This window comes from Vagococcus elongatus (assembly GCF_003987645.1).
GTDB classification, from domain to species: Bacteria; Bacillota; Bacilli; order Lactobacillales; family Vagococcaceae; genus Vagococcus_A; species Vagococcus_A elongatus.
The window spans coordinates 57672-115342 of the sequence record NZ_NGKA01000004.1; the positions used below are offsets into that span (position 1 = coordinate 57672).

Here is a 57671-nt window from a genome sequence, read left to right on the forward strand (position 1 = left end):
CATTCAAGAGCATTCGCCATTGATAAGACACATTCTTCCAGCAATTTAAATCCTTGTTCTATTTTTTCTTGCGACACAGTGCCATCTGTTCCTTTCCTTGTCAAAAGTGACGATTACCTTCTCATTTTAACGAAAAAAGTGTGCGTATTCAAGCCTTTACACATTTAATCACTAGAAGTAGCCGTTGTTCTTGATTTTTATTCATTGAAAAACTGATAAGAATCCGTTAACGTCTTACGCAGCAAATCTTTTTCTGTTATCAGACGGATCACGAGAATTTTTACGCCGATCATCACAATGGCGGTGATGAGGCGTGTCGGTAAATAAAACAAAACTGTTTTTGAGCCCAGAGTCAGATACAGCCATAAGGTGTTCAAGCCTGTTTCCACTACCGAGGCTATAACACTTGCGATGACCATCCGTTGCCAGCTGATTTTTTTACCGTAAAAAAAGACACCGTAGATAATTCCCATCAAGGCTGCCGTTAACGTAAATCCGGGGAAAAATTGCCCCACAGGGTGAATAAAAAAGCCAAACAGATTAGCCAATCCTGCCCCTATTCCCGCCAAAAAAGGGCCAAAAATTATACCCATGATTACGACTGGGATGAAGCCGAAGCTGATTTTAAAAAACTCTGTCTGAACGGAAATAAAACGTGAGATGACTATCTCCAGTGCTATCAATACTCCCATCAAAACAATTTCCCTAGCACCCATCTTTTTTTTCATAAAAAATGCCACTCCTTTCTAGAGCAGCCGCACAAACATAAATATGCAGCGAACGCGAAAATGAAACCGCGGATTTCTCCTTCGTCTTCCGGGCAACATTCCATCCCGGAAACACTTAACGCTTCACTTTCTACTCTGATTTATTTTACTTCCTCATTCTATCACATCCTTGATAAATTAACATTTATATGCGTACTTTTTATTCTTGAAAGCTTTTTCGTCACTTTGACCATTTATGAGCAGTTTCTTGTGCAAGATTACCTTGAACTAAAAGACCGCTTTCATTTACAATAAGGTCAACTCAAGAAAGGAAGCGTGAAAAAATGGTTGATATAGCTTTAAAACACATTCACAAAAAATATGATGGCAATGAAAAATATTCAGTTACTGATTTTAATTTAGATATTAAGGACCGGGAATTTATTGTTTTTGTTGGTCCTTCAGGATGCGGAAAATCCACAACATTAAGAATGGTTGCAGGTCTGGAAGATATTACAGAGGGCGAACTGTGGATCGGTGACACGATGATGAATGATGTGGCACCAAAAGACCGGGACATCGCCATGGTATTCCAGAACTACGCTCTATATCCTCATATGACCGTATTCGACAACATGGCTTTTGGGTTAAAACTACGTAAATATCCAAAAGATGAAATTGAACAACGGGTAAATGATGCAGCTGATATCCTTGGTTTAACAGAATTTTTAAAGAGAAAACCAGCAGCTCTATCGGGAGGACAACGTCAGCGTGTGGCATTAGGACGGGCAATCGTTCGTGATGCAAAAGTGTTCTTGATGGACGAGCCTTTATCAAACCTTGACGCCAAACTTCGTGTAGCCATGCGTGCTGAAATCGCAAAACTGCACCAAAGATTGGAAACCACGACTATTTATGTTACCCATGACCAAACAGAAGCAATGACAATGGCCGATAGAATCGTCATAATGAAAGACGGATTTATCCAGCAAATCGGATCACCGAAAGAAGTTTACGATACACCGAACAACGTATTCGTTGCAGGATTTATTGGTTCTCCAGCGATGAACTTCTTCAATTCCCGAATTGAAAATGGCTATGTCATCAGTGAGGACGGTCTAAATCTAGCTATTCCAGAAGGTAAATATAAAGTATTAAGAGACAAAGGGTATGAAGGTAAAGAAGTATTCTTCGGTATTCGACCTGAAGATATTCACACTGAACCGATTGCTCTAGAAACTTATCCAGATGCGGCAGTTGTTTCAAAAGTGGTCGTAGCTGAATTACTTGGAGCAGAAACCATGCTCTATACAACAATTGGTGAAACAGAATTCATCTCTAAAGTAGATGCTCGTTCTCTTTACCAGCCTGGTCAAGATGTGAAATTAGGATTTAACCTAAACAAAGCACATTTCTTCGACAAGGAGACAGAAGAAGTTATTCGTTAATTCCCCCTAAAAAAGGGAGAAGGTGTGCCAGACACACCTTCTCCCTTTTTGTTATTTATTTTTTACTAATTGGTCTGATAAGGCAGCAAACTCTTGAATACTTAATGTTTCTCCCCGTCGTTGCGGATCGATAGCACAGAAATCCAAGGCAGATTGCAACCGTTCTTTAGTCTCTTCATCTTTTCCAAAGTAGTTAATTAAATTATTCCACAAAGTCTTGCGGCGTTGCTGGAAAGCCGCCTTAACTAAAGCAAAAAATTGAGATTCATCCTCGACTGTTACTAAGGGCTGTTCTCTTTTAGTCAACTGCAAAATAGCCGAATCCACATTAGGCTGAGGCACAAACGCTGTTTTGGGGACAATAAAAGAAATTTGTGCCGCCATGTAATACTGCACAGCTATCGACAATGTCCCGTAAGCTTTGGTCCCCGGTTTGGCAACAATCCGCTCTGCTACTTCCTTTTGCATCATGAGAGTCATCCCGTCGATTTTTAAAGGAGACGTTAATAAATACATCATGATAGGTGTGGTCACATAGTAAGGCAAATTCGCCACCACTTTTATCGGCAGGGCGTCATGGAAGACTTCCTTAGTCACCTTCTCGATGTCTGCTTTTAAAATATCCTGATTGATTACTGTAACATTCGGATACGGTGCCATGGTTTCATCTAAAATTTCTATCAAGCGCTGATCAATTTCAAACGCCAGCACTTGATTAGCAGTTTTTGCAAGAAACTCTGTCAAAGATCCCATCCCCGGACCGATTTCGATCACATTTGTTTGAGCATCTAATTCTGCTGCTTTCACAATATTGTGTAAAATATTCAAATCTGTTAAAAAATTCTGCCCCAAACTTTTTTTGAAGGAAAAACCATATTTTTTTAGTAACTCTTTTGTCCTAGCCGGCGTGGCGATTTCTTTAGTCATTTTGCTCCCCTTCTATTTCTCTCATCGCATCGGTCAGCATCTCTTCCGTGATTCGAAACACTTTGAGACGTTTCATCAATTGTTTGCTGTTAGTGTAACCGATGCGCAAGATTTCCCCTAATTTTTCCCGCTTTTCTTTACTATTAGCACCGCCAATCAGACCGTATGCCATCAGCAGGCTTCGATCGATTTCTTGCCAGCCCTCATCATGGTAGGGCGTCACCACATGTTTCAGAGCATCGATGATTGCCTCATCACTGGCATGCTCAACACCTAGACTTGCCCCTCTTTTTTTCGGCGATGCTTTCCTTCTTGCCAAAAAAGCATGCTTGGCATTTGGCACATGTTCAGTGATGATTTTTCTGATTTTCTCTCCTGAAAAATCTGGATCTGTAAAAACGATGACTCCCCGTATTTCCTGAGCATGAAGGATTTGTTCCAATATCTCTTCATTGATGGCCGAACCGATCGTTTCGATAGTATCAGCTTCCACCACTTCTTGAATTCTTCTAGTGTCTTCTTTGCCTTCGACAACGATTATTTCCTGTATTTTCAACTTTTCTTCTTTATCCAGCATTCGTATCACCAATCTTGAATAAGCGATGGGCATTTCTGCGGGTGATTCCTGCAATCGTTTCGACACTTTCTTCCCGCAGTTCGGCAATTTTTTCAACGACAAAGCGCGTATAGGCCGGCTCATTCCGCTTTCCTCGATAAGGTACCGGTGCAAGATAAGGGGCATCTGTTTCAACTAAAAACCACTCTGAAGGCACTTGTTGCGCCGCCTCCTGCAATTCCAGTGTTTTTTTAAAGGTGACCACCCCGCTGAATGAGATATGCAGTCCCAGATCTAAAAAGCGTTTCATCCATTCTGCATCACCGCTAAAACTATGCATGATGCCACCAGTCAAATGCACTTTCTCTTCTTTTAAGATGCGGTATGTATCTTCCAAAGCATCCCGCATATGAACACTGAAAGGCAGATGCAGTTCCCTAGCGATAGCCAGCTGCCGGCGGAAAATTTTCTCCTGAACCTCTTTTGGATCAGTCATCCAATGATAATCTAAACCTATTTCTCCTAAAGCTACTACTTTAGTGGTCAGTAAGTCTTCTTGCAGTTTTCTTTCGATTGCTGGCGTGTAGCTGCCGGCTTCAGTAGGATGCCAACCGATAATACTGTAAATCATTTCATGTTCTTGACTCAATGCCAGACTTTTTTCGATCGTTGGCGTATCAAAGCCTACCACTGCCATCTCGCTGACACCAGCCTCTTTCGCCCGGTTGAGCACCTCCGGCAAATCATCTTCAAATTGCGGAACATTTAAATGGGTGTGTGTGTCAAATATCATATTTCCCCTCCTATTACTTCCCACGACTTCAAAAAAAGAGAAGACGATTGAAGAAAATCTTCAATCGTCCGTTAGTTTAAGCAATTTCCGAGCCATTGGGAATATTCTTCGCTACTTCTATAATCTTCAATTTCCCATCATATTCAGCTGACAGAATCATTCCTTGACTGAGCAGCCCGCGGATTTTCCTTGGAGCCAGATTAGCTACAATCGCCACTTTTTTCCCGATTAAATCCTCTGGGTCTGGATAAAATTCTGCCACCCCGGAGATGATTTGCCGATGCCCTTTGTCCCCTGCATCCAAACGGAATTTCAACAGTTTATCAGCGCCTTTAACCTTCTGGCAATCAATAATTTCCGCCACCTTTAATTCCATGGCTTGGAAGTTTTCAAATGGAATAGGTTTCTCTTTCGACGATACCAGTTCTATTTCTTCCGGATTCCAAATAATTGTTTCGTCAGCTGGCTTTTCATTCATTTTTTCTTTGATAAAAGCAACTTCTTCCTCTACTTCCAACCGAGGGAAAATCGGCTGACCTTTGCTGATTACCTTTATATTTTCCGGGAATTCTCCAAAGCGGATACTTTCCATATTGATTTCTTCTTGCGCCAACCCAAGCTGTTTGAAGATTTTCCGCGGTGTGCGGGTCAATATCGGCTGAAGTAAAATTGCAACGATTCGCAAGGACTCCGCCAGATGCACCATCACACTTTCCAATTCTTCTCTGCGTTCCTCATCCTTAGCAAGCACCCACGGTTCAGTCTCGTCAATATACTTGTTGGCACGAGAAATCAACGTCCAGACTTCTTGCAACGCTAAACTGAACTCCATGTTTTCCATTGCCTTATGATATCGCCCGATTACATTTGCTGCTGTGGTCGACAATTCACTATCAAAATCCGTCACAAGAGATGCATATTTAGGAACGATTCCTTCACAATATTTATTGATCATTGCCACTGTACGATTCAAAAGATTTCCCAAATCATTGGCTAAATCATAATTCACACGAGAAACAAAATCCTCAGGAGTGAAGACACTGTCGTTACTGTACGGCATCGAACGAAGCAAATAGTAACGCAACGCATCCAGACCGTAGCGATCTGCCAGCATGTCGGGATAGACCACATTGCCCCTTGATTTAGACATTTTGCCATCTTTCATCACAATCCAGCCATGGGCATAGATTTTTTTAGGCAAGGGAAGATCCAAAGCCATCAACATGATCGGCCAGTAAATCGTGTGGAAACGTACGATTTCTTTTGCAATCACATGCACATCAGCCGGCCAAAATTTCTGGAATTTTTCATCGTGATCGGTGCCGTAACCCAACGCTGAAATATAATTGATCAAAGCATCAATCCAAACATAAATCACGTGTTTAGGGTCACTTGGCACTTCCACACCCCAGCTAAACGTTGTCCGAGTCAGAGCTAAATCTTCCAGTCCCGGTTTTATAAAATTATTCAACATTTCATTTTTACGTGATTCCGGCTGAATAAACTCCGGATGGGTGGCGTAATGCTCAATCAATCGGCCGGCATACTTGGACATTTTGAAGAAATAACACTCTTCTTTTACCAATTCTACTTCATGACCGCTTGGAGCCAAACCGCCGACGACATTCCCGTCATCATCACGAAAAACTTTCATTAACTGTTTCTCTGTAAAATATTCTTCATCTGAGACTGAGTACCAGCCTTCATACTCCCCAAGGTAAATATCTCCTTGAGCTAACAGTCGTTCAAAAACTTTTTGAACCACTGCCTTATGCTGAGGGTCCGTCGTTCTGACAAAATAGTCATAACTAATGTCCAGACGTTTCCATAATTGCTGTACCCCCACCGCCATCCCGTCAACATATTCTTGGGGGCTGACATTTAGTTCCTTAGCTTTTTGTTCTATTTTTTGTCCATGTTCATCCAATCCTGTTAAATAAAACACATCATATCCTGTCAAACGTTTATAACGAGCCATTGCGTCACACACAAGGGTTGTGTATGAACTGCCGATATGTAATTTTCCACTCGGATAATAAATTGGTGTCGTGATATAAAAAGGCTTCTTATCCGCCATTTGGTATCCTCCTCAAAAGTCGCATTCCATTGTAAAAATGCTCAGTTTGCTATATAGTATAACATATTCTTTCAGAAACTTCTCGAAAAAATATGATAAACGGGGGAAAGGGAATGGCTGTTTTAAGATAAAACGCAGATTATTTGAAAATAAACGCACTTGCGAGTAAAATACTCGTACTGAGCATAACTTAAACTATTACGGAGGAAACAAGATGTCAAAAACAATTATTGGAATCGCCGGCAATAAGCAAGCGCCAGGCAGCGGAGAATTTTTCGGAACAACGACAGCCTACACTCCAGAAGGCTTTGTACACGGCATTCATCACGTTGGCGGACTGCCTTTCATTTTACCTATCGGAAAACCGGAGTTGGCAGAAGCCTACGTCAGTCAAATCGACAAACTTTTACTGGCAGGCGGGCAAGATGTTTCTCCCCAACTGTATCACGAGGAACCACACCTTTTAATCAAAGAAACAGATTTGGAGAGAGACTTGTTTGAAAAAGCTCTTATTGAAGCTGCCGTCGCACAAGAAAAACCGATATTTGCCGTGTGTCGGGGCATGCAGTTGCTTAATGTAGTCTTTGGCGGCAGTCTTTACCAAGATTTGTCCTTGTTTCCTGAATGGCAGATCAACCATTTACAAATTCAGACCCAGCCGATATTCCCATCACATTCCGTTACTGTCAAAGAAAACAGTACTTTAGCTGGACTTATCGGAACGGAAGCCATGGTGAATTCTTATCATCATCAAGCAATCAAAAAATTAGCCCCCGGCTTTGAAGCTGTGGCTCACAGCAAAGACCACTTGATTGAAGGTATCGAAGCTGTCGACAAACCAATCTTAGCGGTACAATGGCATCCAGAGTTGTCCTTTCAAGCCAATGAAAAAGACCTAAGTCTATTCGACTATTTTGTCAATCAACTATAACTTTTTTGCTCTACCCCTTAGCATATCTCTAACTATTTCTCATAAATAGCTCTATTTTAAAAATGTATTTCAGATGATACTTACCGCTTTTCGTATTTTTAAAAGCTGACTCACGAGAGAGAAGAACCTTCTAGCAAGGAGGGTTCTTCTCTTTAACTTTGAGTTTTTTTCGGATTTTTCTTATAATTGAATTGATGTGAAGCTTTAAGAAAGGATGAGGAACCAATGAAAATAAGTTGGCACGGCCATTCCGTAGTAAAAATCATCACTGCTGATGAGAAAGTTATCTTGATTGATCCTTTTATAACTGGTAATCAATTATGTGATTTAAAGGCTGAAACTGAACAGGCAGATTTCATTTTATTGACCCATGCCCATAATGACCATGTAGGAGATACGTTAACTATTGCCAAAAAATCCTCCGCTCTTGTGATAGCAAACGTGGAATTAGCAGATTTCCTTGAATCTCGCGGATTAAATACTCACGGTTTACAACCTGGCGGCAGCTTCATTTTCCCATTTGGAAAAGTGACGATGACCCCAGCAATTCATAGCTCGAGTTATACTGATGCTGACGGAACAAACTATCCGCTGGGGATTGCCACCGGTTTAGTCATTAACTTGGAAGGAAAAACTATCTATCATGCCGGAGACACTGCACTCTTTTCAGACATGCAGCTCATCGGCAACAAATTTTCAATCGATCTAGCGTTCGTTCCAATCGGAGATAACTTTACCATGGGACCAGAGGATGCCGTTCAAGCAGTTAAGTGGCTGAAACCTAAAAGGGTCGTCCCAATCCACTACAACACGTTCCCGCTGATCAAACAAGACCCGCAAATATTCGTCAACGAACTAGGAGACACTGGGATAGTTCCTAATATCGGCGAATCACTTTCTCTATAAATTTCAGGGAATTTCAAGTTAAACAAGAGATAATAATCAAAGAAATCCCTCTCTATGAACATTCTTTCAAGGACTGCTCACAGAGAGGGATAAAATATACAGATAAATGAAATTATTTTAAATCAATCTTTCTTATGAATCATCGTTTTTGATTCTTTTGAATTTAACGTGGCGACCAGTTTAATCTGGTGAGGCTCAACCTTATACGTCACTTTCCCCTTATTGAATTTAATCGTCCCTTCTCCCGACATCTCCCCAGCTTCAATCCACTGTATGGACATTTCTTTTAAAATTTTCAGTTGATAAAATTTTTGTGCCTCAATCACCATCGCTTGTTGATGAAGGTATTGCCGATGAATCAGCTGGAATATGAACAAATACATCGTAAACAGCACTATAACTGATAATAAAATTCCTCCAGTGTACTTCTTACGGCTCCTGCTTTTTTTCATGTCGAATCCTGCCTTGCCTCTTCTCCCCATCCAGCAACTCCACATTAATCTCTATTACACCAGTTGCCACTTCTTTGAACTTAGCTTTCCTCACATGGAGCAACAATGGCTGATGTCCGCCATTTGTTGATTTTCTAATCATTTGACGTCTATAATAAAGTTCGATCGTTGTCCGATATATCTCATTTTTAGGCCCTTTTTCAATCAGCTTTAAGTAATCTTCCCCCACTTCAACTAAAGTCAAGTTTGTCAGTTCATGGGTTAATTGGTTTAAAAATAAATGCCATTCCATATGGTTTTGTGCTCCATCATCATGGATCAGCTGCTGGGTTCCTCTTATCAGTCCGACAAAAAAAGAACATGTCAGCAGCAACACCAGCAATGCGACCAAAGCCTCCAGCAATGTAAATCCCTGATAATTTTGTTTATTCATAAATTTTGACACTCTCTAACGTTTCGTAATTTTCATTTAATATCGCCACACCTATCAATCTATCCTGTTGTGTCTCTGCCCTTAAAAAAAATAATTCCCCGTCAACAACCACACGTCTCCCCCGGATTTTCTTAGTGATGCTATATTCTTCCGTCATTTCTACTAAATAGCGGTAATAGTCTAATTGATGCTGCAGGCGGATTTCTTCTTTTTTCATAAATAATAGCAAAGGCAATAGGTTCATGACTAACCAGACTAGAATGGCAAAGGCAGTTATACTTTCCAACAAGATATATCCCCTATAGTTTTTGAATTTCTTTATCAAGCTTGCCACTTCCCAACTGTATTTTATAAGTGACTGTCTCTTTTGAGGCTGTATTAAAAAAATTGAAGGATTTCATATCTTTTGTATTGCCGCTGGTTCCATTAATTTGGATTGAAAAATCAGCTGACGTCGTCACTTCTGCGGGTAAATCCAAGGAAACCAGCTGCTGCCGGGCTGCCAGATCACGGTAGATAAAAATGACTTCTTTTTTCTTTACATAAATCGTACAAGGCATAGAACTTGTCATAGCAGATAATTGCGTCCTGTGATAATAAGCTTCAAATTCACTGAAAAAGTAAATGGCATTCATTCTTTCTCCCCACCGGTGGAAAGACAGATAGGGCAAGCCTAACATAACCGACACAACTAACAGTACCAGCAATGACTCAATAAGGGTAAAACCACCATAGCGTTTCATTCTCCTTGAAGCTTAATTTCGCTTTTTTGCGCCTTGTCCGATTGATCTTGCGTTAAATATTTTAGTTTCACTAAATTTTCATAATTCAGCGCATCTGTCTCTCCATTCATCAAAAATAACTCTACTTGGGAATGCACTACCTTCGTCAACGCTTCATTTCCTTGTTTAGTAATCTCTTCCTTCTGAGAAGATAAATTAGGCACAAAAATCAACACTAACACCGCAATGATAAATAGAACTATCAACATTTCTATTAACGTAAAGCCGGAATAACTTTTCTTTTTATCACGATCTATTTTAAACAGTTTCATATTAACCCCTCCATACTTTGATAAATCGGTAGTAACAACGCACTATAAACAGCAATGATCAGCAACGCTATTACTAAAAAAATAATCGGCTGAAGCCACTGGGTCCCTTTTTCAACCTTTTCCAGCAAATCTTCCCAGATTTTTGTTCCGTAAATCATTAATTCTTCCCCTAACTTCCCTTTGGCTTCCCCTTGCATGATGATTTTGCTGAATCCCGGCAGGAAAAATTTCCACTGGCTGATTTGTGTCACAATCAATTCACCCGACTCCAGCTTTTTTTGCAGCACCTCTCCAATTTCCTGCATAAATAATGTGTTCCCCTCTTCTGCCATAATCATCAGAACTTGCCGCAGTTCTATCCCCTGATTTAGCAGTTTTCCCCACTCATAAGCAAAAAAAGACGTATAATAATACTGCAAAAAAACATTTACTAGTGGAACATGCATATAAAATGTCAATTTTTTAATTTGAGAATGCTTTTTCAGCAGCACCTTCACAAACATACTCGCTAAACATAAAATCACCATGACCGATAGAGTAAGTAAGGGAGTATGTTGAATAAGCCATATCCCAAAGTTATCAGCGCTGGTCATCTCAGGCATTTGCGGTAAAAGAAACCAATTCATCCCCATAATCATGCTAAATAAAAAGCAAACTAAAATCAGCGGATAGGTCAAAATTTTGTACAAGCTTTGCTTTTGCCTTTCATGATCTTTCATCTGTCCTGCCACCCGAGAAAAAGTACTTACCAAATCTCCGTGTTTTTCTCCAAGATTGATTTGGGCGACATATTTGTCAGAAAACCCTAGCTGGCGAAACCCAAGATAAATAGTATGTCCGCCTAAAAAGAACTGCTCCATTTGAACAAGCAAGTCTGCTTCTTTCGGATAAATCAGTGCCATGAATCTCAAACTTTCTTGAAAAGTAAATCCATTCTTCAATAAATCTGCCAAGAGAACAACAACTGTCAGCTGAAATTTTTTAGACATTTTTTTCGGTGAGTTAAATGCAAAACTGCTCAAAGGTCTGACTGCTGATATACCCAAGAGCCCACGCTTTTCGAAGCTTTTTTTGAAAATCTTCTTTTTTCTTTTGCGTCTTGACAAGCAACTGACTCCCTTCGTAGTAAAAGATATCAAACAAGACTGCACTTTTTTGATTAGGACAGTACACGGAACATTTTTCTTCGCAGTAAGGACACGCTATCGGTAAAATCGTCTGATAAATCACTCCTTTCAAACACTGTCTCACATCTTCTTGATTGACTCCCAGCTCCAGCAGACGGAAAAGAACGCTGTGCTTGTCCATCCCGTGAATCGTAGAAAATATTTGATGCCCCGTCAAAGCACCTCTGACCACCGCCTGAGCCGTCTGGCGATCTCTGATTTCTCCCACGATCAACAAATCAGGACGATGACGCAGACAAACCTGCACCAAGTCGTCATAAGTCAAACCGATTTTATCATTCGTTTGAAGTTGTAAAAATTCTGGACACTCTATCTCCACCGGATCTTCTACAGTAATCACTTGCTTTTGAGAACAGGCAATCTCCCGTGCCAAAGAATACATGGTCGTAGATTTTCCTGACCCTGTCGCACCGGCGAACAAGAACAAACCGTTGCCTGTGATACTTTTTTTAAGTTTTTCATACTCCTTGGGAAAAAACAGATGAAACTCAGACGACTCCACAATATCATGCAAAAAACGAATAACTAACGTCTCCTGATAGCGATAATTGGCAACAGCTGACAAACGCATCCTGCGCTTACGACCATCCTTTGTCACAAAACTGGTGGAGCCGATTTGGATTCGCCTTTTTTCTCCCACGTCCATGTTGGCAGAATATTTCAGATACAAAATCAGCTTCTCCGCAAAAACTTCTGTCACATATTCATGATTTTTTTTTTGCTGGTGGATTCGAAAAGCCAACTCGTAACGATCACCTGCCGGAAATATATACAAGTCACTTGCTTTCAGCCGGAAAGCTTTTTCGCATAATCGGTTCACATAATCTTTCATAGTTTATTACCTCTTCATCCTATATCTATGATAGAAACAAACAAAACCACCAAACTTTTTCCTTAAAATAAAAAAATAAGCCTTGTTTTATGACGTAATAATCATAAAACAAAGCTTATTATTAAATTCGTTTTAAAAAGCTGCAGAAGTAAATACTTCCGAAATATCATCATCATCTTCCAACGCATCAATCAAATTTTCAAGCTTTTCTTGCGCATCGTCAGCTAATTCCATTTCTGTTTGAGCTAGCATCGTCAACTCAGCTTGTGCCAAAGTGTACTCAGCAGCCAAAGCATCCCGTACCTCATTGAAATCTCCCGCTTCGCAATAAATCTCAAAAACTTCTTGAGAGGTTTCCAAATCTTCTCCCCCTGCTTCCAACACACTCATCAGCATGGTTTCCTCATCTACAGCTAGCCCTTCACGTTCGATAGCTATGTACCCTTTACGGTCGAACATATAACTAACTGAACCTGTCTCACCTAAGGAACCGCCGTTTTTATTAAAGGCGACTCGCACATTAGTTGCTGTCCGGTTCCGGTTATCGGTCAGAGCGTAGACCAGCACAGCTGCTCCCCCCGGTCCGTAACCTTCGTACGTCACTTCATCATAATGCTCTCCTTCACCAGAAGAAGTTGCTTTTTTAATGGCACGATTGACATTGTCATTTGGCATATTAGCCGACTTGGCTTTATCCAAAACCAATCTTAAAGACGGATTAGAAGTTGGATCAGGTCCACCACTTTTTGCTGCCATATATATTTCTCGAGATAGTTTTTGGAAAATTTTACCGCGTTTTGCATCTTGCGCAGATTTTCTTCCCTTGATGTTATTCCACTTGGAATGTCCTGCCATTCTCTCCACCCGCTTTCTTTATTATTTAAACCGTTACTATCATAGCAAATTTCGTTTTCAGAAGCAAAAGTTGTTTTACTTTTTCTTTCTCAACTGTCTGATGAAAGAAAATAATAAACACAAAACAATCCCCGTCAAAGCACCTACACTATCCAACATCACATCTTCAAACATCGGGGTCCTACCCCCTGTCAGCATTTGATGAAATTCATCCAGACCGGCATACCCTGTAGCGGCGAGCCAACTGACCACACCGGGAAGAAAAGTTGCTTTCATTTTAATCTGCAAACCTAAAAACCACAGACTGCCCAAAATAAAATAGCTGCCGAAGTGGGCACCTTTCCTAAGAAAAAATTCCACAAAATGAAAATAACCATTTTTTTCGATACTTACGACGCTTCCCCCATATGTGATCTGCCAACCGGACAACGCCTCTTTGAAAGGTTCATTTTTTAGTAATTTCTCCAGCAAACCGACCTGAGATTGCTGCTCATAAGTTTGAGAGGAACTGATAAATAAAATTCCCATCATCACAAATGCTAATATGATATATAAATTGCCATTTTTTACTGCTTTTTTTATCACCTACACCACCTCTACATCAATTATCCTACACGAGTAATCTTGAGGATTCAATCTTTATCAAAAAATAATGGGGAATCTAAGTTTTTTCTAAAAAAATAGCCTATAATGGATACGGAAACAATTTGAATTAGGAGTGATATGATGAACTATTCTTTAACTTGGGATTTAGATTCGATTTTCCCCGGCGGCACAGAATCCCCTCAACTAGCAGTCAGACTGGATAAACTGGCAAGTGACATTCGTGACCTTGCTGACATTATCAAACAATGGGAACCATCCGGCGACACACCAAACTTCAATGGACTTGAAGCCATTTTGTGTAAAGCCGAAAAAATTGAAAACGGCTTTGCCCAAACTGAAAGTTTTATTACTGCGGTGCAGTCAGCTGATATCCACAATAAAAAAGCCAACACTTTATTAGGTGTTTTGCAAAGTTATTCAGCAGACTATCAAAATGTTTACAATGAGCTGATGAAAAAATTGACTACCTTAACAGAAAACGGCTGGAGTCAATTAGAAAAAGCCCCTTTAGCTAATCAACAAGGTGTTTTATTCAACTTAGAAGAACTTCGCGAAAAAGGCAAACAACTGTTGACTGAAGATGAAGAACATATTATTAATCAGTTAGCGATTGACGGTTTTAACGCTTGGAGTTCTCACTATGACACGATTGTTGCTAGTATAGAAATCGACTATCGGGGAGAAAAATTATCCGCCGGTCAAGCCTTTAATCGAATGACAGGAGACCCGGATGCTGCCGTTCGTGAAGAACTATTTGATTTATGGGAAAAAAACTGGGCAGATAAAGCGCCTTTGTTTGCAGATACGCTAAATCACCTGCAAGGTTTCCGTTTAATCAATTATAAACTTCACGGTATCGAGGACTATCTGGAAACTCCCCTAAAATATAACCGGATGAAGAAAGAAACCCTTGAAGCCATGTGGCAAGCCATCTCAGCAAACAAACAAACTTTCGTCGACTTTTTAACTAGAAAAGCCCAACTATTTGGCAAAGAAAAAATGGCTTGGCAAGATCAGGATGCCCCAGTTATTTTAGATGAGTTAGAAGAAACCCGCTACACTTTTGATGAAGCAGCAGAGTTTATAATTGGAAATTTCGATAAATTCAGTCCCAAAATGGCCCAGTTTGCCCGCGAAGCTTTTGAAAAAAGCTGGATTGAAGCTGAAGACCGGCCCGGAAAAAGACCGGGGGGTTATTGCACAAGCTTGCCCGAGACACGAGAATCTCGAATTTTTATGACTTATGGCGGGTCAGTCAATGAAGTGGCCACTTTGGCTCATGAATTGGGACACGCTTTTCACAGCCATGTCATGTGGGACCTTCCGGGAATCAGCCAGCAGTATGCTATGAATGTGGCTGAAACTGCCAGCACTTTTGCCGAATTAATCGTGGCAGATGCCGCTTTAAAACAAGCAAAAACAAATGCAGAAAAAATAAATCTCTTGGACAGCAAGATGCAAAATGCCATCGCCATGTTTATGAATATCCATGCCCGTTTTATTTTTGAAAATAATTTTCACGCAGAAAGAAAAGAAAAAGTATTGTCTGATGAAGAAATCACTCAATTGATGTTGGAAGCCCAAAAAGAAGCCTATCAAGATTCTCTTGAAGCCTATCACCCTCACTTTTGGGCAAGCAAACTCCACTTCTATATTGATGATGTACCATTTTATAATTTCCCTTATACTTTTGGTTACCTCTTCAGTATGGGTATTTACGCTTTCGCCCAAAAGAGCGATGGGAATTTCGAAGAAAATTATATTTCTTTACTGCAAGATACGGCTTCGATGAGTACTGAAGAACTGGCTAAAAAACATTTGGGAGTGGACTTGACGCAACCAGATTTTTGGCAAGCTGGTATTGATATTGTTAAACAAGACGTTGAGGAATTTATGACATTAACTGACGATCATATCAAGTAAGAAACTAATTTTTTAAAAATACGCAAAAAAGAACTCTCTGTTGTCAGAGAGTTCTTTTGATTTTGAATTATAGTACCCGAACTGCGAAGCTTGGAGCGTACCAAGCAAAGTTGCTGTAGCATACTGTCTGTCCTGGAGCTGGTGCATGGATATAACCTGACCCGCCAGTTGAGATCGCTACGTGAGTAGAACCTCCTTGAGGTCCCCAAAACAGCAAATCTCCAGCTTGTACTTGAGATAAGGAAATCCTTACACCTTGACCTTCCTGCGCACCAGTATAACCACCAATTTCTCTTCCTGCCGCCACACGGAACACATAACTAGTAAAACCAGAGCAGTCAAATGAGTCTGGCCCTTTAGCAGCCCATACATATGGTTTACCCACGTGCTTTGCAGCTTCTGCTAAGATTGCTCCTGCATTTGTTGTTGGTGTTGGTACTGGATCTGGTATCACAGGACTTGGTGCAGCTGCACCACCGCCGCCTCCGTTGTTAGGAGGATTGACCACACCGTTCCCGCCTGATTGTGCATTACCAGCTGACTCCGGTGCAGGTTGAGCAGCCTGTTGTTGTGCGGCTTGTTGTGCTGCCTCCACTTGACGAGCTTGTTCTTCAAGTGCTCTTTCAGCTGCTTCTTTTTCAGCCAGCAACTCAGATTTTTTACCTTCTTCAGATGTTTTCTCTGCTTCAATGGTACTTACCAAAATCGTCTGCTGATATTCTTGCTCGATTAATGCGCCTTTTTGCTGTTCCAATTCACCCGCATTTTTTTCAATTGTCTCTAATTTAGTTTCTGCATCAGCTGCTTTAGTTTCAACAGCCGCCTTATCTTTTTCTTGTTCTTTCAATAAATCGTTGTTAGCTGCAACTAGTCTAGCTGTTGCTGCTACACGAGTGACTGCATCAGAAATTGTTTCTGCAGACAATACTGCTTCCAAATAATTTGAAGAAGCTTCTCCTGTCTGAATCGCACGTGCTTGTTCTTTGATTTTTCCATCGCGCTTTTCAATCTTGACTGTCAAAGCCGCAATTTCTTCATTAAGAGTGGTTAATTCACCATTCAAAGCTATTTGCTCTGTCTGTAGTTTTTCCGCTTTTGCGCGAATACTATCCATATTAGCTCTTAATGTTGCTAGTTGTGCTTCTGCTGCTGCTGCCTGATTAGCTAACTCATTGATTTTTTTATCTGACGCTTCAATTTTATTATTTACTTCATCAGCATTAACTGTTGCAGGTATTGTCACACTTCCAAGTGCCAGACCGCTTACCAATAAAACCGATAGAATCTTCTTCTTCACAGTGTCATTCCTCCGAATTTTCGTTTAGTTCAACTCAATTTATATTCATATATTAAATAGCATATTATTTCATCGACTATTAGAAATTCTAACACACTATCATGACAAAGGGATAATAGAAATATTACAATAACATTTCATCCTCGGTTACTTTTTTCTGATATTTTCTTTATCGGGTACGCTAAAAGAATAAATATCGTCATGTTCATCAACAATGTAGGTCCCAATTGAGTGGAAACAAACCCTAGCAAGTTCCCCTCAATCAAATTAAAGATAACTTGTATAAAATAAGCACTGCCGTCCATGATGGTAATAAAAATCACTAAACTCAAAAGCAGTGTAGGGATAGTCGGCTCGATATAGTCAAATACCAGATAAACTAATAAAACCGTCAAGGGCAAAGAAACAGTGTTGATGCCTAAAATGCTGTAATAATATGTATCAAAGAGCAAACCGAGAATAATCGACGTTATGACCATGTAAGTCTTCGAGTAAAATAAACTTCCCATAATCAATCCCAACAGCATAAAATGGCTGATAAAAAAAAGTTCTCCTCCTGTCAGCAATCTCAAAATATTGCTGATTTGGCTGTCCATCAGCATGGCAAGCAGTACCAAAAGCGGGAGCAGAACTTTCATCACTTCTCTTTTTTTCTGCATTACTCGCCACTTCCCACTACACGTTTTACCACTGTCACCACTGAAATATCATACAAAGAGGAGGCAGGGGAGACATACACTTCTTGCTCCAAACCAAAACTGGTTGGTTCGACTTTTGACACGGTACCTACCATTAAACCTTTGGGCGAACTTGTCCCCAAGCCCGAGGTCAGCACCTTGTCTCCTTTTTTTACTCCCTTGACAGAAGTGAGCTGTTTTACTACCAAGGCACTTTCTTCTTCCGAATAACTCGCCATCAAGCCAAACACCGACTCTTCCCCGTCAGGTGTAATCATCACAGGGAAATGATTAGAATTTTGATTCGTTGATGTCAACAATTCGACTTTGGCAGAGGTATCATTCACAACGATAACCCGCCCGATCAGACCACTGCTTCCCATCACAGGCATATTCACTTCGATACCATCCCGCTGGCCCCGGTCGATAATCAAAATATCCTGCCAGTCATCTGGTGAACGGGTAATCACATTCGCCACGATCTTTTCATTTGTGGTCAATGTGGCTTGCAGTTCTAACTGGTCTCTTAATTCTTTATTTTCTTTTTGTAAAATTTCATTTTCGCTTTGCATTGAAGCATAGGAATCCAGCCGTTTTTTCAGCTGCCCATTTTCTTCATAGGTCCCCAAAAGATTACTTACCGATTGGATGCTTCTTTCAATCGCGCGCACCGGATAGGATAATCCTTGGTCAACAGTTGCGACCAAATCGCTGATAACTGACTGAACAGGGCCAGATGAATCTTCATTATCTCTTTGCATCACACTCAAACTGACTAATAATATGATAATAATTGCTAAAACAATCGCAATGATAATCTTTTTGCTTGAATTAAATTTCTTCACGTTTCCACCCCATGTTCTAGTCCCTAGATAATCTAGCAAACAATCTCCACTATTCTAACATGATTTTTTTCCCTTTTCTACTGAGGACCTATAAAATTAACAAACTTTAAACATTCTTCTAAATGCAAAAAACACGCAAGTTAACAGTTAACTTGCGTGTTCAAATGTAGCTGATTATTCACCATGATAAGCTTTGACGATAATCTCTTTCAATTCGCTGATCAACGGCTCTTTAGGGTTTGCTGTCGTACATTGGTCAAGATAAGCTAGTTCTGCTAACTGATCTGCTTGTGCTGCTAATTGAGCTTCTGTCACATTTTGTGCTTTGAAGTTCATTTCGATACCGACAGACTGACCAAGTTCTGTAACTGCAGTTGCTAATGACTCTACCAACTCTTCTACTGTATTTCCTTTAAGACCTAAGTATCTTGCGATTTCTGCATAATCCTCATGCGCTCTAAAGTAATCATACTTAGGGAACATCGCATGTTTAGACGGATCTTTTGCATTATAGCGAATCACATGAGGCAGTAGGATAGCATTCGTTCTGCCATGTGGGATATGGAAAGCTGCACCGCACTTATGGGCGATAGAGTGACAAATACCTAGGAAGGCATTGGCAAACGCCATACCAGCTAAAGCTGACGCATTATGCATTTTTTCACGATTTTCCTCATTAGGGCGCAGGCAAGAATCTTGCAGGCTTTCAAAGACTAACTTGATCGCTTGTAAACTCAATCCGCGTGTGTAGTCTGAGGACATCACTGAAACATAAGATTCAATAGCGTGAGTCAAAACGTCCATTCCTGTGTCAGCAGTCACTGATTGAGGTACTGAATAGACAAACTGCGGATCGATAATCGCAACATCAGGTGTCAATGCATAATCTGCCAACGGATATTTTACGCCTGTTTCACTGTCTGTAATAACAGCGAACGGTGTCACTTCAGAACCTGTTCCTGAAGTCGTAGGGATACAAACAAAAGTTGCTTTTGATGCCTCAGGAATCTTGTAAGTTCTCTTACGGATATCTAAGAATTTCTGTTTAGCTCCGAAGAATTCTACATCTGGATTTTCGAAGAACATCCACATTCCTTTAGCAGCATCCATCGGTGAACCGCCCCCAAGAGCGATAATTGTATCTGGATTGAACGCACGCATTTGTTCAGTTCCCCGGTCGACAGTGTTTGTTGAAGGATCCGGCTCAACGTCAGAGAATACTTCAACAGTCACTCGGTTGTCTCGTCGGTTCAATGCGTCTATGACACGGTCCACATAACCGAACTTGACCATTCCTTCATCACAGACGATAAACACACGTTCAACGTCTTTCATTTTTTCAAGATAGTTTAAAGAATTTTTTTCAAAATAGATTTTTGACGGTAGTTTGAACCATTGCATATTATTTCTTCTCTTTGCGATTGTTTTTGTATTAATTAAGTTAACAGCTGAAACGTTTTTGGAAACAGAGTTTTTACCATAAGAACCGCATCCCAGTGTTAATGAAGGAAGCATTTCGTTGTAGATATCTCCGATACCGCCTTGAGCTGCTGGAGAGTTTACCAACACGCGGCAAGCTTTCATCTTCAAACCAAATTCGATTTGCAATTCATCATTTTCTGTATGGATGACTGCTGTATGTCCTAAACCAAATTCCTGCATTTTCTCACATAATTCGAAGGCATGTTCTTTGTTGTCAGCTTTAACCATAGCCAATACAGGAGAAAGTTTTTCCAATGATAATGGGTACTCGATACCTGTTCCTTCTAATTCTGCTACCAAGATTTTAGTTCCTTCAGGTACATCTATGCCAGCCATTTCTGCGATTTTCATTGCAGACATTCCTACAATTGCCGGATTTACAGCTGCTTTTGTTTCATTCATTACAGTGTTTTCCAACTTGCCCAACTCATTTGGTTTTACAAAATACACTTGGTGAGAGGCAAATTCAGCTTTCACTTCATCATAAATTTCTTTATCCACGATGACGCCCTGTTCAGAAGCACAAATCATTCCGTTATCAAAAGTTTTTGATACGATCACGTCATTTACTGCACGTTTGATGCGTGCTGATTTTTCCATATAAACAGGTGTGTTTCCTGGTCCAACACCTAAAGCGGGTTTTCCAGTTGAGTAGGCAGACTTAACCATGCCAGCTCCGCCTGTTGCTAGAACGATGGCCACACCCGGGTGGTTCATCAATCCGTTAGTTGCATCTAAAGATGGATGCTCGATCCACTGTACACAATCTTCAGGAGCGCCTGCTTTGATTGCAGCGTCTCTGACAATACGGGCAGCTTCTACCGAACATTTCTGAGCGCTCGGATGGAAAGCAAAAATAATCGGATTTCTTGTTTTCAATGAAATCAATGATTTAAAAATTGTTGTAGAGGTTGGGTTGGTTGTCGGTGTTACACCGCAAACCACTCCTACAGGTGAGGCGATTTCCACGATGGCATGCTGCTCATCTTCACGGATCACACCGACCGTCTTATCATATTTGATATTGTTCCAAATTGATTCAGAGGCGTACATGTTTTTGATTGCTTTGTCTTCATAAACCCCACGACCAGTTTCTTCCACGGCCATTTTTGCTAGAGGCATATGAGCATCTAAAGCGGCCATTGCCATTTGGTGAACAATGTGGTCCACTTTCTCTTGATCAAAATCTTCCATTGCTTTCAAAGCAGTGTTTCCTTTTTCAACAAGAGTATTGATCATCTCTTCGACTGTTTCTTCATGTTTATTTTCAAGTGTTACTGTGACAGCAACATTACCTTCTGTTATTACTTCAGTTCCGCTGACTTGCTCGATCTTAGTATCTTTTTTCTTTCCCATGTCAGACCCTCCATTTGTTTGTTAAGTATTTCACAATTAGAACTATACACGATTTTTTCTTAAATGTAAATAGTTTTTTGTGAAATATTTAACAAGAAACCGTTTTTATTTTTAGAAGTACGAAAAAAGCTGTCATATCAACCTTTCAAGAGGTCAACACAACAGCTGGCAAGCTATAAAAATTGTTATAATAAGTCTTGAATATCTCCAAAATCAAAAGAATCCACATTTTTAACTTGCGCTTTTAATTGTTGGTAATCAAAAAAATCATTGATGACAATATTCTTTATATCATTTTTATATTCGGTTATCGTTTTATCTGAGGATGATTTCCATTTTTTCTCTATTAAATAATCCCACATTTCTGTTTCGACAACATTCAAATAACCTGCACGATGAAATTCTTTTAACTTTCTTTTGAGAGAATGGCGCAGCAAGAATGCTTCACGCCATTTTAACTTGTTTGTCATATTTATTTCCTTAATATACTTCTAAATAGTAACTGACAGACTACTGCTGGTCATTTTCTTCTGAAGTAGTTTCTTCTTCAACTGTTTCAGTTTCTTCCTCAGTAATCATTTGTTCTGCCTCTGGCGCTGCTGCCGTTGGAACTACTTGCTGAATAGCTGAACGATTATATTCCAGATAGATACCTTCACAATCAAGCAACACTGTTTTTCTGCCTTCACCGTCTCTTATTTCAGCAATCACACCATGCAAACCGCCGATTGTAATCACACTATCGCCTGCTTTTAAATTATCAAGTAATTGTTGACGTTCGTTTTGCTGTTTCTTCTGTGTACGTGACATAAAGAAATACATTCCACCAATAATAATAATTGTAGGAAGTAGCATTCCTAATCCTCCCATATCCTCACCTCATTTTTATTTTTTTGGCTAATAATAACTTTATCAAATTTTTCTTAAAACTACTAGCATAATCTGTTGACTTGCTAGAAATTCTTCGGATTTTCTTGATTGAATCCATATTCTTCAAAAAATGCTTCCCTAAATTCAAGCAAATTGTCATCTAGGATGGCTTGCCGAACTTGTTTCATCACATTTAGTAAAAAATATAAATTATGATAAGAAGTTAAGCGCAAACCAAACGTTTCATCACATTTAATCAAGTGTCGAACATAAGCTCGTGTATAGTTGCGGCAAGTATAGCAGTCGCATTTTTCATCCAGCGGTCTGAAATCGCGGGCGTATTGTGCATTTTTGACAACCAGTCTTCCTTGGCTCGTCATACATGTCCCATTGCGTGCAATTCTTGTCGGCAAAACACAGTCAAACATATCTACACCGCGGATAGCTCCGTCGATTAATGAATCTGCTGTACCCACACCCATCAAGTAGCGAGGTTTATTCTCCGGAATAACCGGATTTAGCCACTCAAGGGCTTCATTCATCTCAGCTTTTGTTTCCCCAACCGATAATCCGCCGATGGAATAGCCGGGAAAATCTAAACTGATAAGGTCCCGGGCACTTTGAAGACGCAAATCTTTGTAGCCTGCCCCTTGGATGATACCAAACAACCCTTGCTTTTCTGGATTAGCATGAGCTTTCAAACCACGCTCCGCCCAACGTGTGGTTCTTTCAATGGATTTCTTGACATAATCATGACTTTCGTAAAATGGTGCGCATTCATCAAAACTCATGATAATATCTGCACCTAGCTGATTTTGAATTTGAATTGCTTTTTCTGGAGAAAGAAACATTTTGGAGCCGTTCAAATGATTTTTAAAGTGAACGCCTTTTTCCTCAATATTGCGCATATCTGCCAGAGACCAGACTTGAAAGCCTCCTGAATCGGTTAAGATTCCCTGATCCCAATTCATAAATTGGTGAAGACCCCCTGCTTCTGCAACGATATCTTCTCCCGGACGCAGCCATAGGTGATAGGTGTTGCTTAAAATTATCCCCGCACCCATCTCTTTTAATTCCTCAGGTGCCATTGTTTTTACTGTGGCAAGTGTCCCCACCGGCATAAACATCGGTGTGGGAAAGGTGCCATGAGGAGTGATGATTTCTCCCAATCGCGCGCCTGTATGTTTTTCTTTCTTTATTAGCCGATAACGGATGGCTGGTTCTGTCATATCGTGTTCCTACTTTCGTTTGATAAAATTACATCCTAGTAATGATACTCTGATTCAGCTCATTGTGCAAGTTTTCAAAATAAGTGCATTTAACTTGAAAACGTTCTCTTTATATGGTTAAATATAGACATAAGGAAGAAAGCAGTACAGAAAGTGAATTTCTCGAAAGTTTTTTGTGAAGTAACTAAACAAAGATGTGTAAAAAATGTATGAAGTTCTCCAACATTAGAAAACATGTAAAGTTTCAGCTCCAAAAGAAATTTGTGATTCAGATGTTTAGTGTGTTGTAAGTTAATTTGATGAAAATTGTATGTTAAGCAACTCTTGTTTAATTAAGAAATTCGAAGAAAAAGATGTAGATGTAAATGTTAGCACTTTACATGCGTTCTGTTCCTAAACTTTCTGATTTCTTCCGTGATCAACGAATGCCTGGCTAGTCGAGAAGCCAGGCATTTTTTTATTTGATAAACATGGCGTCGCCGAAACTAAAAAAGCGATACTTTTCTGAGACAGCATGCTTATACGCTGAAAGCACCTGATCTCGTCCGGCAAAGGCACTAACCAGCATGACTAGCGTAGATTTGGGTAAATGGAAGTTTGTCACAAAGGCATCCACCACTTTAAACTCATACCCCGGCGTGATAAAAATCTCTGTCCAGCCGCTATCCCCCTGAATCTCACCGGAAAACTTCGAACCGATTGTTTCTAGGGTTCGAATACTTGTCGTGCCGACCGCAACAATCTTTCCCCCTTGGTGTTTCACATCATTTAATACTGCAGCTGCTTCATCAGTCAACTGATAAAATTCACTGTGCATGTGATGTTCGGCAATATTGACCACACTTACCGGGCGAAAAGTCCCGAGCCCCACATGAAGGGTCAGATAGACGAGCTTGATACCTTTTTTTTCGATTTTTTTTAGAAGTTCTTCTGTAAAATGCAGACCTGCCGTTGGCGCAGCCGCGGAACCATTTTCTTTTGCATAAACAGTCTGATAACGGTTCGGGTCCTCTAACCGTGTTTTGATATAAGGGGGCAAAGGCATCTCCCCTAACGTCTCTAAAATTTCCAGAAAGACTCCTTGATACTGAAAATCAATGACCCGCCCGCCATGTTCTAATTCCTCAATCACTGTTGCCTGCAAATGACCATCCCCAAAAGAAATCACTGTGCCGACTTTTGCTCTTTTAGCTGGTTTGATCAGGGTTTCCCATCGGTCCCCTTGAATATTTTTCAATAGCAGAACTTCCAATTGTCCCCCTGTTGCCGGCTTGATACCGTAAATCCTAGCAGGCAATACCCGTGTATCATTCATCACCAAAGCATCTCCGGCATCCAGCTCGTCTATGATATCGGTGAAGTGCTTATCATGTATCTTTCCTGTTTTATGGTCAAGCATCAGTAATCGTGAAGCTTCACGATTTTCCAAAGGTGTTTGGGCAATCAATGTCTCTGGCAATTCAAAATCAAAATCATCTGTTGTATATGTCTTCATTTACGTCCCTCTATTTCTTCCATTAGTTCACTTTGCCATTTTATCATTAAAATCGGAAAAAGTAATAACAATTAATTTAAAAAGCCCTCTTCTAAGAGAGGACTTCTATTCCTTATAACGATAACCCAGATGAGCATACGCCCTCGGAGTCGCCACACGTCCGCGGGGAGTGCGTTGGATAAACCCTTTCTGAATAAGATAAGGTTCATACATATCCTCAACAGTTTCTGTTTCTTCACTGATGTTGACTGACAGTGTGCTTAAGCCTACAGGACCGCCGCCATATAATTCGATCATCGTCTTTAAAATTTTTTGATCCACATAATCCAAACCTTCTTGATCCACTCGCAAAATCGTCAAAGCTTTATCAGCGATTTTTTGATCCACGACGCCGTCACTTTCCACTTGGGCCACATCTCTGACCCTGCGGAGCAGCCGGTTGGCAATCCGTGGCGTCCCTCTTGAACGTCTGGCCAGTTCAAATGCACCTTCTTCGAGAATTTCTGTTTCAAAAATAGTTGCAGAACGAAGGACGATTTCCTGCAAATCTTCAATTTGATAATACTCCAGATGGGAAACAATCCCAAAACGATCTCGCAGAGGAGCAGAAAGCATGCCCGCCCGGGTCGTTGCGCCCACAAGAGTAAACGGAGGTAATTCAAAATGAACAGGATGGGCACCGGAGCCTTGTCCTACCATAATATCCACATAATAATCTTCCATAGCAGAGTAAAGCATTTCTTCTACTATGCGGGGCAACCGGTGAATCTCATCAATAAATAAAACATCCCCCGGCTCAAGTTCATTTAATAAAGCAACTAAATCTCCCGGACGTTCAATGGCAGGACCACTCGTGGTTCGAATCTGAACACCCATCTCGTTGGCGATGACCATCGCCAGTGTGGTTTTCCCTAACCCGGGAGGTCCAAATAAAAGCACATGGTCCAAAGCTTCCTGACGATTTTTCGCTGCTTGGATATAAATAGAAAGTTCTTCCTTCACTTTGTCCTGACCGATATACTGAGATAACCGCTGAGGACGTAAGGATTTCTCTTCAAATTCTTCTATCAGTTCCTCTGGAGATACTAAACGTTCTTCTGTCATGATCTTCCCTCACTATTTTTTCATCAGTAAACTTAATCCCTGTCTTAAATAAGCATCGGTGGATGTTAAACTTTCGACTGCCAGTTCTTTTTCTATACGCTTCAGCTCTCTGCGACTGTATCCCAGTGCGGCTAAAGCTTCCATCGCTTCATCAAAATACTGATTATCAGAAACCGCCACCACAGGTTCGACGTTCTCTGTGGCATCTTTTAGCTCTCCAATAACCAAATCATCCAACTTGCCTTTCAAATCCAGAATCATTTGTTGGGCAGTTTTTTTTCCGACCCCTGGAAACTTTGTCAAATACTTGACATTTTCCGACTCCACAGCGTTAACAAGCCCTCCATGGTCTTCTCCTGCCATAATCGCCAAAGCACTTTTAGGTCCAATTCCTGAAACGCTGATTAGTTTGATAAATAATTGTTTTTCCTCGAAAGTTGAAAAACCATACAACAAGATAGCATCTTCTCTCACCGCTTGGTAAACAAAAACTTTTATTTCCTCTTTTTGTTGTGCCGCATAACGAAAAGGATTGGCGACAGCCAGCTGATAGCCGATACCTGCCGTTTCCAATACGATATAATAAGGACTGATAAACGTCACATAACCTTTTAAATATTCATACACGCAGTTGCACCTCCAATTAAAAACATGCGTTCGCTTTTTTGATTGTAACATATTTCTACTCAAATGAAAAAAATCAAATGATTTTAGTTGAAGTTGTCAAGATTTTTTAAGCATGATCAGCAGTACTAGCAGTACTATAAGAAGCAAGCTGACGAGCAATAAAAAGATGGTTACAGGCAACAGCAAATACAATAAAAGTAAAATCCCCAGCATCCCTATACCCATGCCGACAGCTTTACCGAGAGCTTGCGGATTAACCTTTCTCCCCTTGATTGTTTTGGGTAACAGGAAGAGAAATTTCCCCAAAAACAGAACTACCCCTAAAATTATCAGTAAAACAGCTATAACGGAAAATAGTTTTTCCAAAATAGTCAGACTGTGACCAGAAAAAACAGAGGACAGATCCGTCGATTTATCCAAGGTCACTGCTTCCTCACGGATAGTCTCCATAACTACATCCATCAGACGAGAAGGGCTTGAAATCGTTCTGTCTAATGTGGGAGTCCAAATCATCAGCCCCAAAGAACCCAATTCGATGGATGCCAATGTTTTTTCTTTTACTGTCAATTTATTATTGAAATAAAAAATTTCTCCATCAATGGCCACCTCATCCGCCATCGGTACTTCTGCCACTTTCTGAACGATATCCCGGTATGAATAAACGGCGCCGCTTTCAGCCTTTCCGTAAAAAGGAATGCCTGCCGCCAATTTATTCATGTGATTCCCGCCTAAAAGTTCATTCCAATAAAGCAGATTTTGCTCATGGAGCTCAAGAGGCGAGTGCTGCGGATATCCGTCGATTTGCGCATCATAAGACATGATATTGATCCAGTCAGCTTCTTTTAAACCTTCCGGCAGAAAATGCTGTCCCCAGTGCCCGCTTGGCTGACCATTAGCCGCAATACCTGTAGGAACAGTAATTGACAACGTCGCCGAATCAGCTAGCTTTTTGTTCAGTTTTTTTATAAACAAGGCAAATTGTTCCGCCTGTTCTTCTGAGGGATATTCCCAATCGATATCCACATTATCTATGTCGAACTTTTTAACAAAGCTCAAAATTTCTTCGATAAATTTTTCTTGGTTATCCGCCTTCGTAGCTTCTGCAAAATTCTCGCTTAGTCCCCAGCCGCCGATGCTTACACCTACCCTGACATTGGAGTTGTGAGCCTCCTTAACCAAGCCATGCAGCTGTTCCTCACTGCCGCTCTCCGAAAACGACAACGTCCCGTCCGGCTCAGGAATCAACGAAAAATAGTTCACATCAGTAAACATCTCTAAATCTACTGTATCTTCTAGCCTTGCCAAGTCATAGTCAGGCAAATAACCGATTAATCGAAAACCCTCTGCCTGTACGTCGGCTGATGGTAACAAAAAAAAGACGACGACCACTATCACTGCCAAAAAGCAGGGATACAGTCTCTGTCGAATAGACTTTTTCATAAATAATATCCTTTCTAAACAAGGTTTTATTCATTATACCAAACCCCATTAACTTGTGTACATTTCTCCGCTTCTTTTTATCACTTCCTTCATTTTCACCGCGTTAACCCGTAAATTTAAAATAATCTCTAAAGAAAATTTTTACGGGTTCCAAAATCTGTTAAAGTTTTGTATGATTAGTAACATAATCTTTTTAGTTCACTGGTTGCTTATTTTCAGCAACGCACACTACCTTGTGTTTCAAGGAGAACTCTAAAAATTACAACGCATTTTTAATATAAAATATTTTAAACAAGGAGTACACTATGACAAACGCAATGAAAGATTGGTTATTAAGATTTATCAAGGGAATGTTTATCGGTTCTGGATTTATTTTGCCGGGGGTCAGCGGCGGGGCTTTGGCAGCTATTTTTGGTATTTATGAAAGAATTATTTCATTTTTAGCTCACATCACACGAAATTTTAAAGAAAATGTGCTGTTTTTTATTCCTGTAGGTCTTGGAGGCCTGTTTGGGATGTTTATTTTATCCTTTGGAGTCAGTTTTGCACTAGGTAATTATCAAACCATTGTTTTATGGTTTTTTGTAGGCTGTATCCTTGGGACTGCGCCTGCCTTGTGGAAAGAAGCTGGTAAAAACGGCAGAACAAACCGTGACATCATCATCATGGCAGTAACCTTTGTAGCGGCAGTTATTTTCCTGTATGTTATTGAAGATTCTATCGGCGGAAGTTTAACACCGAGCTTTTTAAATTGGGTGATGTCTGGAGCATTGATTGCGCTTGGGGTCATCGTCCCCGGTCTAAGTCCTTCTAATTTTTTAGCTTTCTTTGGATTATATAAACCAATGTCAGACGGCATTAAAACTTTGGATTTCAGTGTCTTAATACCTTTGGCAATCGGCGGGGTCATTTGCCTTCTAAGTTTATCCAAAATCATGGACGCTATTTTCCAACGGGCGTATCCGCAAATGTTCCATTTTATTTTAGGTGTGGTCTTTGCTTCAACCATTATGATTATCCCTGCAAATTTCAGTGTTGACTACGCTGGATTTGGCTGGTTGCAATATCTCTGGTGTGTCATCAGCTGTGTTGCGGGAGCCGCCTTAGGAAAATGGATGAGCCGGTTAGAAGAGACGTATAAATAACCGAGTCGGAAATAAAAATTTAAAAACACGATAGAGCCTAAATAAATGGCCTATCGTGTTTTTTGATTTAATTTTTAAACTTTATTTGTTCCGCCTAGTATCCTGAGTCTTTTATTTTTTCTCCTGAAACAATCGCCACACCTGCACTGGCCCCGATTCTAGAAGCCCCGGCTGCCACCATTTCTTCCACGTCTTCTTTCGAGTGGATACCGCCGGATGCTTTAACCTGCGCCTGACTTCCGACCGTCTTCTTCATCAATTTCACATCTGCGGCTGTTGCTCCCCCAGTGGAAAATCCAGTAGATGTTTTTACAAAATCTGCTCCGGCTTCCACAGCCAATTCACAAGCTTTGATTTTCTCTTCATCAGTCAGCAAGGCTGTTTCAATAATAACTTTTACTAAAGCTTTGCCTTTAGCCGCACCGACAACCCCTTGAATATCATTTAACACTTGGTCATACTGGCCACCTTTTAAAGCGCCGATGTTGATAACCATGTCAACTTCACTTGCACCATTTGCAATAGCTTGGGCTGCTTCAAATGCTTTTGTTTCCGCAGCGTTCGCTCCCAAAGGAAATCCTATCACCGTGCAAACCTTCACTTGGCTGTCTTTCAATTGCTCTGCGGCCAGCGGTACCCAAACCGGATTGATACAAACTGAAAAAAATCCATAGTCTTTCGCTTCAGAAACTAAGGTCAAAATATCTTCCTCAGTAGTTTCTGCTTTCAATGCTGTATGGTCGATCAATTTTGCTAAATCCATTTCTATTCCTTCTTCCCATGTCTTAATATCCTAAGTATAGCCCGACGCAGAACAAATGTAAAATTTATTCTGAACGTTTTTTCTCTGAATGCTCGTCTATTTGAGTAATTGTTCCGCCGTCTGATAATCTGTCACCAGAACATTGGCATAATTTCCAGATAAAGCACCTTTGATTGCCTGAACTTTATGCTTTCCGCCCGCGACAAGAAGGGATGTCTCTTTTTTCTTTAATTCATCCAACTCGATCCCGATTGTCCGCTGATTAACAGCATCATGAACGATTTTTCCTTGCACATCAAAAAATCTAGAACAGATATCTCCCACTGCTGTCTGTTGTATCTGATTTTTTTCCTCTTCATCCAAGTACCCTAAACGAAACAACAACGCTTCATCTCTGACGGTTCCAACTGTAAAAATAGCCATATTGGCTTTTTCTCCTAAAGATACCAAACGTTGGATATGCCGGTCCTGTTCTACCATTTCTTTAACTTCTCTCTTATCAAAAATAACCGGCAATGGCAGTGGCAGTCCTTCGGCTTGAAATCTTTGCGCGAATAAAGAGAGTGCTTCATGGGCATAATTATCTACTTGCGAATGAGTCATGCTGCCTTTTAATTGCACGACTTGGATATTATCAATAATTTGAGGCGTTATTTTTTTAGCTACCTCATACAGTGTCGTCCCCCAGCTGATGCCGATGATATCCCCGCTTTTAACATGCTGGTCAATATAGCGGGCAGCTGCTTTGCTGATTTCATCAACAATCAAAGGATAATTTTCACTCGTTGTCTGTGCGACAATGACCTCTTTCAAGTCAAACTTTTCTTTCAGCTGCTCGGATAAAATTTCTGCCCCTGTGAAAGGATTCCTAATAGTAATTTGAACAAAGTCTTTCTCTTTGGCATGTTTCAGCAGACGGGAAACTGTCGGTCGGGAAATAGCAAGTTCTTCAGCAATTTCCTGCTGACTATATTCCATCTGATAATACAATCGAGCTGCTTCTATACTTAACTGGTCTTTCTGCTTGTCCATTTATCCACGACCCTTCTTTCTCTATTATCTCTGATGACTCCCGATTTCACAACAAAATTAAAAGGACCGACACATCCCGTGTCAGTCCTTTTGGTTTTAAACGCTTAAAACTACAGCCGTTCCGCTGCAAGTAACCATCAGCATGCCATTATCTGATCCTAAGACTTCATAATCCATCTTTGTTCCGATAACTGCATCAGCTCCCAGATTTTCGGCACGTCTGCCCATTTCAGCCAACGCCTCTTCTCTAGCCTGCAGCAATTCATTTTCATAACCCTTGGAACGTCCGCCAAACATATTTCGTAAGCCCGCCCCCATATCTTTAAACATATTAATCCCTGTGATAACTTCTTCAAAAACTATCCCATGGTAGGATTCGATTTCTCTACCAACAATTTCATTTGTTGTTGTAATAATCATGTTCATGATCTCCTTTTTTATTGATTATTTACAGTATACACCATTTTTCTCCATTGACTATACAACCTAAGGATGAAAATAAAAGCATATTTCTTTACTTACATTTTGTAAGTGAAGTATACTAAAAACTAGCTTAATTAAAGGAGAGAATACAACAATGACTAATTTTATCAATACTTTAAAAAAGAGACGCTCTATTTATACTATCGGCAGAGATATCGACTTATCAGAAAAAGAAGTTGAAACTTTGATCCGCCAAGCTGTAAAGGAAAGTCCTTCTGCTTTTAACTCACAAACATCACGTGTCCTTATTTTGTTTGGTGAAGCACACGAAAAACTTTGGGAAATCGTAGAAAATACATTAGAACCTCTAACACCGCCAGAGGCATTCCCTAACACTCAAGCTAAACTTGCAGGCTTTTCTGCCGGCGTGGGAACTGTTTTGTTCTTTGAAGATCAAGCAGTCGTGAAATCTTTACAAGAACAATTTGCTTTGTATGCTGATAACTTCCCAGTCTGGGCAGAACACTCTACCGGTATCGCTCAACATTCTGTTTGGGTTGCTTTGAGTGAAATCAATATCGGCGCCAGTCTGCAACATTACAATCCAATCATTGACCAAGAAGTTGCTGAAACATGGGAACTTCCAAAAACTTGGAAACTGACAGGACAAATGCCTTTCGGCTCTATTGAATCTCCTGCTGGGGAAAAAGAATACATGGACGACGATGCTCGTTTCATGACATTCAACTAAAATATCAACAGACAAAAAAAACGCGTAGAATTTACGCGTTTTTTTTGCCTTCAAAATTAATATTTTTTACTTGACTCATCAAGTGTCGCACTTGAAGATGGTCCAACTTCCCATTTTTAATAACATGGCTAACGTCCATCTACTTGTCTCGTTTTTTCTTTGACATCACTTTTATAAATGTGACAATCCAATAGCCTCAATCAATCGTCAAAATCTATTTCCAAAACATTACCGGTTTTGCTGTCTAACTTGACGGATGATTCCGAACTTCCGACTCTTACTTTAACTTCCCAATAAGTGATTCCGTCGTCTCGTTCCAGTGACCATTCCACAGCTTGACCTTCACCGATAGCCGCTTCTGCCACTTCTCCTGCTTTTTCAATTGATAAGAGATTCGTCAAATCCAGAGCTTCTCTTTGTCGTTCTACACCGTGACGTTCATCATCATCCAGCGACTCTGTCTCCATATCACTGACCTCGCCTGTTGCCGCGTGGATATAAAGTTCATATTCCACATCATCGTCCACTCCTTGAATTTCATAACGATAGCGTCCTCGCTCTTCCTCTAATTCAATCGAAATAATATCACTGCCCGGAAAAGTAGACTGATATTTCGCGATGGCCTCTTCTAAAGTCACTTGTATTCTCACGTTTTCTTTTCCTTCAGGCGCAACTTGCACCTTATTGTCGTCTTTTTTTTCAGTTTCTTCTGTAGAGTCCTCAATAGAAATTTCTGTTGTTTCCTTTACATCGGATGCTTCTTTATCATTTGATTGTTCAGACTTTTTTGGGGCACACCCTGTGAACAGAAGACTAAAACTTAACCACCCGATCACCAACATTTTTTTCATCGTTTTCCCTCCCCTGCGTTATTATCTTTATTATAACAAACTAACCGGAAAATATAATCAATGGGACATGGGAAGATAAATGCTTTAAGTGTGTGAAACGATTATGGCATCCCCAAATGATATGATTTAGCTGAAGAGCTTCAGCATCCGATTAAAATAGGCCCTCTATTTCAGTTGTAGAGAATATTTGTGATGTGACCTATGAAATAACTCTAACATTTAAATACTGGTCGGTCCTTGAAAAGAAAAACACCAAACCAAGTTTGATGTTAAAGGTTATTTAAATATACCCCAAATGTTATATGAAAATAAATTTATATACGAATCCTCTATTAGCTATTATTTCAAATTTATCTCTAAGTTACTCCCCCTCAAAATAATCAACGTTCGAGTTAATTTTAAAAATCTTATTAAAGGCTTTACTCCAAATTCCTAACTTCTTTGATTCTGGATAGATTGTTACATCAAGATCATGAGTTGCACTAAAGTCAATGTAGATTAAGCGTTCTGTTTTCGAATCATTAAACAGTTTATGTGCGCCACCTTCATTCGGAGGAAAATACAAAATATCACCCGCACTTACCGGTCTAGTCCCCTCTAATGTTTGTAATGTCCCGAAACCACTGATGATGTAAAACACTTCTTCATTTTTCAGATGATAATGAAATGGATAAGCTGAATTTAAAGGCTCAATTTCATGGAAACTCACTAGAATATTTCCACTCTCTTCAGAGTTTATAAAATCTCTTCTGGAATACTTGTAACCAGGATGTTTAGCTTTTTTCTTTTCATAAAGCTCTGTCCGTTTTGATTGCTTGAATACACTCATCTTGTATGCTCCTATCATTTTTTATTCAGTCAAATTGTAGCAAGTTCTTCAAAAAAATTCTACTTCATCTCAGCACATCATATTATACTCACCAATCAGAGTCCATATCATCCGCATCAACTACTTGCTAAATTTGAAAAAAAGCATCTGGCATCTACATTGTTCTTGTTAAATTATAGTTCCGTACTTAATTAACACAAACGATACTTTTCACCGCTGTACAAATTGTAAGTCAAAAACCGGCTTCACATTGGTTAAGAATTTGTTCAATCATGTGTTAAACATGTGCGAAAATACGCCTGCCTCCTATCAGTTTCCCAACTATCTAGATATAATAAATCAAACTAGGATTTTTTCTGGTTTAGATACTGAGAAATAATGATTTCAAAATGATTTAAGGTGTCACCAAAGAAAAACTGTGGTTTAGAGACCGCAACAGAAAAAGGACTGAACGTATTGCTGGAAAAAGTCAGAGTTGCCGTTTTGGCAAGTGAGGACCCTTGATTGCCAGTAAATGAGATGCAGCTAATGCCATTTGAGAATTATTTATGGACGAAGTACCTATGACTCCTGTTTATCAAGGGTCAGAAACTTTCCTAGTCAAAGATTATGTCAAAGGATTAAAATACCGTGCCCTAGGCAGTCCATATTATAAAAATGTCAGTATCGAACCATAACATAAAAAAGAAGCTCAAAAGAGCTTCTTTTTTATCTGCATTTATAACTTTTTTACAACCTACACTGCTGTACTACATCGACCCTTTGAAAACATGGGCATTTTTAATAAAGTAATCTACACCTGAGTATATAGTGAAAACCAAACACGCATATAATAAGATAGTTGCTACTGGTATGCCTAGGCCCTCAAACGGCGCATTGTTGATTAATAAGAAAATGATTGCTAACATCTGAGTCGCCGTTTTGACTTTTCCCGGCCAAGCAGCTGCCATGACTTCTCCATCCTCGACCAGTAATAAACGCAAACCTGTGACTGCCAGTTCACGGCAAACAATGATTGCCACAACCCATGCCGGTGCTTTCCCTTGCTCCACCAACATGATAAAAGCAGTCATCACCAACATTTTATCTGCTAGAGGATCTGCAAATTTCCCGAAATTAGTTACCAGATTTTGAGAGCGGGCGATTTGTCCGTCCAACCAGTCCGTAAGACTGGCAAGGGCAAATACAATCATTGCAACCAATTGATTGACACCCACAGCCGTTCCGCCGATGGTCAGCACTCCCCACTCAAAAGAAATCGACGTTAAAACAATAAACACAGGAATCATCACTATTCTTAAAACTGTTAGTTTATTAGGTAAATTAATTTTTTTCACACCCTTTCAATTCTCTTATATTTTAAGCAATTTGTTATTAAATGTCCACTGACGTCCTTTGATTATTCCACGTAAGAAATTGTCAAATTCAAATTACGTTTCACCACATTGGTATTATTTTGGTTAAAATCAACCTTTTGTCCATTGATGTTTAAAATCACATTGTTAGAAGCTCCTAGAACAATGGTGGCATTAACAATATTATTCGGCAGAACAGTTTCTGTCGTTCCACCGGCAGACAACGTATAATCAAACACATACTGTCCATCAATTAATATCCCCAACCAGCAATTACCGTTGATTCCCTCAAAGGACACCTTAGCTGGGTTCTCAGCATTTTTGATAGTGATTTGCGATTCATTCCCCACTTCACTGTCAACAGTGATTGTTTGTTTTTCCGGTTCTGATGACTCCTCTGTCTCCACCGTAGAAGACTCTTTGCTCTTGGATTCTGTCGTTTTCACATCAGAAACAGAAGAATCGATCGAGCCTTCAATTACTACATTTTTATTTTGATCGATTAACTGTTTTTCCGAATTTTCCCGCAACGTCAAATAAACAACCACGCTGATAATCAGCAAAGAAACAACTGTCAAAATAATCTTTGGTATCAGCGATTTGGGAGTTTCCTTAACGGGGCTATGCCGTTTCCTGTTCAACTCTACGCGAGAGCCGGGAAGATTTTCTTCCTGCCTTTTTCGAGTGGGGGCAATGCCGTCATAGACATCCACCATATAATCACCGTCAATACCCACTGCTTGCGAATATTGGCGAATAAAATTTCTAGCATAGTAAGACCCTGGCAACATATCGAATCTATTATCTTCCAAAGCAAGTAAATATCTTTTTTGAATTTTGGTCGTTCGTTGAAGTTCATCAATGGTCAAGCCTTTTGCTAGGCGTGCTTTTTTTAGCGTTTCTCCGATTGTTTCCACTTACTCACCTATATTTCTCTTTCTTTCTAGACTTTCCAGCCGCCTGTGACCGGAATAATAGTTCCTGTAATATATCTGGCGTGTTCTCCTAACAAAAACTGGACCACTGCGGCAATTTCATCAGCCTCAGCCATTCGATTAGCTGGAATCTCCGATAAAAGCTGCCTAGTTTCCTCCTCCGTCCAATGATAATTCATGTGTGTCCTGACAGCTCCCGGTGCGATGGCATTCACGGTAATGTCTAGCGAAGCCGACTCCTGCCCGTACGCTTTCACAAAGGCATGTTGTGCCCCTTTGAGCGTGCTGTACAAAACTTCCATGGCACTTCCAGAAATGCCGTAAACTGAACCAATAAAAACAATACTCCCTTTTTTTCGAGCTAATTTTTCTTGAACTTTTTGACAAATCAACATGGGGGTCTTTACCATCATCTGCCACAACTGATCCATCTCCCTAGAAGTTGTATCTGTCAGCAGTTTATAAATAGTCTGTCCGCTGGCTACAATCACTGCATCGACTTCGAAAAGCTGTGCTGTGAAGGCTTCTATCCTTTTTTCATCTGTCATATCTAATTGCAGACTGAAAAAATCCTGCCGGGGATATTTTTTTTCTAAATTTTCGATTAATGTTTTCACTCTTGTTTCATTTTGATGATAGTGGCAATATAAGGACCAGCCTTTACTGGCCAAACGACGGGCACATGCTTGTCCGATGTCTCCACTTGCACCTAAAATCAAGGCAAATTTCATTACGCCTCATCCTTATCAGGGTAAACAAAAAACTCTACCATATGGTTTTCAATAATAAAATGGTCGATAAACTTTTGGATATCTTTCATTTCGATGCTGTCAATCACAGCGCTCATATCAAACAATGTCGCTTCGCCAAACTGATCTTTGCTGAACTGGTTAGCAATATATTCTAGTGAATTCAAAGACTGCAAATGATTGCCCGTCATACGTTTCTTTAATAACTGCAACCGTTCTTCGCTGATTTCCGGACGGTCTTGCGCCGTCAGCAAAAGCTCTTTTATTTTTCCCGTCAGCTCTTTAGGGTTTTCAGTATCTCCACCGATATCAGCAAAATAAAAACCGCGGTCAAGAATAAATTCATAATCAAAACTATCATCAATCAGACCTTCATTGTACATAGACAAATAAAGCTCTGAAGTCGGTCCTATCAGCAATTGGAAAAACAGCGAGGCTGCTGTACGGTAGCGAAGTAGTTCAAAACCCGTCTCCGGCAGCGGGGCAAACCCCTTAATACCCAAATAACCTTTGGGACGACTGACTGGCAGTTGGAGACTGGAAACTTTCACCAAATCCGCCGGTGATTCTTGCGGAAATTTTCGAGAAATTTCCTGCGGCGGGGCAAAGGTCTTTTGCTCTTGATTGTTGCGGATCATAGCCATCATCTCTTCCGGCTCCATATTACCGACTATAAAAAGATTCATATTGCTGGGATGATAAAACGTCTGGTAGCAAGTGTATAAGTCGTCTGCTGTAATCTCAGCAATGCTCTCAATTGTCCCGGCGATATCAATATGCAAAGGATGTTTCGGATACATCCCCTGAAGCAATCCGAAAAAAGTCCGCCAGTTAGGATCGTCATTATACATCTGGATTTCCTGACCGATGATTCCCTTCTCTTTTTCCACGGTTCCTTCCGTGAAATATGGCGACTGGACAAAATCCAGCAATGTGGTTAAATTTTCCTCAACTTGGTCAGTTGTTGAAAACAGGTAGCTGGTTTTCGTAAAACTTGTAAATGCGTTAGCAGAGGCGCCTTGTCTGCCAAAAACTTGAAAGACGTCCCCGTCTTCTTTTTCAAACATTTTATGTTCTAAAAAGTGGGCAATCCCATCAGGAACTTTTACAAACTCTTTTTCTCCCAAAGGAATAAATTCCTCATCAATCGAACCGTAATCAGTAGTAAACAAAGCATAAGTTTTGTGGAAATCCGGTTTAGGCAGCAGGGATATCCGCAAACCATTAGGAAGGGTTTTAGTGTACAAAACTTCATTTAGACGTGAGTATTCTTTTTTTTCCATTCTACGCGTTCCCCTCCATAAAATAAATTGCCTGCAAGCGGACGTTTTTCGCTACTTGTTGCACTTCTTCCAATGTAACACTCTCTAATTTTCCAAGCCACTGGGCATCTGTCAAAGCCGACTGAGGAAACTTCAACTTCAAATATTCAGATTCCAAAATAGCATTTGGATTGTCTTGCGACAACAAGTAATGATTTTTTAACATGGCTTTGGTCTGCAGCATGACCTCATCAGAAACCTGACCGTCTATCACTGCTTGCCGCTGCTCCTCAATCAGACGAAGGACCTTCTCCCTATTCTGACTGTCGATACCTGTTTGAACTGTCATCATCCCGCGAAAAGTATCCAAAGAACTGGAAGCATAATAAGCCATGCTTTCCTTTTCACGAACATTGACAAAAAGTTTTGAATGAGGGAAACCGCCAAATAAACCATTAAACACCTGCATCGCAAAATAATTTTCATCATGAAAATAGATACCTGTATGGTAGCCCATATTCAGTTTGCCTTGTTTCACCGGCAAAGTTTCCTTCTTTTCAAGCACATCTCCATGGGGTTTCTGGTAATACATCTGGTCGTTTTCGGCCACTGCCCGCTCTCCCCAAGCAAATGATGCCAACTGTTCAGCAACATCTTCGGTCGATACATCTCCTAGAACCATCACATCCACAGTATCTTCCCGCAACATCTTCAAGTAATATGTCGCCAACTCTTCACTGGTGATGGATGCAACATCTTCGGCTTTACCAAAGCCCGGTGTTTTTTGTGCCTCTGAATCGCTGAAATACAACTCCTGCAAACTCAAAGCCGCATGACTCTGCTTATCATCGTAAACAGAATTGATATAAGATTGTAAATTGTTTTTTTCTCTTCCAAAAGTCGCTAAATCAAATTGACCGTCCTTGATATTTGGAGAAAACAGTACTTCGTTTAAAAACATCAAACCCTCTTCTAACAAAGCTGTCTCATGGGGCAAATATTTAGGATTTACAATAGACAGCACCAGATTCAGCTGATGCACATTGCCCTTTTTGTTGGTGCCGACATTAAAACGAGCACCATACATTTCTGATAGCTTCTTACTCATTGCGGTGCTCGTCGGATAGTGACGGCTATTTGTTTCTAACATACTGCTCAGCAATGTCCGCAAGCTTGCTTTCTCCCGTGTCATTTCAGTGGCAAATCGGATCATTATCTGAATCGTCTTGTATTTTTTTGTTGGAATCACATGTAAGTTGATATTCTCAGCTAAAACCAAACTCATTTACGTGCCTGCCTTTCTAAATCTATCTTAATAGTAGTTAATTTCATGACTGCATACAATGAAATCATCGTTAATTAAAAGAATTTTATCATTTAATTTTGTTGTCGTGTTATTCCCTAATCATATCACAAAAAAAGAGGAGACTAAACAAATTACACACTAAAACAAATAAGTATTTTCAGCATTTTTTGAGCATTTCAAGAGGCTGAATTACTCTTTTTCTTTATAATGAAAACACGAATCGGAGATATTTTACTTTCAAGAGAACAAAGTGTTATAGTATTATATTGTTAGGGTCTTTAGTTTTTTAAATTTATCAAATGGAGGAGTGAATTATTTATGTTGAAAGAATTTAAGGAGTTTATCATTCGAGGAAGTGCCTTTGAATTAGCCATTGGTGTTGTCATAGGTGGAGCTTTTAACTCTGTTGTCAGTGCTATTGTCGATGGTATTCTTACTCCCATCGTGTCATGGTTTATCATGCTGGTTACCGGCAATCCTGAAGGAAAAATCGATGGGTTGACAATTACTTTAGCTAAGGGTGCTTCCCTTAATTTCGGGTTGATCATCTCAGCAATTATTTCATTTTTAATTACAATGCTGGTATTATTTTTTATTGTTAAAGGTGTAAATAAAGCACGCAGTCTTGGGGCGAAAACCAAAGAAGAAGAAGCGGTCGAAAGCGAACCTACTCAGGAAGACTATCTGAAAGAAATCGTAGAGCTGTTGAAAGAAAAGAATTAATCTCTCTTTTCTCATTGACCGCAGTATTGAAATAAAAACAACATAAGAAAAACACCTCTGAAATTTTAAAATGATTTCAGAGGTGTTTTGTATTCAAAGGTCTTCACGAACTATTTGTATTTCAGTGATTACATACGTTTTGATTCAAATAGTGGACTAACTGGTTTGTTTTCATGAATCCGTTTAATCGCATCACCAATCAAAGCACCCACGCTGACTTCTTCGATTTTATCGATCCGTCTGTCCTCAGGCAATAAGATAGAATCTGTTACGACCACTTTTTCTATCACCGATTGTTCCAGTCTTTCAATCGCCGGACCTGACAATATCGGATGGGTACAACAGCAAATCACTTCTGTGGCACCTTCATCTTGTAAGGCTTGGGCTGCCAATGTGATGGTTCCTGCGGTATCAATCATGTCGTCAATGATGATACATCTTTGTCCTTTGACATTTCCAATAATATTCATTACTTCAGCAACATTGGCTTTTGGCCTCCGTTTATCAATAATCGCAATTGGAGCTTTCAAAAATTCTGCCAACTTACGTGCCCGTGTCACACCACCATGATCAGGCGACACGATAACCACATTTCCACCCTCGTAGCCCCGCTCGATAAAGTAGTCAGCCAATAACGGTGCTGCCATCAAGTGATCTACCGGGATATTGAAAAATCCTTGAATCTGAGCTGCGTGTAAATCCAATGTCAGGATACGGTCGGCGCCGGCTGTCGTCAGCATGTCAGCAAATAATTTAGCTGTGATTGGTTCGCGAGAACGCGCCTTTCGGTCCTGTCTGGCATAACCATAATATGGCAGTACCACGTTGATTGTCTTGGCACTGGCTCTTTTTAGTGCATCCATCATAATCAGGAGTTCCATAATATTGTCATTGACTGGATAAGAAGTCGACTGAATCAGATACACATGGTCACCACGTATACTTTCTTCAATATTGATTTGAATTTCTCCGTCACTAAATTGAGACACAGACGATTTCCCTAAATCTACACCCACTGCATTTGCGATTTTTTGAGCCAAAGGTTTATTTGAATTCAGTGCGAAAATTTTTAACTTTGGATCAAAGTAATGATTTGTCATGAGGACCTCCGCTTTCTTTAATTTAACTTTTAGTCTTTAAATACCATATTAAATATTAGACACTTTCTCCGATAAAATCAAGGGTTTCCTTAAAAATCTTGAGAATAAGGTAATTTTTTAGCATAACCGACCTTATTTTCCTGACGAGAGCGGGCAATTCCAAGAGAATCGTTCGGAACATCTTTAGTGATTGTTGAGCCGGCAGCTAGAAATGCATTTTCCCCGACGGTCACAGGAGAAATAATATTGACGTTGCAGCCAATAAATGAATGATCTCCAATCACTGAGCGATGTTTATGTTTACCGTCAAAGTTGACAAAGACTGTTCCACAACCCACATTAATGTCCTTGCCTAAATCCGCATCCCCGACATACGTCAAGTGTCCGACTTTAGTTTCTTCACCTAAAGTTGAATTTTTGATTTCTACAAAGTTCCCCACATGGACGTTTTCACCTATCGTTGAATTCGGACGGATATGAGCGTAAGGGCCCACATCGGCACCGGATTTTATGATTGACTGCTCCACCATCGATGAGTTGATGGTGACATCTTCATGAATCTTACTATCAATGATTTCACTGTTGGCACCGATCAGGCAATTAGAGCCGATCTCAGTCGTTCCTTTTAACATAACACCCGGTTCGATAAGTGTATCGTTGCCGATTTTCACATCGATATCGATATACGCAGCTCCAGCATCAACGAAGCTCACGCCGTTTACCATATGCTGGTCATTGATGCGTTTGCGCATGGTTGCAGCGGCTTCTGCTAGGGCTTGACGATTGTTGATTCCAATCGACTCGGAAAAATCTTTCATTTGATAGGCTTCGACCACTTCTCCTTGGGATTGCAAAATACCAATCACATCCGGCAAATAATACTCTTGCTGTTCATTCTGATTATCAACTTTCCCCAATGACGCAAACAAGGCTTGATTATCAAAACAAAAAGTTCCGGTATTGATTTCATCGACTGCTTTTTCTTCTTCACTGGCATCTTTTTCTTCCACGATTTTTAAAACCTGTCCCGAAGTTTCGTCACGGATGATTCGGCCATAACTGAACGGGTCTGGCGCTTTGACAGTCAAAACTGTTGCCTTAGCTCCGCTTTTTTCATGATGTTCAAAGAGTGACTTCAACGTTTCCTGCCGCAATAAAGGTGTATCTCCACAGACAACCAGTGTGGTCCCTTCTTTGTCAGCTAAAATATCTTTCGTCTGGAGTACCGCATGACCAGTTCCCAGCTGTTCCTCCTGCAAAATATATTTGGTGCGTTCGCCTAGATTTTTTTGTACTTCTTCAGCACCGAACCCCACCACTGTCACCACTTCATCAGGAGAAAGACTTTCCACCTGAGTCAGGACATGATCTACCATGGACCTGCCGGCAATTTCATGGAGCACCTTATATTTTTTCGATTTCATCCTTGAGCCCTGACCAGCTGCCAAAATAACTGTGTATCTATTTCCCATCCTTAACTCTCCTTTTGTTGTTCATCTTCAAAATATGTCCCCGGTCTGACACTGATCGTTCTAGTGTGCGTGTCTACGGCATCCACACACAACAAGGAATGATAGTTGTCGATTACTCGTTGTCCAGTGAAACGAGATTCGGCAAACACGCAAATGCCGGCCAGCTCCGCCTCAAATTCTTCGATAAGTCCCTTCATACCATTCACAGTGCCGCCCCCCTTCATAAAATCATCTACTACGAGGACTCTTGCTCCTCGCGCAAGACTTCGTTTGGATAATTCCATTTTTTCGATTCTTTCAGAGGACCCTGAAACATAGTTCACACTGACTGTGGAGCCTTCTGTGATTTTGGAATCTCTACGGACAATCACAAAAGGAACATTCAAGTTGTACGCTACGGCTTGGGCAATTGGGACCCCCTTGGTTGCTACTGTCATGACCGCCGTCACGTTCTCATTTGAAAATTTGGAGGCAATGATACGCCCCACTTTTCTTAATATGTCAGGATTGCCCAACATGTCAGATAAATAAACGTAGCCTCCCGGCAAAAGTCGATTGCTTTCAGATAGTTTTTGACACAAATCCTCGACTATTTCCAATGCTCTGGCTTCAGACATTTTAGGGATGTAGCGCACACCGCCGGCCGCACCAGGCAGTGTTTCCAAAAAGCCTAAATCTCTTTCGGCAAAGGTTCGTTTGACGATAGAAAGATCCTCACTGATGGATGATTTTGCTGAACCGTATTTCTTCGAAAAGTACGTCAATGAGATCAGCGTATGAGGATGTTCCAATAGATAGTAGGTGATATCTATTAAACGTTCGCTTCTACGAATTTTCATCCTATCTCCTCTTTTCATTAGTTTTCTAGCCAATTATAGATGGTTGACATAAAATTTACTAGTTTTTTATTTTTCTTTCCCATTATAACAAAAAAAGGAAAAGAATGTTCGTCTTTTCCTCTCATTTTAATTTTTTGGCGTAACGGGACTTGAGACCTTTGCCAATGCCGATCAGCAGAAATATCCCGATAAAAATCAGGGTGATCGTCGCCCCGGCAGGTGTGTCTAATTGGTAGGATGCGACTAGCCCGCTAGTCATGCCCAACAACCCCACGCCTACGCTGATAAGGATGACTTGATTGAAGCCTTTGCCTAGCCGCATGGAAATAGCGGCCGGCAGCACCATGATCGCCGAAATCAGCAATGCCCCTGCAATTGGAATCATGATTGTGATAGCTGTTCCTGTCAGCACATTAAATAAAATCGACATCAGTTTCACAGGCAGACCATCCACATGGGCTGTGTCTTCGTCAAATGTCAGGACATACATGGGCCGACGGAATAAAATATATAATAAAACTAAAAAGACCATCATCAAGCCTAAAATAATCACTTGGTCACGATTGATCGTCACAATCGAGCCAAATAAATATTCATTGATTTTCATTCCTTTGCTGCCTTGGTTGAACTTCATCAAAACCAATGCCAAAGCTAAACCGCCAGACATTAGAATAGCCGTACTGATTTCAGAATAGGTACTGTAAATCGTGCGTAAATATTCTAAAATAAAAGCCGCCGCAATGACGACCAGCAATGTGGTCACCGTTGGATTGATATTCACCAGAAAGCCTAGAGCCACTCCCGCCAAAGAAACATGGGACAATGTATCGGCTAAAAGGGATTGCCTGCGAATCACCAAAAAAACACCTAACAGAGGTGCAATGACAGCCATAAAACATGAAGCAATCAATGCCCGAATCATGAACTCATATGAAAACATCGCCATTGGGAATCCTCCTTCCTGATAAGACGGATATGCCGGTCAGCATATTGTTTGATATCCTCATGGTCGTGGGTAATCATCAAGATTCCCTTGTCATGATCATGGGCATTATGTCTGAGCAACTTATAAAAATCCCCCCGGGACGTTTCATCCATCCCTGTGGTAGGTTCATCTAAAATAAATAAATCTGGGTCCGTCGCAAACACGCGCGCCAGGGAAATCCGCTGCTTTTGCCCACCGGAAAGTTCTCCAATCTTTTTTTGGCGCATGTCCCACATATTCACTGCAAGCAATGCTTTTTTCACATGGTCATGATCTTTTTTGGTCAACGGCTTGAACCACCGATTTCTCGGAAATCTGCCAGATTCTACTAATTCCAGAACGGTACTGGGAAATCCCGCATTATAAGATGAAATTTGCTGAGGAATATAGCCTATGCTCAAGGGCTTCCCGTCGATGTTGTGTGTTGCAATCGTTGCTTTTCCCGCTGCCGGCTTTAACAAACCCAGCGTATTTTTTATCAATGTTGATTTAGCCGCGCCGTTTTCTCCCGTCAGGATGACAAACTCACCTGCATCCACATGGTAGGAAACATCTTCCAACACCGGTTCATCCCCATAATAAAATGTTAAATTTTCTACCTTGATGTAATTCAAGACTATCCTCCTTCAGTCAAAGCGTAATTGTTACGTTTTAACTACAAAATCTTACCATTTTGTTTTCAAACAGTCAACTAAATAATGTCAAAGAAAAAGGCAGCGTGACAAAACGTCACGTTGCCTTTGTACCTATTTCGCATATTCAACTGCTCGTGTTTCTCTTACAACGGTCACTTTGATATGACCTGGATATTCAAGCTCATCTTCAATTCGTTTGCGGATATCGCGGACAAGTAATGTTGCCTGATCATCGAAAATTTCTTCAGGTTTTACCATAATCCGAACTTCCCGTCCTGCTTGGACAGCAAAGCTGTAATCCACGCCCTTAAAGTCATTGGCAATTCCTTCCAAGCGTTCCAAACGTTTGATGTAATTTTCCAAGGACTCGCTGCGGGCTCCCGGTCTTGCAGCAGACAATGCATCAGCTGCTGCCACTAATACCGAGATAACAGACGTTGCTTCTGTATCTCCATGGTGAGAAGCAATAGAATTGATGACTACCGCCGGCTCTTTATATTTTTTCGCCAGCTCTGTTCCTACTTCTACGTGGGAACCTTCCACTTCACGGTCAATTGCTTTACCGATATCATGTAAAAATCCGGCACGTTTCGCAAGATCTACATCTTCACCCAACTCGCCTGCTAACACTCCCGTCAGTTTGGCGACCTCGATGGAGTGGTTTAATACGTTTTGACCATAACTTGTTCTGAAACGCATCCTTCCCATGATCTTGATCAAATCTGGATGCAAGGTATGGATACCCACTTCAAAAGCAGCATTTTCTCCATACTCGCGAATACGTTCGTCCATTTCTTTTCTAGCCTTATCCACCATTTCCTCAATTCGAGCCGGGTGGATACGTCCGTCTTGAATCAGCTTTTCCAAAGCCATCCGGGCAATCTCCCGTCGAATCGGATCAAAGCCGGATAAAACTACTGCTTCAGGTGTATCATCGATAATCAAATCGATTCCCGTCAACGTCTCCAACGTTCGGATGTTCCGTCCTTCACGTCCGATAATCCGACCCTTCATCTCGTCGTTTGGCAAGGTGACCACTGACACTGTAGATTCGGACACTTGATCGGCCGCACATCTCTGCATGGCTAGTGACAACATGTTTTTCGCGATACGATCGGATTCCTCTTTGACCTGCCGCTCATTTTCTTTCACCATCACTGCTAATTCATGCCCTAAATCTTCTTTTGTTTCAGTCACAATTTTGTTACGTGCCTCATCTCTTGATAAAGAGGCTACTTGTTCTAATTTCAACTTCTGCTGATCAATCAATTCTGTTACTTCTCGTTCCCGTTCACCAATCAATTGTTTTCTAGAATCGAGTTTTTCTTCTTTCTCTTCCAATGAGTTTTCTCGCTTAACAAGAGCTTCATCTTTACGATCAATATTAGTTTCTCTCTGAAGTAAACGATTTTCTTGAACTTTGACTTCGCTTCTGCGCTCTTTCAACTCACTTTCAACTTCCAGACGATACCTCTGATTCTCTTCTTTGGCTTCCAACAATGCTTCTTTTTTTAACGTTTCCGACTCACGCTTTGCTTCTTCCAAAATCCCTTCAGCTGTGTTTTTTGCTCCGTCAATCGTCTTTTCATGACGTGTTTTAGCAACATAAAAACCTGCCAAAAGGCCTACAATCAAACCGATGATACCGAGGACGATAGAAATTGCTTCCATCTTATGACACCTCCGTAAAATCTTTAGTTATGTGTTTTCTTTTGATAAAAGAATAGTTATTATCACATGCTTGTTTGCATAAGTGTATAAAGTTACACACTCTTAATTTTAATCTTTATAGAGGGAAGTGTCAATCTTAATAATTGTGGCTCATTTAGTGATATGCGGGAATGCTGTTTCATCAGGCATACGGATGGAAAAGTAAATTTTTTATATGAAAATTCTAATGCCATTGTAAATATTAATCAGCAAAACAAGAAAAATCACCAGCTGGAAAACTTTGCTGACTTTTTCTTCGGAAAAGATCCCGCTTAGTTTAGCACCCAGCCATCCGCCAAGAACAGCCGCCGGAATAATAAACAATAACATATTCAAATCATAGGACTGAAAACCTGTCGTTGTCCCAATCGTAACCAGCTTTGCCAGTTGTGAAAAGAAAATCGTAATAATGGAGTAAACAGTGGCTTCTTTGATTGGCAAATAAAAACACATCATCAGCAGAGCAACATTGATAGGGCCGCCGCCGATTCCCAAAAGACTGGCTAGAAATCCTAAAATAAAGCCTACGATCACATACCAATGGTTTTTCCGCAAATCAATATGCCAAGAATTATTTTTTGAATAAAAATAGGCAAATAATAAGGTAATGACAGTTAAAATGATTTGAATCAGCATCACCATCTCGCTGTCTAACTGACTCATCAGTTGTTCAAACACAAGATTGCCTATTGAGCCTCCGGCGACCGCACCGGCGGAAATCAATAGTGCCAGAACCCACTGAACGGTTATTTTATTTTTCATTTGACGCAGTGTCGAGACGATGGACATGGTAAACACCGCCACACTGGAATAAAATGAAATTGCCGCCACCTGATGGGCACCGATAAAATCAAGGACGGGTTTAATGATGACCCCGCCTCCCATCCCAGATATGGCACCAACCGTGTTCGCTAAAATAATCACTACAAAATAGATTATCCCCGTCCACATCATCTAATGACCTTCTCTCTTGTTTCGATAATAGTTTCTATTTGCGGCACGAATTTTTTCAAAAATGTTTGGTAGCCGCAAAAGTCTCCTTGTTTGTTCACGTACATAGCATCTTTCATTCGTTTGCATCCTCCGTTGCACATTTTCAAAAATGGACACTCCTGGCAAAAGCCTGACAAATCTCTTGGTTCACAGAGGAACATTTTTGATACATCTTGTTCAAATAACTCCCGCAAACTTTTTTCTTGAATGTAGCCTAAACGGTAATTATCCAGCACATAAAAATCGCAAGGATAAACACTGCCGTCCGCCTCGATCACATACTGAATTTGACAGTTCCCTAATATCCCGCAAGCAGTCAGCTGACCGGCAACAAGCAAGTTGAAAACATCATCAAACAGTTTGACACTGCGATACGTCCCCCGTTTGAACTCATCCAGCCACAATTGGAACAACTGCTGATAAAATGAAGCAAAACGTTTAGGGGTCAAGGCATAGCGGCTTCTTTTTTCTGCACCAAAATCATCTAGGCAAGGAATGAACTGGACATAGTCGATGTTTTCTTTTTGAAGGAAACGATACACTTTTTTTGGCTCTCCGGCCAGCTGGTTCGTTAATACGCATAAAACATTATAGTCGATAGCATAGTCATCCAATAATTTTTTGGTTTTTAATACCCGCTGATAGGTTCCTCTGCCCTTGGCATCCAAACGATATAAATCATGAAACATCGCTGGTCCGTCAATGGAAAGGCCTACTAAAAAATCATAGTCCTTAAATAAACGGCACCATCTTTCGTTAACAACGATACCATTTGTCTGTATAGCATAATGGACTTCTACGTCAATCGTTTCTATATACTCATCAACCAAGCTCGTTAAATGCCGATAATAATTTAAACCAGCTAGCGTAGGTTCTCCCCCTTGAAAAGCAAGCGTCAGCTGATCACCATTTTCTAAATCAGAAAATATTTGTGCGATCATCTTTTCTGTCGTCTCTTTAGTCATTCTTCCATAAGATTCGACTTCCCTTAATGACGTTACGTCCGCATAAAAACAATATTGACAGCGAATATTACATAATCCTGAAGCTGGTTTTATCAACACTGACACATGCTTCATGTCGTTCATTCCTTTCTCTTAACTTCAACGCCTTTTACCTTTTTTGATATCCATTTTGCTGAAATTCTCAGCCGATAAGTCTTTCGTTACCAAAAGACACATTTAGTTTCTATTTTCTCACGACTCCTACAAGAATGCCACAACATTCACGGCATTTAATCGGCGTTTTTAACAATAACGCTTAATTTGATTAAAAAATTCCGTTATTTTCCGAAGGTGCCTCTATAGGCTATTGAAGCAAGATGTCGCGAATATCTTGTTCTGTCAACTGACTGGCGGAGGCCCCTAAGATATTCTCGAATAAATCTTTTTTGTTTTCTTGCAGCTGAACCATCTTCTCTTCAATCGTTCCTTCTGCAATCAAGCGCCAAACTTCCACTTCTTTCTTCTGTCCGAGACGGTGGGCCCGACTTGCCGCTTGGTCTTCCACCGCAGGGTTCCACCACAAATCATATAAAATCACCGTGTCGGCTCCCGTCAAGTTTAAACCTGTCCCGCCGGCCTTCAGGGAAATCAAAAAGACATCTTTACTGCCTTGGTTAAATTCATCCACCATTTGTTGACGGCGGGCAATCGGCGTGCTGCCACGCAAATAAAATGTCTCCACTTGCATCTCCGCCAGCATTTTTTCAATGATAGACAACATACTGGTAAACTGCGAAAACAACAGTATCCGGCGATTATTTGCCAAAGCTGATTGAATCAGTTCTTTTAATTGTTCCTGTTTGCCAGAACCGCCGTGGTAATCCGGTAAAAACAAGGCTGGAGAACAACAAATCTGACGCAGACGGGTCAAGCCGGCTAAAATAGTCATGCGGTTTTGTCGAAAAGCTTCTCCGTCCATCTCACTTAACGAATGCTGCATATCTTGAAGCTGAGCCAAATAAATCTTTTTTTGTTCCTTAGTCAACTCACTACGGATAAGCGTCTCGATTTTATCAGGCAACTCCGTCAATACTTCTTTCTTTTCCCTTCTTAGAACAAAGGGGCGGATCCATTGATTGATTTCTTTAGCAGAAAACTTTTGAAATTTTTTAAATGAGGGTAGAAAACCGGGCATAATCAAGTGAAAAATCGCCCAAATCTCTTCCAGCCGGTTTTCGATTGGCGTTCCGCTCAATGCAAATCTCTGTTTGGCTGACACTTTTTTGATGGCCTGAAATGTTTTGGTTGCTGAATTTTTTACCATCTGAGCCTCGTCTAGAACTAATGTATCAAAGGTATGGTCCTGATAGCGTTCGCTGTCTTGACGGAATGTAGCGTAAGAAGTAATCAGCACATCTATTGCCTGTGCCTCATCAATCAGTGTTTTTCTTTTTTCGGCACTGCCGCTGATAACTGCCGTAGTCAATTCCGGCGCAAATTTTTCCACTTCATATTTCCAATTCAGAACAAGGCTGGCAGGCGCAATCACTATAGACTGGGACAACCGTCCTTCCTCCTTGGCCTCTTGAAGGTAAGTAATTATTTGGAGCGTTTTCCCCAGACCCATCTCATCTGCCAAAATACCGCCAAAACCGTAGCCGGCCATCATTTTTAACCAGCGAAATCCCACTTCTTGATAAGGGCGCAGGACAGCGTTGACTTTCTTTGGCAGAACATCGGTCAGTTTTTCCGGCTTCGTCAGCTCCGAGACCATCTTCTCAAAGTCTTCACTGAATTCAGCATCTTTTACCGAAGCAAATTGATTTTTCAGCAGAATACTTTGGTAGTTAGCCAACCGGACAGTCCCGTTTTGGAAAGCCAATTCCTCTGGGATAGTCTGAAGACTTTTGGTTATTTCCCGATACGCCTCAGTTTCCAAAGAAACGATTTGTCCGCTTTTCAGCTGGTGATAGGTCTTGCCCGCATAGATGCTGCGAATCATTTCGTCTACTTCATCTTCATCAATATCAGATACATCAAAATGAATATCCAGCCAAGAATTAGCAGTATCAATCCTGATTTTAGGCCGGGCTTTCAAACCATCCAAATAAAGTTCCTGCAAGCTGTCATCTAGAGTTACCTCTGCCAGTTGTCGCAATAGCGGCAGCTCCTCTACAAAGAAGGCATATAAATTTTCAGCCACAGGCAAGGACTTGTAAAAAAGACCCTCAGAAAAACCATAGGATAAGTCTCTCATCGTCTGAAGGACCTCTTCTTCTTCCCCTATCTTCCGGACCATCAACTCTTGACCGGGCACGTCGCCTAACTGCACTGCCGGCAAAACAACGTCGCCGTATTGAAACTTGACTTCACCCTCGATACGCCCATCGTTTAAAGTAAGATGAAGCAAGGTTTCCAAAGGCTCCTCCACTAAATTCTCAAACAATTCATCTGCCAGCTCTATTTCGCCGACTTCTTTAAACACTGGATATAATATGTTGAAAAAATCAGTCACGGCTTCATCTGAAAAAGTTAAAGCAGGTCTAGGCATTCTTTTTTTAGTTTCATAGACTAATTCAAACTGATTGATTGCTTCAAAGGGCAATTCAAAAAAATAGCCTTGCCAGAAAAACCAATGGTATCCCGGATAATATTCTTCAAACTGTTCTTCCATAAGGACTTGCAGTTTGCGATGATTTCCCAATACACGAAATCGGTAAGGCTTCTTGTTTGCAGAAAAACCTTTTAACTTTTTCTTTTTTCCATTGATGACTACCGACACGTTCTGAACGGTTCTTTCCAAAAAGAATAATTCTTTCATCAATTCCTTTGGCAGTGAAATGTTTTTGCCCCAAGGACCTTTTTTTGGCGAATCCTCCCGTAAAAATTGCTGATGGTCATAGGCTTCCGCTAGTTTCACTAAGCAGTAAAAATCTTCCGCGGCAAAATTATCCTTTCTCAAAGAGTAGTCAGCCTGAGCAGTAAAATAGAGTCCCTGCTCTTTGAAGACCTGGAAAAATTCTTGAAGGTCCCGGACCACATACAAACGTCCATTTTCATAGCCCAAACGCAAGCCGACTGACAACACATCGACAAAATAATAACCGTGAGCCGTGTCTTGCCCTTGGATTACAAACTCTAGTTGCAATCTTTCGTTTGAATTTTTTGTCTGAGCTTGCACCATCATCACCAAGTCGATAGCTTCATACAGCAGCATCTCCTCGTGGGTCGGGCCGTGATGGATGATATTGTCTTGATATTCATCCTGCATCTCTACCTGCACAGGAAATTTTGAAAACACGCGGCTATACCCTGCATCTCTTAGGATAAGCTCCACTGCTACCGTATGTTTACAATATCCCCGGTCTTTAAAATAAGGACAGCTGCAATAATCTTCTTCTTTTGGCGTGCCGTCCAATTCCACATAATACATTTGGCTGCCCAGCACTCTTGCATGCCATTTGACTCTTTTTTCATCTTTTCTGATATCGACGACTCGTCCTTCCGACGCATAGGCCCTGCCCCGTTCAATGATTCTTTCTGGTATCGACCATTTCATCTAATTTCCTCATTCCTCTGATAACTGATAAGTAATGCGACTCTGTCCTGTGCCTTGAGTTAACACTTGAATCTGTTGCGGAATACGCTGTTTCAGTTCCCGGACATGGCTGATAATCCCAATCATCCGTCCTTTACTTTCTACGGTTTCAAAAGCATCCATTGCGATTTCTAGTGCTTCTTCATCCAAAGAACCAAAGCCTTCGTCAATAAACATAGCTTCCACACTGATGCCTCCCGCCTGCGTCTGAACCACTTCTCCTAGCGAAAGGGACAATGACAAGGCCGCAATAAAGCTTTCCCCTCCAGACAAGGTATTCACGCTTCTGGCTGCGCCTACATTGTCATCGTAGACGTTCAACTCTAAACCTGTTTGACTTTTATACGAGCCTTGCTCTTCTTTCAATTCAAAACTATAACGGTTATTAGTCAGCTCCATCAACTTCTGATTTGCTACACGTAAAATTTCCGCAAAATAAACTTGTAAAACATAGCGTTCCAAACTGATTTTCAGCGGGCCGTCTCCATTGGCCACCTCTGACAGTTGATTTAATTCTGCCAGTTTTTCCCACTCTTTTTGCAAGCGGGCATAACGAGTGGTCATCTCTTGATGTATTTGCTGATTTTGAGTTTTCCGCTGGGCCAAGGTCAAACGTTCTTCTTCCAAACGTTCGATGGTCTGCTCCAACTCTCTCTGCAGCGCCAGCGTTTGTTCGATTTCCGGCTCCTTTTGCCCTGCCAATTTCTTCTCTACTTCTTCTAACCGTATTTTCAATCGATGGTAAGTATCGTAAAATTCTTTGATAGCTTTTTCGTAAGGCTCGATTTGGCTGATATGAGCCAGTTCTTCTGTCATCTCTGCCAAATCATGGACATACGCGCTGGCGGCAATCCGTTCTTCCAATTGCTTTTGCCGGCTTTCCAGTCCTTCTGTGGTTTCCTGTAATTGTCGTTGGACATGCGCTAAGGAATTTGTTTCCAGTAACTCCCTTTCAGACAAATGTTTCAACTGTTCTTCATAAGTATTGACAGATTGCTCCCATTGCTTGACGGCGTTTCGATTTGCTTCTAAAAGATTCTGAAGATTTTCCTGCTGCCATTTCACAGGAATTTGCTGATTGATTTGTGTCAATGTTGCTGTGATACCCGTCTGCTGTTTTTCTTCTTGGGATAAGGCAGCTTCGATTTCCTTTTGAGCGTCGCCGAGTTTCCCTTGCTGAATTTCCAGCTCCGACTGAGTCGCTTTGATTTCTTCCAATGCTTCTATCTTCTCAGACAACTGTTGTCGCTCTTGACTGCGTTCATCTTGTTCCCTGCGGAGAATTTGCAGCAATTCAGCTGTCGTCTGCCCGTTTGATTCACCCAGCCAATCAGCCGAGGATGACTCTCTTAAAGCCATCAATTCTGCCTCTAACGTCCTTTGCAACTGTCGAATATGACGGTCCATCTCTTCTGTTTTTTCATTTAAATACCGGTCTTCTTCCATCAGTTGGATCACTGTTTTCTGTTGGATTTCTCGTTTTTCTTCCAAGGACGCCAAATGTTCTTCTGCTTCTTTGATGGTCTCCACCGTCCATTCCTGCTCTGCATGAGGACGTGGATGCTCCTTACTGCCGCAGACAGGACATGATTCTCCCGGAAGCAAATCTACACTTAGTCTGGCGATCAGCAACTTTGCCACCTGATCTTTTTGTTTCCGGTAGTTATCTTCCAAGACTTGCGATGCTTTTTTTTGTTCTGACAAACGCAGGATGACCTCCTCTTGTCGAACATACAGCCTAAGTCGGTCTTCCTCTTGTTTCTGCTGCTCTGACACCTCTTTCAGCAACGTCTCCAGTGACTGCATTTGTTTTTCCAGCTGGCTGAGTTTGCGCAAAAGCTGGGGTTCTTCTTGGATTTTCCCTTGATTGGTTTCATACTCTTCTTGGATTTTTTCAATTTGACCATAAATAGCTGTTTTCGAAGCCTGAGTTTTTCTAATGGATTGAAGGAGTGTGGTCAACTCTTTTTCTAGCTGCTCTTTTTGTTTAAAGAGAGGTTCTAACGTCTCCATGTCGCGGATTTCCTGTCGTTTCTCCTCAATACTCTCTTTTTCATCCAACAAATTATCCAAGCATTGTTTGACGTTTTCCCCTTCTGTCTGCAACTTTTTCTTCATCTTTTGATGTTCTTCATGCTTTTCTTGAAGTTTTCCGATTTGTTGCTGATATTCCTGCAACTGAAGAAGAGGATGCTGATTTTTTTCAACCCAACGCCATTTCTCCACTTGATGTTCTTTCACCAGCACTTCTTGCTTTTGCTCTTCGTGGTGCGCAAGTTCCTTTGTTAACTGCTGCTGCTGACCAAATTCTTCCAGCAGTTGCTGCTCACGGTGGACCTGTTTATCCAGCTCTTTCTTTTCCGACCTGACTTGTTTTTCCTGTTGGTTAAGGACATCCATCTGCTCTTGGTACTCCTCATTTTGTGCCAAGATCAGTGTTAGCCGGCTGGCCATATCGGTCAGTTCTTGTTTTTCCAATTGATATTCTTCAGCAAACAGCACTTGATCAAATAATAAATTTAAACCATGCTGTTCGTCGTTTAATTGTTTTTCAAATGCTTTTTTTCGTTCTTTCAAACGTAGAGATAACTCACTATATATTTGAGTCCCAAAAAGTTTGCGCAAAACCACTTCTTTGTCATTACTATTGGCATTTAAAAATTTGCGAAACTCCCCTTGAGGCAATAAGATGATTTGTGTAAATTGCTGGACGGTCAAATGAAGTAATTCTTCAATTAATTTCCTGACTTCTGTGGCTTTTTTCTCTTGAAGAATCTCTGCGCCAGCGTCATCATAAACTGTCAGCAAAACCTTTGCAGGGCGGATAGTGACACCCTCTCCCACTTTTTTCTTCAATGTCTGCTCAGGCTCACGTATGATTTCATAACGTTTTCCTTGATGGTCGAAAATAAAGGTGACCGCAGTCTGTTCCTCTTCATCGGCGAAGTTGGAGCGCATTTCTTTGCCTTGACGAATCCCTCCAGTAGTTTCTCCGTAAAGGGCATAGCACATCGCGTCAAAAATCGTCGTCTTCCCTGCGCCGGTTTTTCCGGCAATTAAAAATAGCGGATACTCTTGAAACTGAGCAAAATCTACTTCTTCTTGTTTAAATGGACCAAAATTTTCCATGATTAAACGAATGGGCTTCATCTTTTCCCTCCTATCCCTCTTTTTCCAGAGTCATATATTCTTCTTCTAACCAGCTTTTTTGCTGTATCGTCAGAGGCTGTTCCACAGCTGTTTCAAAAAAATCAGCAAATAGCGTTAGCGGATCTTTCTTTTGCAAGTCTGAAGATGCAAGGACGTTCAACTCTTGGGCAGTCCTCCCATGGGCTCTTTCCAGTTGAATGATACGTGGATAAACAGACCGCAACTGATTCATCACATTGGGAATGACTTCTTTATTAGTCAAGCGAATACCGATATAGTCTTCCCGATTAATTTCACTATAAAAACTGGGCGTCATCAGAGTATCAAAACTTTCCTCCAGTACTTTTACATCCCGCATCGGCGTTACAGGAAAAAACTCCATATTGGTCTCCGTGTCTGTCAGCTCCACAACCCAAACCCCTTTTTCCTGATTAACCTCTGATAAAGAATATTTTAATAACGACCCGCTGTATCGGACATTATCGCTATGCAGTGCATGACGATTGTGTAAATGCCCTAGTGCCACATAATCAAAATTTTCTAATAAAGAAAGCGGGACTACATCCAGCCCTCCTACGGTAACTTTTGTTTCAGAGTCGGTCGTCGTACTTCCGGCGATGAAAAAATGCGAAACTAGCACTTGTTTTTTATGGGGATCAAATCTTTTTTCCATTTCTGCCACCGCCGCAGCAACCGCTTGCTGGATTGTTTTCAGTGAGTCGTCTTCAAAATATCTTCTTGCTGCAAATGGCTCAAAGTAAGGCAATAAAAAAAACTGAGTGTCATCTATTTCCACAGGGGCAAGTCCCTGTTCCAATCTTGTATGTAAATGAAACCGCAGAGGTTCGTACCACGGTCCTCCCGTTTCCAGTCGTGTACTGCTGTCATGATTACCCGAAATCGCTAGAACGGGATATTTTTTTTCGATGTTCATTTCACGCATCATCCAGTTGAACACTTCCACAGCTTCGACCGAAGGAACAGACCGGTCATAGAGATCTCCAGCAATCACGATGGCATCCACCTGCTCCTTTTCAGCAACTGCCATGAGTTGACGAAACACATCCTGCTGTTCTTCAAGCAAATCATAGCCGTTTAATTTTTTGCCGATATGCCAGTCCCCAGTATGTAAAAATTTCATTGATATCTCCCCGTTTCATAAAAAGCATCATCCTTCATTATACCAAATTCCAGCTTGTTTTTCTTGACCTAAAAAGAAACTTTAGCCACTTGGAAACATGGAAAGTTTCAAGAAATCTAAATATAGTTGTCTTTTTTCAGCGAATCATCCACCAGCTATAGATTAAACTCCTAAAATTAAAACCTTCGTAGGCAACTTTTCAATTATTTTCCCAAATTTTTTTTATTTTTAATGGTTTTAGTATACAATGAGTCTTAGCAGTGTAAAAAAGTGGAGAGTTTGCTAAAACATCTCCGCTCACCAGCTCTGGATAAACTGACTTGAAAAACTGCCACAAAATCTGCAGATTTACAAAAAAACACCATGAAACACTCCGCAGACCAAGGCAGCAGCTGTCAAACAAGAATATCCTGTGTTCTGACGTTAAAATATAAAACTACCCGAGGTGTCAAATGAACAATCTTTTAAATGAAATCGCACTATTATTTTTATTTTACGCTATCATCGGCTGGCTTTGGGAGACCGTCTATTGCTCCATCAAAGCGAAAAAATTTGTTTACCGCGGCTTCCTTATCGGGCCATATTGCCCAATCTACGGCTTTGGTATTTTGTCCGTTCTTTATTTCATTGCTCCTTATCAAAATAACCTGCTTCTGCTTTATTCCCTTTCAGTGATCGTGGTCACGGTGTTGGAATACTTTACCAGCTATATTTTAGAGAAAATTTTCCACGCCACGTGGTGGGACTATACCGGAGTCCCTCTGAATCTTAACGGCCGGGTAGCTCTCCCTGTTTCTTTGTTTTGGGGGACTGCTTGTGTGCTGATTGTCAAAGTCATTCATCCGGAAGTCATGAAGCTGACCGAGTTTAC

The 57671-nt window shown here is 40.8% G+C and carries 56 protein-coding genes and 1 riboswitch (2 of these 57 cut by a window edge); of the genes, 9 read left to right on the top strand and 47 right to left on the bottom strand.

Translation table 11 applies throughout. From position 1 onward, the window contains the following. Both CBF29_RS03830 and CBF29_RS03835 read right to left on the bottom strand, forming a co-directional pair. Positions 1-104 carry the start of a class I SAM-dependent methyltransferase gene (locus tag CBF29_RS03830; RefSeq protein WP_126807526.1) on the bottom strand. The gene continues 934 nt to the left of window position 1, outside the view, so 104 of the gene's 1038 nt are visible here — the first part of the coding sequence; it begins with the start codon at positions 102-104; its stop codon lies beyond the left edge, outside the window. A 93-nt stretch (positions 105-197) separates the two neighbouring features. Beyond that, entirely contained in the window at positions 198-728 is a 531-nt protein-coding gene (locus CBF29_RS03835; protein ID WP_126807528.1) for a folate family ECF transporter S component, read from the bottom strand. Between the two features lie 44 nt (positions 729-772). Continuing rightward, positions 773-868, bottom strand: a riboswitch (THF riboswitch). A gap of 183 nt (positions 869-1051) precedes the next feature. On the opposite strand from CBF29_RS03835, the gene CBF29_RS03840 reads away from it, so the two are divergent. After that, positions 1052-2155: an ABC transporter ATP-binding protein gene (locus tag CBF29_RS03840; protein ID WP_126807530.1), complete on the top strand. Its 1104-nt coding sequence runs from the start codon at positions 1052-1054 to the stop codon at positions 2153-2155. A gap of 51 nt (positions 2156-2206) precedes the next feature. Here CBF29_RS03840 and rsmA read toward each other — a convergent pair whose 3' ends face one another. The 4 genes from rsmA to metG all read right to left on the bottom strand — a co-directional run bounded on the left by rsmA (position 2207) and on the right by metG (position 6508). After that, positions 2207-3082 carry a 16S rRNA (adenine(1518)-N(6)/adenine(1519)-N(6))-dimethyltransferase RsmA gene (rsmA, locus tag CBF29_RS03845; RefSeq protein ID WP_126807533.1) on the bottom strand — a complete coding sequence of 292 codons (876 nt, stop codon included), beginning with the start codon at positions 3080-3082 and terminating at the stop codon, positions 2207-2209. Next, positions 3075-3659, bottom strand: coding sequence for a ribonuclease M5 (rnmV, locus tag CBF29_RS03850; RefSeq protein ID WP_126807688.1), 585 nt, complete (start codon positions 3657-3659; stop codon positions 3075-3077). The genes rsmA and rnmV overlap by 8 nt, the downstream gene beginning before the upstream one ends. Further along, positions 3649-4431 (bottom strand): TatD family hydrolase, encoded by a 783-nt coding sequence (locus CBF29_RS03855; protein WP_126807535.1) that lies wholly within the window; start codon positions 4429-4431, stop codon positions 3649-3651. The genes rnmV and CBF29_RS03855 overlap by 11 nt, the downstream gene beginning before the upstream one ends. A 76-nt stretch (positions 4432-4507) precedes the next feature. Continuing rightward, entirely contained in the window at positions 4508-6508 is a 2001-nt protein-coding gene (gene metG, locus CBF29_RS03860; RefSeq protein ID WP_126807537.1) for a methionine--tRNA ligase, read from the bottom strand. A gap of 214 nt (positions 6509-6722) precedes the next feature. On the opposite strand from metG, the gene CBF29_RS03865 reads away from it, so the two are divergent. Beyond that, entirely contained in the window at positions 6723-7439 is a 717-nt protein-coding gene (locus CBF29_RS03865; protein ID WP_126807539.1) for a gamma-glutamyl-gamma-aminobutyrate hydrolase family protein, read from the top strand. 225 nt (positions 7440-7664) lie between these two features. After that, positions 7665-8345, top strand: coding sequence for a metal-dependent hydrolase (locus tag CBF29_RS03870; protein ID WP_126807542.1), 681 nt, complete (start codon positions 7665-7667; stop codon positions 8343-8345). A 122-nt stretch (positions 8346-8467) separates the two neighbouring features. Here CBF29_RS03870 and comGG read toward each other — a convergent pair whose 3' ends face one another. From comGG to CBF29_RS03915, 9 genes are all read right to left on the bottom strand, one after another. Continuing rightward, positions 8468-8797, bottom strand: a complete 330-nt coding sequence (gene comGG, locus CBF29_RS03875) for a competence type IV pilus minor pilin ComGG (RefSeq protein WP_126807544.1) — start codon at positions 8795-8797, stop codon at positions 8468-8470. Next, positions 8775-9230 carry a competence type IV pilus minor pilin ComGF gene (gene comGF / locus CBF29_RS03880; protein ID WP_126807546.1) on the bottom strand — a complete coding sequence of 152 codons (456 nt, stop codon included), beginning with the start codon at positions 9228-9230 and terminating at the stop codon, positions 8775-8777. Before comGF ends, comGG begins: the two co-directional genes overlap by 23 nt. Continuing rightward, entirely contained in the window at positions 9223-9519 is a 297-nt protein-coding gene (locus CBF29_RS03885) for a hypothetical protein (RefSeq protein ID WP_126807548.1), read from the bottom strand. Before CBF29_RS03885 ends, comGF begins: the two co-directional genes overlap by 8 nt. 10 nt (positions 9520-9529) lie before the next feature. Further along, positions 9530-9973 (bottom strand): competence type IV pilus minor pilin ComGD, encoded by a 444-nt coding sequence (gene comGD / locus CBF29_RS03890; protein ID WP_126807550.1) that lies wholly within the window; start codon positions 9971-9973, stop codon positions 9530-9532. Next, entirely contained in the window at positions 9970-10284 is a 315-nt protein-coding gene (comGC, locus tag CBF29_RS03895) for a competence type IV pilus major pilin ComGC (protein ID WP_126807552.1), read from the bottom strand. The genes comGD and comGC overlap by 4 nt, the downstream gene beginning before the upstream one ends. After that, positions 10281-11306 carry a competence type IV pilus assembly protein ComGB gene (gene comGB / locus CBF29_RS03900; RefSeq protein ID WP_126807554.1) on the bottom strand — a complete coding sequence of 342 codons (1026 nt, stop codon included), beginning with the start codon at positions 11304-11306 and terminating at the stop codon, positions 10281-10283. Before comGB ends, comGC begins: the two co-directional genes overlap by 4 nt. Further along, the gene (gene comGA, locus CBF29_RS03905) at positions 11287-12303 is read right to left on the bottom strand and encodes a competence type IV pilus ATPase ComGA (RefSeq protein WP_126807556.1); all 1017 of its coding nucleotides are present in this window, start codon (positions 12301-12303) and stop codon (positions 11287-11289) included. The genes comGB and comGA overlap by 20 nt, the downstream gene beginning before the upstream one ends. A 132-nt stretch (positions 12304-12435) precedes the next feature. Next, positions 12436-13158, bottom strand: a complete 723-nt coding sequence (locus tag CBF29_RS03910) for a YebC/PmpR family DNA-binding transcriptional regulator (protein ID WP_126807559.1) — start codon at positions 13156-13158, stop codon at positions 12436-12438. Between the two features lie 75 nt (positions 13159-13233). Continuing rightward, on the bottom strand, positions 13234-13740 hold the full coding sequence (locus tag CBF29_RS03915; RefSeq protein WP_126807691.1) for a VanZ family protein: 507 nt from the start codon (positions 13738-13740) through the stop codon (positions 13234-13236). A 144-nt stretch (positions 13741-13884) separates the two neighbouring features. Between CBF29_RS03915 and CBF29_RS03920 the strand changes: the two genes are divergently transcribed. Next, entirely contained in the window at positions 13885-15687 is a 1803-nt protein-coding gene (locus CBF29_RS03920; protein WP_126807561.1) for a M3 family oligoendopeptidase, read from the top strand. A gap of 67 nt (positions 15688-15754) precedes the next feature. Here CBF29_RS03920 and CBF29_RS03925 read toward each other — a convergent pair whose 3' ends face one another. From CBF29_RS03925 to CBF29_RS03975, 11 genes are all read right to left on the bottom strand, one after another. Beyond that, the gene (locus CBF29_RS03925) at positions 15755-16984 is read right to left on the bottom strand and encodes a C40 family peptidase (protein WP_126807563.1); all 1230 of its coding nucleotides are present in this window, start codon (positions 16982-16984) and stop codon (positions 15755-15757) included. A gap of 137 nt (positions 16985-17121) precedes the next feature. After that, positions 17122-17643, bottom strand: a complete 522-nt coding sequence (gene mreD / locus CBF29_RS03930; RefSeq protein ID WP_126807565.1) for a rod shape-determining protein MreD — start codon at positions 17641-17643, stop codon at positions 17122-17124. Continuing rightward, complete coding sequence (gene mreC / locus CBF29_RS03935) at positions 17643-18506, bottom strand: rod shape-determining protein MreC (protein WP_126807567.1); 864 nt, start codon at positions 18504-18506, stop codon at positions 17643-17645. Before mreC ends, mreD begins: the two co-directional genes overlap by 1 nt. A gap of 174 nt (positions 18507-18680) precedes the next feature. Then, positions 18681-21344, bottom strand: coding sequence for a bifunctional acetaldehyde-CoA/alcohol dehydrogenase (adhE, locus tag CBF29_RS03940; protein ID WP_126807570.1), 2664 nt, complete (start codon positions 21342-21344; stop codon positions 18681-18683). A gap of 185 nt (positions 21345-21529) precedes the next feature. Continuing rightward, positions 21530-21814, bottom strand: a complete 285-nt coding sequence (locus CBF29_RS03945; protein WP_126807572.1) for a post-transcriptional regulator — start codon at positions 21812-21814, stop codon at positions 21530-21532. A 40-nt stretch (positions 21815-21854) separates the two neighbouring features. Then, the gene (yajC, locus tag CBF29_RS03950) at positions 21855-22214 is read right to left on the bottom strand and encodes a preprotein translocase subunit YajC (RefSeq protein ID WP_126807574.1); all 360 of its coding nucleotides are present in this window, start codon (positions 22212-22214) and stop codon (positions 21855-21857) included. 83 nt (positions 22215-22297) lie between these two features. After that, positions 22298-23443 carry a tRNA guanosine(34) transglycosylase Tgt gene (gene tgt, locus CBF29_RS03955; RefSeq protein ID WP_126807577.1) on the bottom strand — a complete coding sequence of 382 codons (1146 nt, stop codon included), beginning with the start codon at positions 23441-23443 and terminating at the stop codon, positions 22298-22300. Between the two features lie 457 nt (positions 23444-23900). Further along, positions 23901-24938, bottom strand: a complete 1038-nt coding sequence (gene queA / locus CBF29_RS03960) for a tRNA preQ1(34) S-adenosylmethionine ribosyltransferase-isomerase QueA (protein ID WP_126807579.1) — start codon at positions 24936-24938, stop codon at positions 23901-23903. Positions 24939-25043: 105 nt separating this feature from the next. Continuing rightward, complete coding sequence (ruvB, locus tag CBF29_RS03965) at positions 25044-26045, bottom strand: Holliday junction branch migration DNA helicase RuvB (protein WP_425469883.1); 1002 nt, start codon at positions 26043-26045, stop codon at positions 25044-25046. A gap of 9 nt (positions 26046-26054) precedes the next feature. Beyond that, positions 26055-26669: a Holliday junction branch migration protein RuvA gene (gene ruvA, locus CBF29_RS03970; protein ID WP_126807583.1), complete on the bottom strand. Its 615-nt coding sequence runs from the start codon at positions 26667-26669 to the stop codon at positions 26055-26057. Positions 26670-26765: 96 nt separating this feature from the next. Next, entirely contained in the window at positions 26766-28109 is a 1344-nt protein-coding gene (locus CBF29_RS03975; protein ID WP_126807585.1) for a glycoside hydrolase family 18 protein, read from the bottom strand. A gap of 305 nt (positions 28110-28414) precedes the next feature. Between CBF29_RS03975 and CBF29_RS03980 the strand changes: the two genes are divergently transcribed. Continuing rightward, on the top strand, positions 28415-29254 hold the full coding sequence (locus CBF29_RS03980) for a DUF368 domain-containing protein (RefSeq protein ID WP_126807587.1): 840 nt from the start codon (positions 28415-28417) through the stop codon (positions 29252-29254). A gap of 94 nt (positions 29255-29348) precedes the next feature. Here the strand turns inward: CBF29_RS03980 and deoC are convergent, their stop codons facing one another. The 3 genes from deoC to CBF29_RS03995 form a co-directional block, all read right to left on the bottom strand. Then, positions 29349-30017, bottom strand: a complete 669-nt coding sequence (deoC, locus tag CBF29_RS03985; RefSeq protein ID WP_126807589.1) for a deoxyribose-phosphate aldolase — start codon at positions 30015-30017, stop codon at positions 29349-29351. A gap of 96 nt (positions 30018-30113) precedes the next feature. After that, positions 30114-31049 (bottom strand): DNA-binding transcriptional repressor DeoR, encoded by a 936-nt coding sequence (locus tag CBF29_RS03990; RefSeq protein WP_126807592.1) that lies wholly within the window; start codon positions 31047-31049, stop codon positions 30114-30116. Between the two features lie 96 nt (positions 31050-31145). Next, complete coding sequence (locus CBF29_RS03995) at positions 31146-31469, bottom strand: heavy metal-binding domain-containing protein (RefSeq protein WP_126807594.1); 324 nt, start codon at positions 31467-31469, stop codon at positions 31146-31148. 157 nt (positions 31470-31626) lie between these two features. Between CBF29_RS03995 and CBF29_RS04000 the strand changes: the two genes are divergently transcribed. After that, on the top strand, positions 31627-32223 hold the full coding sequence (locus CBF29_RS04000; protein ID WP_126807596.1) for a nitroreductase family protein: 597 nt from the start codon (positions 31627-31629) through the stop codon (positions 32221-32223). 200 nt (positions 32224-32423) lie between these two features. Here CBF29_RS04000 and CBF29_RS04005 read toward each other — a convergent pair whose 3' ends face one another. Both CBF29_RS04005 and CBF29_RS04010 read right to left on the bottom strand, forming a co-directional pair. After that, positions 32424-33074, bottom strand: a complete 651-nt coding sequence (locus CBF29_RS04005) for a PepSY domain-containing protein (RefSeq protein WP_126807598.1) — start codon at positions 33072-33074, stop codon at positions 32424-32426. Between the two features lie 361 nt (positions 33075-33435). Beyond that, positions 33436-33903, bottom strand: a complete 468-nt coding sequence (locus CBF29_RS04010) for a cupin domain-containing protein (RefSeq protein WP_126807601.1) — start codon at positions 33901-33903, stop codon at positions 33436-33438. 548 nt (positions 33904-34451) lie between these two features. Between CBF29_RS04010 and CBF29_RS14105 the strand changes: the two genes are divergently transcribed. After that, positions 34452-34580: a hypothetical protein gene (locus tag CBF29_RS14105; RefSeq protein ID WP_281272908.1), complete on the top strand. Its 129-nt coding sequence runs from the start codon at positions 34452-34454 to the stop codon at positions 34578-34580. Between the two features lie 72 nt (positions 34581-34652). Here CBF29_RS14105 and pgsA read toward each other — a convergent pair whose 3' ends face one another. The 5 genes from pgsA to yfmF form a co-directional block, all read right to left on the bottom strand. Continuing rightward, the gene (gene pgsA, locus CBF29_RS04015) at positions 34653-35231 is read right to left on the bottom strand and encodes a CDP-diacylglycerol--glycerol-3-phosphate 3-phosphatidyltransferase (protein WP_126807693.1); all 579 of its coding nucleotides are present in this window, start codon (positions 35229-35231) and stop codon (positions 34653-34655) included. A gap of 71 nt (positions 35232-35302) precedes the next feature. Then, positions 35303-36175, bottom strand: a complete 873-nt coding sequence (locus tag CBF29_RS04020) for a helix-turn-helix domain-containing protein (protein WP_126807603.1) — start codon at positions 36173-36175, stop codon at positions 35303-35305. Between the two features lie 26 nt (positions 36176-36201). Continuing rightward, positions 36202-36924, bottom strand: coding sequence for an elongation factor P 5-aminopentanone reductase (gene ymfI, locus CBF29_RS04025; protein ID WP_126807605.1), 723 nt, complete (start codon positions 36922-36924; stop codon positions 36202-36204). Continuing rightward, positions 36924-38225 (bottom strand): EF-P 5-aminopentanol modification-associated protein YfmH, encoded by a 1302-nt coding sequence (gene yfmH / locus CBF29_RS04030; RefSeq protein WP_126807607.1) that lies wholly within the window; start codon positions 38223-38225, stop codon positions 36924-36926. Before yfmH ends, ymfI begins: the two co-directional genes overlap by 1 nt. A 1-nt stretch (position 38226) precedes the next feature. After that, positions 38227-39489, bottom strand: a complete 1263-nt coding sequence (gene yfmF / locus CBF29_RS04035; RefSeq protein ID WP_126807610.1) for an EF-P 5-aminopentanol modification-associated protein YfmF — start codon at positions 39487-39489, stop codon at positions 38227-38229. A gap of 339 nt (positions 39490-39828) precedes the next feature. Here yfmF and mscL point away from each other — a divergent pair, with 339 nt between their 5' ends. Next, positions 39829-40233: a large conductance mechanosensitive channel protein MscL gene (gene mscL / locus CBF29_RS04040; protein WP_126807612.1), complete on the top strand. Its 405-nt coding sequence runs from the start codon at positions 39829-39831 to the stop codon at positions 40231-40233. Between the two features lie 128 nt (positions 40234-40361). Here the strand turns inward: mscL and CBF29_RS04045 are convergent, their stop codons facing one another. The 11 genes from CBF29_RS04045 to CBF29_RS04095 form a co-directional block, all read right to left on the bottom strand. Then, positions 40362-41333, bottom strand: coding sequence for a ribose-phosphate diphosphokinase (locus CBF29_RS04045; RefSeq protein WP_126807615.1), 972 nt, complete (start codon positions 41331-41333; stop codon positions 40362-40364). A gap of 89 nt (positions 41334-41422) precedes the next feature. Next, positions 41423-42805, bottom strand: coding sequence for a bifunctional UDP-N-acetylglucosamine diphosphorylase/glucosamine-1-phosphate N-acetyltransferase GlmU (gene glmU / locus CBF29_RS04050; protein WP_126807617.1), 1383 nt, complete (start codon positions 42803-42805; stop codon positions 41423-41425). 2 nt (positions 42806-42807) lie between these two features. Further along, the gene (purR, locus tag CBF29_RS04055; RefSeq protein WP_126807619.1) at positions 42808-43644 is read right to left on the bottom strand and encodes a pur operon repressor; all 837 of its coding nucleotides are present in this window, start codon (positions 43642-43644) and stop codon (positions 42808-42810) included. A 121-nt stretch (positions 43645-43765) separates the two neighbouring features. Then, a complete protein-coding gene (locus CBF29_RS04060) occupies positions 43766-44590 on the bottom strand; it encodes a metal ABC transporter permease (protein WP_126807621.1) in 825 nt (274 codons plus the stop codon). Next, positions 44563-45243 (bottom strand): metal ABC transporter ATP-binding protein, encoded by a 681-nt coding sequence (locus tag CBF29_RS04065; RefSeq protein WP_126807623.1) that lies wholly within the window; start codon positions 45241-45243, stop codon positions 44563-44565. The genes CBF29_RS04060 and CBF29_RS04065 overlap by 28 nt, the downstream gene beginning before the upstream one ends. A 132-nt stretch (positions 45244-45375) precedes the next feature. After that, positions 45376-46935 carry a ribonuclease Y gene (rny, locus tag CBF29_RS04070; protein ID WP_126807625.1) on the bottom strand — a complete coding sequence of 520 codons (1560 nt, stop codon included), beginning with the start codon at positions 46933-46935 and terminating at the stop codon, positions 45376-45378. Between the two features lie 210 nt (positions 46936-47145). Next, positions 47146-47925, bottom strand: a complete 780-nt coding sequence (locus tag CBF29_RS04075) for a sulfite exporter TauE/SafE family protein (RefSeq protein ID WP_126807695.1) — start codon at positions 47923-47925, stop codon at positions 47146-47148. After that, positions 47925-49046, bottom strand: a complete 1122-nt coding sequence (locus tag CBF29_RS04080; RefSeq protein ID WP_126807697.1) for a radical SAM/SPASM domain-containing protein — start codon at positions 49044-49046, stop codon at positions 47925-47927. Before CBF29_RS04080 ends, CBF29_RS04075 begins: the two co-directional genes overlap by 1 nt. Positions 49047-49275: 229 nt before the next feature. After that, positions 49276-52470, bottom strand: coding sequence for a DEAD/DEAH box helicase (locus CBF29_RS04085; RefSeq protein WP_126807627.1), 3195 nt, complete (start codon positions 52468-52470; stop codon positions 49276-49278). Positions 52471-52479: 9 nt separating this feature from the next. Beyond that, positions 52480-55659 (bottom strand): SbcC/MukB-like Walker B domain-containing protein, encoded by a 3180-nt coding sequence (locus CBF29_RS04090; RefSeq protein ID WP_126807629.1) that lies wholly within the window; start codon positions 55657-55659, stop codon positions 52480-52482. 10 nt (positions 55660-55669) lie between these two features. Continuing rightward, complete coding sequence (locus CBF29_RS04095; RefSeq protein WP_126807632.1) at positions 55670-56800, bottom strand: exonuclease SbcCD subunit D; 1131 nt, start codon at positions 56798-56800, stop codon at positions 55670-55672. 452 nt (positions 56801-57252) lie between these two features. Here CBF29_RS04095 and CBF29_RS04100 point away from each other — a divergent pair, with 452 nt between their 5' ends. Beyond that, positions 57253-57671, top strand: partial view of a putative ABC transporter permease gene (locus CBF29_RS04100; protein WP_126807634.1) — the 5' portion only. Its footprint extends 382 nt past the window's final position; only the first 419 of its 801 coding nucleotides appear in the window; its start codon is at positions 57253-57255; its stop codon lies off the right edge, out of view.

Excerpts from the sequence above, each read along its gene's own strand:
- glmU (WP_126807617.1), bottom strand. The coding sequence starts at position 42,805 with ATGGGAAATAGATACACAGTTATTTTGGCAGCTGGTCAGGGCTCAAGG.
- comGD (WP_126807550.1), bottom strand. The coding sequence starts at position 9,973 with ATGAAACGCTATGGTGGTTTTACCCTTATTGAGTCATTGCTGGTACTG.
- CBF29_RS04005 (WP_126807598.1), bottom strand. The coding sequence starts at position 33,074 with ATGAAAAAAATGTTGGTGATCGGGTGGTTAAGTTTTAGTCTTCTGTTC.
- CBF29_RS03975 (WP_126807585.1), bottom strand. The coding sequence starts at position 28,109 with ATGAAAAAGTCTATTCGACAGAGACTGTATCCCTGCTTTTTGGCAGTG.
- CBF29_RS03980 (WP_126807587.1), top strand. The coding sequence starts at position 28,415 with ATGACAAACGCAATGAAAGATTGGTTATTAAGATTTATCAAGGGAATG.
- CBF29_RS03870 (WP_126807542.1), top strand. The coding sequence starts at position 7,665 with ATGAAAATAAGTTGGCACGGCCATTCCGTAGTAAAAATCATCACTGCT.
- CBF29_RS04075 (WP_126807695.1), bottom strand. The coding sequence starts at position 47,925 with ATGTGGACGGGGATAATCTATTTTGTAGTGATTATTTTAGCGAACACG.
- CBF29_RS04045 (WP_126807615.1), bottom strand. The coding sequence starts at position 41,333 with ATGACAAATCATTACTTTGATCCAAAGTTAAAAATTTTCGCACTGAAT.
- yfmF (WP_126807610.1), bottom strand. The coding sequence starts at position 39,489 with ATGAGTTTGGTTTTAGCTGAGAATATCAACTTACATGTGATTCCAACA.
- CBF29_RS03990 (WP_126807592.1), bottom strand. The coding sequence starts at position 31,049 with ATGGACAAGCAGAAAGACCAGTTAAGTATAGAAGCAGCTCGATTGTAT.
- rnmV (WP_126807688.1), bottom strand. The coding sequence starts at position 3,659 with ATGCTGGATAAAGAAGAAAAGTTGAAAATACAGGAAATAATCGTTGTC.
- mreD (WP_126807565.1), bottom strand. The coding sequence starts at position 17,643 with ATGCAGAAAAAAAGAGAAGTGATGAAAGTTCTGCTCCCGCTTTTGGTA.
- ymfI (WP_126807605.1), bottom strand. The coding sequence starts at position 36,924 with ATGAAATTTGCCTTGATTTTAGGTGCAAGTGGAGACATCGGACAAGCA.
- CBF29_RS03910 (WP_126807559.1), bottom strand. The coding sequence starts at position 13,158 with ATGGCAGGACATTCCAAGTGGAATAACATCAAGGGAAGAAAATCTGCG.
- comGF (WP_126807546.1), bottom strand. The coding sequence starts at position 9,230 with ATGAATAAACAAAATTATCAGGGATTTACATTGCTGGAGGCTTTGGTC.
- comGG (WP_126807544.1), bottom strand. The coding sequence starts at position 8,797 with ATGAAAAAAAGCAGGAGCCGTAAGAAGTACACTGGAGGAATTTTATTA.
- deoC (WP_126807589.1), bottom strand. The coding sequence starts at position 30,017 with ATGGATTTAGCAAAATTGATCGACCATACAGCATTGAAAGCAGAAACT.
- CBF29_RS03840 (WP_126807530.1), top strand. The coding sequence starts at position 1,052 with ATGGTTGATATAGCTTTAAAACACATTCACAAAAAATATGATGGCAAT.
- metG (WP_126807537.1), bottom strand. The coding sequence starts at position 6,508 with ATGGCGGATAAGAAGCCTTTTTATATCACGACACCAATTTATTATCCG.
- tgt (WP_126807577.1), bottom strand. The coding sequence starts at position 23,443 with ATGACAGAACCAGCCATCCGTTATCGGCTAATAAAGAAAGAAAAACAT.
- CBF29_RS04010 (WP_126807601.1), bottom strand. The coding sequence starts at position 33,903 with ATGAGTGTATTCAAGCAATCAAAACGGACAGAGCTTTATGAAAAGAAA.
- comGC (WP_126807552.1), bottom strand. The coding sequence starts at position 10,284 with ATGAAACTGTTTAAAATAGATCGTGATAAAAAGAAAAGTTATTCCGGC.
- rny (WP_126807625.1), bottom strand. The coding sequence starts at position 46,935 with ATGGAAGCAATTTCTATCGTCCTCGGTATCATCGGTTTGATTGTAGGC.
- CBF29_RS04000 (WP_126807596.1), top strand. The coding sequence starts at position 31,627 with ATGACTAATTTTATCAATACTTTAAAAAAGAGACGCTCTATTTATACT.
- CBF29_RS04095 (WP_126807632.1), bottom strand. The coding sequence starts at position 56,800 with ATGAAATTTTTACATACTGGGGACTGGCATATCGGCAAAAAATTAAAC.
- CBF29_RS03945 (WP_126807572.1), bottom strand. The coding sequence starts at position 21,814 with ATGACAAACAAGTTAAAATGGCGTGAAGCATTCTTGCTGCGCCATTCT.
- mscL (WP_126807612.1), top strand. The coding sequence starts at position 39,829 with ATGTTGAAAGAATTTAAGGAGTTTATCATTCGAGGAAGTGCCTTTGAA.
- CBF29_RS03835 (WP_126807528.1), bottom strand. The coding sequence starts at position 728 with ATGAAAAAAAAGATGGGTGCTAGGGAAATTGTTTTGATGGGAGTATTG.
- rsmA (WP_126807533.1), bottom strand. The coding sequence starts at position 3,082 with ATGACTAAAGAAATCGCCACGCCGGCTAGGACAAAAGAGTTACTAAAA.
- CBF29_RS04085 (WP_126807627.1), bottom strand. The coding sequence starts at position 52,470 with ATGAAATGGTCGATACCAGAAAGAATCATTGAACGGGGCAGGGCCTAT.
- CBF29_RS04080 (WP_126807697.1), bottom strand. The coding sequence starts at position 49,046 with ATGAAGCATGTGTCAGTGTTGATAAAACCAGCTTCAGGATTATGTAAT.
- CBF29_RS03865 (WP_126807539.1), top strand. The coding sequence starts at position 6,723 with ATGTCAAAAACAATTATTGGAATCGCCGGCAATAAGCAAGCGCCAGGC.
- CBF29_RS03995 (WP_126807594.1), bottom strand. The coding sequence starts at position 31,469 with ATGATTATTACAACAACAAATGAAATTGTTGGTAGAGAAATCGAATCC.
- CBF29_RS04060 (WP_126807621.1), bottom strand. The coding sequence starts at position 44,590 with ATGGCGATGTTTTCATATGAGTTCATGATTCGGGCATTGATTGCTTCA.
- adhE (WP_126807570.1), bottom strand. The coding sequence starts at position 21,344 with ATGGGAAAGAAAAAAGATACTAAGATCGAGCAAGTCAGCGGAACTGAA.
- yfmH (WP_126807607.1), bottom strand. The coding sequence starts at position 38,225 with ATGGAAAAAAAAGAATACTCACGTCTAAATGAAGTTTTGTACACTAAA.
- purR (WP_126807619.1), bottom strand. The coding sequence starts at position 43,644 with ATGAAAATTCGTAGAAGCGAACGTTTAATAGATATCACCTACTATCTA.
- comGA (WP_126807556.1), bottom strand. The coding sequence starts at position 12,303 with ATGAAAGATTATGTGAACCGATTATGCGAAAAAGCTTTCCGGCTGAAA.
- CBF29_RS03920 (WP_126807561.1), top strand. The coding sequence starts at position 13,885 with ATGAACTATTCTTTAACTTGGGATTTAGATTCGATTTTCCCCGGCGGC.
- CBF29_RS14105 (WP_281272908.1), top strand. The coding sequence starts at position 34,452 with ATGGACGAAGTACCTATGACTCCTGTTTATCAAGGGTCAGAAACTTTC.
- CBF29_RS03855 (WP_126807535.1), bottom strand. The coding sequence starts at position 4,431 with ATGATATTTGACACACACACCCATTTAAATGTTCCGCAATTTGAAGAT.
- yajC (WP_126807574.1), bottom strand. The coding sequence starts at position 22,214 with ATGGGAGGATTAGGAATGCTACTTCCTACAATTATTATTATTGGTGGA.
- CBF29_RS04090 (WP_126807629.1), bottom strand. The coding sequence starts at position 55,659 with ATGAAGCCCATTCGTTTAATCATGGAAAATTTTGGTCCATTTAAACAA.
- queA (WP_126807579.1), bottom strand. The coding sequence starts at position 24,938 with ATGAAGACATATACAACAGATGATTTTGATTTTGAATTGCCAGAGACA.